Raw genomic sequence first — 55868 nt, 5'->3', positions numbered from 1 at the left:
AGCACGATGGCCGAACCACCGGACACGGCCGCCGAGGAGACCGCGATGAGCAGGAGGATGCCGATCATCCCGAGCACGCCGACGGTGATCGGGGCGGTGCCACCGGCGATGGCGATGAGGATGAACAGGGACGTCATCGTCCCGATCATGAAGATTTCCGAGTGCGCGAAGTTGATCAGCCGCAGGACGCCGTAGACCATCGTGTAGCCCAGGGCGATGAGGGCGTAGATGGAGCCGGCTACCAGGCCGCCGATGGTGCTGCCCAGAAACTGGCTCTGCAGATCTTGGAACATGACGTAGTTGCCTTACCTGACGGGGCGAGGATGGTCGCCACATTGGCGGGGAGCGGGGGTGCTGTGTCCGAGCACAGCACCCCCGCTCCCGTTAGGTGTTTCTACCGCTCCGTCAGCCGGCGATCTTGGCTTCGGTCGAAGCGCCGAGGTTCTTGATGACCCCGGCGACGACCTGGTAGACGTAGATCGCGTTGGTCTGCGGCTCGCCGTTGTCCTTGAACTTGATCTGCTTCGACGCGCCCTTGAAGTCCTCGGTCTTGAGGAAGTCGTTGATCTTCTCGCCCGTGGTGTTGCCCGCCTTGACCGCGTTGATGATGGCGGTCGCGGCGTCGTAGCCCTCGGTCGCGTAGATCGCCGGGGCGACGTTGAACTTCGCCTTGTACTTCGTGGCGAACTCGTTGGTGGCACCCGCGTCCGGGATGTTGCACGGGCAGCCGACGACGGCGCCTTCGGCGGCCGCGGCACCCGCACCCGAGACCAGCTGCGGGTCGAGCGAACCGTCACCGGTGGCGAAGGTGGCCTTCACGCCGCCGTCACGGAGCTGCTTGAGCAGACGGCCGGCCTGGGCGTAGTAACCGCCGTAGGTGATGACGTCCGGGTTGGCCGCCTTGACCTTCTGCACGGTCGACGAGTAGTCCGACGCGTCCTTGGCGAACTTGTCGCGCTCGGTCGTGATGCCCTTGTCCTTGAAGGTCTTCTCGAACGCGTCGGCCAGGCCGACGCTGTACTCCTGGTCGTCCGAGAGGACGTAGGCGTTCTTCGGCGACTTCGCCGTGATGAGGAAGTTCGCGATACCGGGGCCCTGGTCGTTGTCGTTCGCGACGACGCGGTGCCAGTACTTCCAGCCGTTCCCGGCCAGGCCCGGGTTGGTCGCCGACGGCGACACGCTCGGGATCTTGCCCTGCTCCAGGACACCGCCGACGGCCTTCGACTCACCCGAGAAGGCCGGGCCGATCAGCGCGGTGATCTTGTCCGTGCCGATCGCGGTCTGCACCAGCGAGGTGGCCTGTTCCGGCTTGCCCTGGCTGTCGTAGTTCTTGAGCTCGAGCTTCACGCTCGGGTTCGTGGCGTTGTACTCGTCGATCGCGAGCTTCGCGCCGTTGTTGGGCGGGATCACGATCCCGGAGTTCTCACCGGTCAGGTCGCCCATGAACCCGATCTTCAGCGTGCTGCTGTCACCGCTGCCCGACGAGCTGCTGCCGCCGGCACAGCCCGCCAGCGCAAGCGACGTCGCCGCCGCGAGGGCGAGGACCCGTCCAAAACGCACTCCTGACACCGACTACCTCCCATGACCAACCAGCCGCCGGTAGGCGTTGCCCCCGACACAGGGGCTAGGTTAGGGCAGGAAGATATCCCTCTCGCCCGTCATGTGCACAGGCGGCCTCACTACTCTGTGTCCACATCGTGACGATCGCAACCGACACGAATTGCACGAAAAGGCGAACGACGTTTCGTTACAGTCCGCCGCTGGTCACGCAGCGATGCTAAGTATCGGCGCTCGTTTGGCGAATGGGTGACAGCTGTGTTTCCGCGGTATGTCATGGCCCATTTCGGCGCGCGGTGCGTGGCCGGTTTCCGGGCGATCCGCTGTTCACCCTGGCGGGGGCTCCGCGGGGCGGGCACCGCCGTAGGGATGCACCTTACGTCCGGTTCGGGCGGCCGAACGGACCACCCCCCGCTCACCGGGACACGAGGTCTGCCCGAACGGCCGCCTCCCCGGGCACCGCTGTCACAACCACCGGTTGTCGTGGGCGCCGGAACGGCTGTTGGACCCGTCCCGCTCCCCGGCGGTTGGCTGGAGGCAACCGAGAGACAGGGAGAAGCGGGATGCGGATCGCCGAGCAGGAAACCGTCGAAGGGGTCGCGGCCGGGGTGCCGTTCGTGGCACTGCCGCCAGCGGACCGGGAGGCCCCGGCCGCGCTGGTGGCGGGCTGGCACCTGATGGAGGTGCCCGCGAGCGAGCAGGCCTTCGCCGAAGCGGTGCCGATGACCGGCCTGCAGGCCTGGCGGGTCTACCTCGGCCTGCCGCTGACCGGGGCCAGGCTGCCCGGCGGCGGCCCGGCGGAGCTGTTCCGGCGGGCGAGCGAGGACGCGGTGCTCAACGTCTTCGAGCCGGTGACCGAGCAGGCGGCGGCGGAGTTCCCCGCGGCGCTGGCGGAGCTGCGGAGCCGGCTCCCGGGCGCGGACGGCCCGCTCGGCGTCTTCGGGGGCTCGGCGGGCTCGCTGGTCGCGCTGGAGGTGCTCGCCCGTGGGCAGGTCGCGGTCGAGGCCGCCGCGGTGGTCAGTCCCGTCGCCCGGCTGGCGCCGGTGATCGGCCGCAACGAGCGGCTCTTCGACGTCACGTACCCGTGGAGTCCGCGTTCCCGGGCCGTCGCCGACCGCTACGACTTCGTGCGCCGGGCCGGGGAGCTGAGCGCGCCGCTGCTGATCGTGGCGGGCGAAGCCGACGACGCCGCCGTCCGCGAGCCGGCCCGGGCGCTGCGCGAGAAGCTGGGGACCGAGCTGGTGACGGTCGGCGGGATGGCGCACGAGTTCGCGCCGGGGACGCCGGAAGCGGCCCGCGTCGACGCGGCGTTCAGCGAGTGGTTCGCGCGGCGGTTGCGAGCGTGAGGTCGTCGTCCGGCAGCCAGGCGTGCTCCGGGTCGTAGGCGCACCAGTCCTCTTCGCGGCTGGTGCGCCCGGCCAGCGCCAGGAGCCGCCGCAGTGCCGGGTGCGTCTTCCCGCGCCGCCAGACCAGCGACCACGGGAACAGCGGGGACGGCTCGAACGGCAGCACCTTCAGGTCGAGGTCGGGCGCGAGCTCCATGTCGGCCCCGGCGAGGGTGACGCGCCGCTTGCCGTAGCGCGTCTGCTCGAGCGTGTGCCGCAGGTCGTAGCTGACGCCGGAGTCGTCGATCGGCACGGCGAACCGGTCGCACATCGCGCGCAGGTAGGACAGCCATTCGGCGGCCCCGCCGGACCCCGGCAGCCAGATCCCCTCGGCGCGCAGCTCGTCGAACCGGAGCACGTCCTGCTGGGCCAGGGGGTGCTCCGGGGCGAGCAGCGCGACCAGGGGTTCGAGCCGGATCGGGCGGTGCTCCAGCTCGTCGGGCAGCGGCCCGCCGAAGCCGGTGACGCGGCCGATGGCGGCGTCGAGCCGGCCGGTCAGCAGCGGCTCGACGGCGTTGGCGAACCCGGCGCCGGCGACCCGGTCGATCCGCAGCGCCGGCTCCCGCTCGGCGAGCCGGCGCAGCAGGAACATGGGGGACAACCGGAAGTCGACGACGTCGAGGCGCAGCGGCCGGTCCTCCGCGCCCATGGCGGCCACCGCCGCGTCGGCCACCCGGACCAGCTCACGCGCGTGCGGGAGGAAGCGCTCGCCGTCGGCGGTGAGCTCGACCGAACGGTTGGTGCGCAGGAACAACGGTGTGGCGAGGGTGTCCTCGAGCTTCCGGATCCGCTTCGACAACGCCTGCTGGGTGAGGAACAGCGCCTGGGCCGCGCGCCCGAAGTGCCGCTGCTCGGCGGTCATGACGAACGCCCGCACCTGGGCGAGGTCGAGGTCCACGGCTCAGGCGCCCGGCGGGCGGTCCCGGACGACGCAGGTGAGCCGGGCGGTGCAGGTGCGCCGGCCTTCGTCGTCGGTCAGCACGATCTCCGCGGTGATGGTGCCGCGGCCGACGTGCAGCGGCGTCGCGACGCCGGTGACGGTGCCCGCGCGGACGGCCCGGTGGTGCGTGCAGGACAGCTCCAGCCCCATCGCCGCGCGGTCCGGGCCCGCGTTCAGCGCGGCGACCGTCGAGCCCAGCGCTTCGGCGAGCACGGCGTTCGCGCCGCCGTGCAGCAGGCCGTACGGCTGGAGGTTGCCCTCGACCGGGATCGTGCCGACCACGCGTTCGGCGGTCGCTTCCAGCAGCTTCATGCCGACCTTGTCGTTCAGCTGCTGGTCCGCCGCGGCCGGGTCGATGCCCGACAGCCGGTCCACGTCGATGGGGGCGGCACTTTCGGTCACGCAAAGCTCCTGTTCCTATGCGACACGTAAGAGTGTCGGACCCTCAGCCTAGACTCGGCTCCGTGAGCCCGAGTGAGAAGACGACCGTTGCCAACGCCACAGGAACGACCACTGTCGCCGAGCGGCCGAAGCTGCTGCTGATCGACGGCCATTCGATGGCCTACCGCGCCTTTTTCGCGCTGCCCGCGGAGAACTTCAAGACCAAGACCGGGCAGGTCACGAACGCGGTCTTCGGGTTCACCTCGATGCTCATCAACCTCCTGCGCGACGAGACGCCGACCCACCTCGCGGTGGCGTTCGACCTCTCGCGCAAGACCTTCCGCTCGGAGACGTTCGCCGAGTACAAGGCGAACCGCAGCGCGACGCCGGACGAGTTCCGCGGCCAGGTCGACCTGGTCCGCGAGGTGCTCGACGTGCTCGGCATCCCGTCGCTGACGAAGGAGAACTTCGAGGCCGACGACATCATCGCCACGCTCACGACACAGGCGACGGCCGAAGACTTCGAGGTCCTCATCTGTACCGGCGACCGCGACGCGCTGCAGCTGGTCACCGACCAGGTCACCGTGCTGTACCCGAAGCGCGGCGTCTCGGAGATGACCCGGTTCACGCCGGACGCCGTCGAAGAGAAGTACGGGCTCACCCCGCGGCAGTACCCGGACTTCGCCGCGCTGCGCGGCGACCCCTCGGACAACCTGCCGAACATCCCCGGCGTCGGCGAGAAGACCGCGGCCAAGTGGATCAAGCAGTTCGGCTCGCTCGACGACCTGATCGACCGGGTGGACGAAGTAAAAGGCAAAGCCGGGGAGGCCCTCCGGGCGCACCTCAGCTCGGTCCAGCTGAACCGGCAGCTCACCGAGCTGGTCCGCGACGTCGAGCTGGAGATCGGCCCGTCGGGGCTGGAGCTGCGCCCGTGGGACCGCGAGGCGGTGCACGCGCTGTTCGACGAGCTGGAGTTCCGCGTCCTGCGCGACAGGCTGTTCGCGACGCTGCAGAGCGCCGAGCCGGAGGCCGACGAAGGCTTCGAGGTCTCGGGTGACGCGCTGGCCCCCGGCGCGCTGCCGGCGTGGCTCGCGGCGCACGCGGGCGAGGGCGAGCCGGTGGCGCTGGCCTTCCGCACCGTGGGTGCGTCGGTCCGGTCCGACCTGCGCGCGGTCGCCTTCGCGTCGGCCGACGGCGAAGGCGCGTACGTCGACGTGACGGCGATGGACCAGGCCGACGACGCCGCGCTCGCCGCGTGGCTCGCCGACCCGAAGATCCGCAAGACCGGTCACGACCTCAAGGTCCCGCTGCACGCGATCCGCTCCCGCGGCTGGGTGCTGGCCGGGCTGGCCATGGACACCGCGCTGGCCGCGTACCTCGTGCGGCCCGGGCAGCGCACGTTCGAGCTCGACGACCTCGCGCTGCGGTACCTGCACCGCGAGCTGCGCTCGGAGACCGACGGCGGCGACGGCCAGCTGTCCCTGCTCGACGGCGGCGCGGAAGGCCTGGAGCAGAAGGAGATCCAGGAGGAGCTGGTCAAGGCCCGCGCGATCTTCGAGCTGGCCGGCGCGCTCGACAAGGAGCTCGAGCAGATCGGCGGCGCGCGGCTGCTCGCCGAACTGGAGCTGCCCCTGCTGGAGGTCATCACCGAGCTGGAGATCGCCGGGGTCGCCGTCGACCTGGAGCAGCTGACCACGCTCGAGGCGCACTACCTCTCGCGCGTCACGCAGGCGGCGGACGAGGCGTACGCGGTGATCGGCAAGCAGATCAACCTCGGCTCGCCGAAGCAGCTGCAGGTCGTGCTGTTCGACGAGCTGGGCATGCCGAAGACCAAGCGCACCAAGACCGGCTACACGACCGACGCCGAGGCGCTGCAGGGCCTGTTCGAGAAGACCGAGCACCCGTTCCTGCAGCACATGCTGGAGCACCGGGACGCGACGAAGCTGCGCACGACCGTCGAGGGCCTGATCAAGTCCGTCGCCGACGACGGGCGCATCCACACGACGCTGCTGCAGACCATCGCGGCCACCGGGCGGCTGTCCTCGACCGAGCCGAACCTGCAGAACATCCCGGTCCGCACCGAGGAAGGCCGCCGCATCCGCGACGCGTTCGTGGTCGGCGAGGGCTTCACCGAGCTGATGACCGCGGACTACAGCCAGATCGAGATGCGGATCATGGCGCACCTCTCGAAGGACGAGGGCCTCATCGAGGCGTTCAACTCCGGGGAGGACCTGCACACGTTCGTCGCGTCGCGGGCGTTCTCGATGCCGCCGGAGGAGATCACTCCGGAGCTGCGCTACCGCGTCAAGGCGATGTCGTACGGCCTCGCGTACGGGCTGTCGGCGTACGGGCTCTCGCAGCAGCTGCGGATCTCGACCGACGACGCGAAGTCCCAGATGGAGGCGTACTTCGACCGCTTCGGCGGGGTGCGCGACTACCTCCACTCGGTCGTCGGCGTCGCGGCGAAGAACGGGTACACCGAGACGGTCTTCGGCCGCCGCCGCTACCTGCCGGACCTCAACAGCGACAACCGCCAGCGCCGCGAGATGGCCGAGCGGATGGCGCTGAACGCCCCGATCCAGGGCAGCGCGGCCGACATCATCAAGGTCGCGATGCTCAACGTCCACAGCTCGCTGGTCGAGGCGAAGCTGAAGAGCCGGATCCTGCTGCAGGTGCACGACGAACTGGTGCTCGAGGTCGCCGAAGGCGAGCGCGAGAAGCTGGAGACGCTCGTGCGCCACGGCATGGGGTCGGCCTATGAGCTGGCGGTGCCCCTGGAGGTCTCGGTCGGCTACGGCCGGTCCTGGAACGAAGCCGCGCACTGAGGGTTCACTCTGCGTCGCGATCCGGATCACCGGGTCGTGGCGCGGGTGTACTCGGGCGGACGTCGTGGGGTGCCGCTCATCGGGACCACGCTGTCGTCCATGGCCAGTGACTTCCAGCGACGCAAGATCTCCGGCGTGTTCGGCGCGATGGACGCCGACGACGACGGCTACCTCACCGAGTCCGACTTCCGGGCGCTCACGGCGAGGTGGCTCGACCTCCGCGGTACCGACACCGGCACGCCCGAGGGGGAGAAGCTCGCGGCGATCATGATGGGCTGGTGGGCGACGCTGCGCGACGCGTCCGACCGCGACCGTGACGGCAAGGTCACCCTCGACGAGGTCCTCGGCGTCGTCGACGAGCTGCCGAAGATGCCGGGCGCCGTCACGGGAACCGCCGACGCGATGTTCGAAGCCGTCGACGAAAACGGGGACGGCGCCATCTCCGCCGCCGAGTACCGGCGCCTGATCGAGGCGTGGAACGGTGTCGACACGCCGACGGACGAAGTCTTCGCCCACCTCGACCTCGACGGTGACGGCCGGCTGTCCCGCGAGGAGTTCACCGGGCACTGGTTCGAGTTCTGGGCGGGTGACGACCCGGCGGCCCCGGGCAGCTGGGTGTTCGGCCGCGTCTGACTTCCCGCGCGCGGCGGTGCAGTGTTCGGTGATCTTTCGGGCAGACCGCCGGACGGCACCACGGTCCCGCTGAGCGGTCTCCGAACGGGTCGAGACACGCACTCGGGTACGAAAACCCTTGGCATTGCGACGAATGGCAGCATCCGTTCGGGTGAGCCATTACCGCTGGGTAGGGAGGTCGGCGCCCGAGCCGCGGCGATCACGGCGTAGGGTCCGCCGAATGGGGTTCGAGCGTGAGCGACGACGCTGGCGGGTCCGGCTGCACGACGAACTCGGCCGGGTGTGCGGTGCGGGCACGGTGCTCGACGAGTACCACGTTCTCACGAGCGCGCACGTCGTCGAGACCGCCGGAGGGCCACGCTCCGCGCTGAGCGTCGACTTCGTCGGCCTGGCCGAGGCGATGCCCGGCACGGCCACCGTCGTCGAAGGCTGCTGGGTGCCCTCCGACGGGGGCGGCCGCGGCGACCTCGCCGTGCTGCGGCTCGAACGTCCCGAATCCCGCGTCTTCCGCGCGCCCCTGCACCGCATGCCGCTCGGCGAACACCAGCTCGTGCGCGCCTTCGGCTTCCCGCCGGGTTCGGTCGGCCGCTGGACCCACGCCCGGCTCGGCGGCCCCGAGCAGCCCGGCAGCGCCGGCGGCGAGTGGATCCGCCTGTTCCGCACCGCCGAAGCCGAACCGCTCGGCCCCGGCTTCGGGGGTACGGCGGTGCTCGACGAGGCGACCGGCCACCTCGTCGGCGTGGTCGTCGGCAAGGACACCGGCACCTGGATGATCCCGGTCGAGACGATGCTCGGGCACCTGCCGCAGCTGAGCATCTGGACCTCGGGCAGCCCGGCCGTCGACGCCAGCTTTTCGCGGCCCGTCGGCGAAGCGGTCGACGTCTCCTTCGTGCAGAGCGTCGCCGACTGGTTCGCCAAGGCCGAGCCCGGCACCGTCTGGGTCGTCGACACCGGCGAGGCCGGCTCGCCGGTGGCCGCGGCGCTGCGGTTCGGGATCGTCCTCGCCGACCGCGAACGCTCCCTGGGTGTGCCCGGCCTGCCGCCCGCGCTCGGCGAGATGCCGCCGGCGGGGAGCGTCGACCTCGCTGTCGACGCCACCGGCCGCACGGCCGACGCCATCCGCCACCGCATCGAAGACCGGCTCACCACCGGGGTCGCGGGGCGCACGCTCGTCGTCGACGCGATCGACGACTCCGCCGAACCCGACCGGCTCGTCGGCGAGGTGCTGGCTCCGCTCGCCGGCCGCGCGGCCGAGCTCGGCATCCGCCTGCTGCTCGGGTTCCGGGAGGAGTCTTCGCCCGGGGTCGCGGCGGTGCGGGCGAGCACCCTCGGCGCCCGCCCGGCGCCCGAGGACCTCGCGGGCCGCCTCGACGTGCTGACCCAGTCCGTCGAGGAGCTCGCCGAGATCGAGGCGTACCAGCTGCGCGTCGCGACCCGGTTCACCGGCGTCGCGATGCTGCCGGCCCGCGCCCAGCGGTTGCGCGGCGCGCTGAAGCAGCTGCGCTCGGCCGAGGTCGACGGCGACGCGGCGTGGGTCGAGAAGCACATTGGCGGCCACGAGCACGCGGTCGCCCCGGCGGTCGAGGACGGCCGCCGCCAGCGCGCGGTGCTCGACGGCCTGGTCGCCCGCCGCGAGGAACTGCGGGCGCGCTTGACGGCCGACAACGAGCTGGCGCGCGAGCAAGGCTTGGCGGGCGACCCGGAGCTGGAGCAGGCGTACGTCCCGGCGAAGAGGCTGCTGATCGACGGCCCCTGCGAGCTGACGGCGGCGGCCACGGCGGTCGACACGTACGCGGCCGCGGTCCGCGCCCGCATCGAAGACCGCGCCTGAACCCGACGTCTTGAATGACTCATTCAGGACCTCCGAAGACCTGAATGAGTCATTCAAGACACCGTGGAACCGGAACTGTCGGTGTCAGCCGGTAGCGTGGAAAACGGGGGCGCCCCCGCGGGCCGCGAGTGCACCGTGGCGCCCCGCTACCGGCGGCCGAGCCCCCGGATCAGCACCATCACCGCTTCCCGCACCTCGGCCCGCGTCCGCTGCGGTCCGAACACCTGCCAGTCCAGCGCCACCACCAGCATCGTGCCGAACAGGCCGGCCGCCGCCGTCGGGATCTGGACCCCCTCCGGCAGCCGGCCGGCGTCGTCCAAGCGGGACAACTGCTGCTTCACGATGGAGATGATCTCCTCGCGCAGCAACGAAAGCGTGCCGTGCCACTGGCCCGGTGTCCGCCACAGCTCGCTCACCAGGATCTGCGAAAACCCCGGATAGCTCGCGATGAACTCCAGCGTCGTGTCGACCTGCGCCTCGATCACTTCGAGGGGGTCCGCGTCGGTCACGGCGGCGCGCAGCCGGCCGGCCAGCGTGTCCACCCCGTACCGCAGGAGCCCGTCGACCAGGCCGTCCTTCGAGCCGAAGTTGTAGTAGACCGTGCCCTTCGCGACGCCGGCTTCGGCCGCGATGTCGTCGACCGTCAGCCCGACCAGGCCCCGGCTCTTCGAGAGCCGCAGGGTGGCCTCGAAGAGCTTCTGCTTCGTCCCGCCGCTCACAGGCTCAGCTCGGGCTTGAGTGCCGACACCGTCCAAACGCGACGTTTGCGCGCGGCCAGCGTGGACACCAGGATCCCGCCTGCCAGGTAGGCCAGCAGCACGCCGATGTCTCCCAGGATCTGCACGGTGGCGCCACTGTAGAACAGGTGGCGGAAGCCGTCGATCGCGTACCCCATCGGCAGCACCACGTGCAGCGGGTACAGCGCGTCCGGGATGGTCTGCCACGGGAACGTCCCGCCCGCGCTGACCAGTTGCAGCACCAGCAGCACCAGCCCGAGGAACTTCCCGACCGCGCCGAAGAACGCGTTGAGCGCGTGCACCACCGAAGTGAACGTCAGCGACACGAGCACGGCGAACCCGATCGCCCCCAGCGGGTGCGCGATGTGGATGCCGACCAGCCACGTCACCGCGCCGAACAGCACGATCACCTGCGCCATGCCGAGCAGCGCCGAGGACAGCCAGCCGCCGACCGCGACCCGGAACGGCGCCGCGCCCGCGGTCAGCGCCCGCGTCGAGAGCGGCCGCAGGATCAGGAACAGCACGAACGCGCCGATCCAGGTGGCCAGCGAGATGAAGAACGGCGCGAGACCGGCGCCGTACGTCCCCGCCGACGCCTCGCCGTTGGCGTTCACCGCCACCGGGTCGGCGATGGTGTTGGCCGTGGCCGAGCGGGTCGGGTCGTTCGGGTTCGGGATCTCCTTGAGCCCGGCCGAAAGCCCGTCACGCAGCTTCACCGCGCCGTCCGCCAGCTGGTTCGTGCCGGTGACGGCGGTCTTCTCGCCGTCGTTGAGCTGGGACGCGCCGTCCTTCAGCTGGTTCGCGCCGTCGGACGCCTGCGCGATGCCGCTCGTCAGCTGCGGCGACGCGGCGGCGAGCTTGGCCGCGCCGTCGGAGACCTGCCGGGCGCCGTCGGCCAGCTTCGCGAGGTCGCCGTTGGCCTGCTGGATCGTGGTGTTGGCCTGGTCGACAGGGGCGCGGAGCTGGTCCGCGCGCGCGACGATCGCCGTGATCTGGTCCTCCGGCACCCCGGCGTTGCGGAGATCGGTCTGCAGCTGGGTGCGGTAGGAGTCGAGCTTGCCCTGGATGCCGGACGACGCCGTCGCCGCGAGTGACGCCGCGTCGGCGACCTTCTGGTCCCCGGCCGCCACCTGTGAAGCGCCGTCGGCCAGCGTCTGCGTCTGCGACGGCAGTTCCGCGGTGCTGCTCTTGAGCGTGCCCAGGCCGGTCGCCAGCGTCGACGAGCCGTCCGCGAGCTTGGCGGCGCCGTCGGCCAGCTGCTGCTGCCCGGACTTCAGCTGGGTGGCGCCGTCCGCGAGCTGGGACGCGCCGGTGGAGGCCTCCTGGATCTTGGCGTAGATCGTCGAGAACCCGACCAGGAACCGGTCCGCGGCCTCGCTGCCGACCTTCTCCGCGATCGTCTTGCGCACCTGCTCGGCCACCTGCTTGGCGATGGTGCCGGACAGGTAGTTGTTGGCGTCGTTGGTGGTCAGCGTGATCGTCGCCTGCTGCGGCTGGAAGGTGCCGACTCCCAGCAGGGCGGCGGAGAACCCGCTGGGGATGCCGATCGCGAAGGAGTACCTGTCGTCGCGGACGCCGTCGCGGGCCTCCTGCTCGGACACCTCGTGCCACTGGAAGGTGCCGGACTTGACCAGCTCGTCGGTCACCTCGCGGCCGACGTTGCGCTGCTGACCCCCGGAGTCCTTCGAGCCGGTGTCGCTGGTGAAGACGGCGGCGGGCAGCTTGTCGAGCCTGCCGTACGGGTCGTAGTTCGCGTAGAGGTAGAAGGACGCGTAGAGCAGCGGCACCAGCACGAGCGCGACCAGCGCGAGCTTCGGCATCGTGCCGGTGGACAGCCGCCGCAGTTCGTTGCGGGCGATCCGGAAGGCGTTCATTCGGAAACTCCGTCAGTGCTCTCGGGGAGCTCTTCGGTGGGGGCGGGTTCGGGGGAGTGGTGCTGCGGCTCGGGCTGCTCGGCCGCGCCGAGGAGCGCGGGCGTGAAGGGCAGCGCGGACAGCGGCGTCGTCGCGGCCAGTACCACGACGGCCAGGCCGCGCTCGGCCTGCTCGCGCGCCAGCCCGGCCCAGCTGCCGACGTCGCTGGTGTGCCGGTCGGGGGTATCGAGGACGAGCAGCCGCACGCCCTCGCGCTCGGCGGCCAGCTCCGTCAGCAGCCGCGTGCGCAGGGCCGGGGCGAGGTTCTCGAACCGCGTGCCCGCGAACGGCGCGGCGTCGTGCCCGGCGAGCCAGCGGGCGACGTCCTCCTTGCCCGCGGGGCGATGGGCGAGCGCGAGCTCCTCGCCGACGACCACACGCAGGGGCAGGGCCTCGTCGGGCTCGCTGACGCCGGGGGCGTCGACGATCGCGACGAGCTCGGGCAGCCCGGCGTCGGTTCCTTCGGCGTGCACCGTGCCGGTGGTCGGCTTCAGCCGGCCGGCCAGCGCCAGGCCGAACGCGGTGACGCCGACGCCGGGTTCGCCGTGCACGATCGCCAGGTCGCCCTCGCCGACGGTCAGCGAGGTGGGCGGTAACAAGGTGCCGTGGTGTCCTTCGAGGGACACCCGATCGGCTCGGACCTGCACGGTTACTCCAGCGTCGGGAACTTTTTGAACTGACCGGTCAGTGCAAAAGCTAGTCCTCGCGGAGGGGCGCGGCAAGATCACCGGACGCACGTCACACCCGTGGGTGACGCGCCGACTTTCGCATCCCGGGAGCCGCGGCGCCGCCCGGTGGACCCGAACGGGGGAGACGTCCCGCTCAGCGGAGCGCGGCCGCCGGGCGGATCTCCCAGCTGGTCCACAGTGGACGGTAGCCCTGCCGGTGCCAGAACACCGAGGCCAGCGGGTTGGTCGGGTTGTAGTAGAGGTAGGTGCGGGTGGCGCCGCCGCGGTGCAGCTCCCGGTGCACGTGGGCCATCAGCGCCCGGCCGAAGCCGCCGCCGCGCTCGCCAGGCGCCGTCACCACGTTGTTCACGTACCCCCAGCGTCCCGGCGGCAGCAGTTCGGCCGCCGCGCTCCCCGGCGTCGCGTCGAGCCACGCGCAGTGCGCGAGGGCGCGGGCCTCGCCGTCTTCCTCGGCCAGCCACACCGCCGGTTCGTCCTCGGCCAGCGCGTCCCGCAGCGCGGGGGCGAGCAGCTCGGCCGTGTTCTCCCGGCGGGCCGCGGCCACGAGGCCGGTGTAGTCGAACGTCGCGGTGGCCAGCTCCAGCGCCGCGGCGAAGTCGGCGGGCCCGGCGCGGCGGACGGCGACGGCCGGGTCCGGCTCGGCCGGGGGAGCCGTGCGCACGCCGACCGCGGAGAGCGGGACGAGACCGTGGTCGAGGAAGGCGCGGATCGCCTCGGCGTCCCGGCTGGGCCAGAGGACGACGCACGACGAGTCGTCGCCGATCTCCTCCGCCTCCAGCGTGCCCTTGAGTGCGCGAAGCAGGAGATCCACGCCCTCGGTGCCGGTGGCGCCGAAGTAGGGAAAGAGCTGCCAGACGTCGGCGGCGGCCCACAGCCTCGTGACGTCGCCGGGCGCCGCGCGGTGCCGCTGCAGCACGCCGGCGACCCGGGTGCCGTCCGCGGTCGCGGCGTCCAGCCGCCGTCCCTCGGCCGGGGGCGCGGCGGGCGGCAGCAGCGCGTCGACCGCCGCGAAGCGCGCGCGGTGGGCGGCGAGCAGCGGCTCGGCGATGTCCATCGGATCCCCCTGGTGGTGCGTCGGTCAGGACCAGGCGGGGCGCCGGATCCACATCGTCCACAGTGGACGATAACCCTGCCGGTGCCAGAACACCGGCGAGAGCGGGTTCGCCGGGTGGTAGAAGAGGAACGTACCGCGCACCTCCTGCCGGAGCAGCTCGCGATGGGCCACCGCCATCAGCGCGCGGCCCACGCCGCCGCCCCGCGCGCCGGGCGCGACCGACAGCGTGTCGACGTACCCCCAGCGGCCCGGCCGCAGCCGGCCGTGGATGCCGTCGCCCGGCGCGGGCGAGGCCACCGCGCACGCGGCCAGGCCCACCGGGACGCCGTCGTCCTCGGCGAGCCAGACCCGGCCGCTGAAGCGCAGCGCGCGGACGACCTCCGCGCGCAGGAGCTTCCGCGCGCCGGGGCGCGGCACCGCCGTGCCGACCAGCGACGTGTACCGCCATTCCGCCACGCGCAGGTCGGTGAGGGCCTCGACGTCGCCCTCGCCGGCGAGGCGGACGGTCACCCGCGACGGCCCCTCGCCGGTGGGCGGCTCGGGCGGCCGCACCGCCAGGCACGTCATCGGCGCGAAGCCGTGGGCCAGCAGGACCGCCGACGCCTCGGCGTCGCGGCTCGGCCAGGCCAGCGAGCAGCCCGAGTCCGGATCGGGCCGCGTCCCGCGCATCCGCTCGCGCCAGGCCCCCAGCAGCGCGGTCAGGCCCGCGGCGCCGCTGTCGCCCGGCACCGCGGTCAGGTCCCAGATCTCCAGCGGGCCCCACAGCGCGGGCCACGCACCCGGCGCGTGCACGACGTGCGTCAGCAGGCCACCCGCCCGCCGCCCGCCGGTGGCCACCACCAGCGGCTCGCTCGCCGACGGCGGGGCGGCGATCGGCGGCAGCAGCGGGTCGAGCGCGGCGAACCGGGCGTTCTGCTCCTTTTCCAGGGGGTTCACGAGCGGCGCGTGCGGAAGATCGCCGTGCCCGGGAAGAGCCGGCCCCGCAGCGGGCTCCACTGGCCCCAGACCCGCGTGTGCCCCTCCGGCCACTCGGGCTCGACCAGGTCGGTGAGGGTGAACCCGGCCGCGGCCAGCGCGCGCACGTAGTCGCCGAGGGTGTGGTGGTACTCGACGTAGGTCGCGGTGCCCTCGTCGTCGACCTCCACGTACGGCGTGCGGTCGAAGTACGGCTGGGTGACGGTGAGGCCCTGCGGGCCGGGGTCGTCCGGGAAGATCCACCGCATCGGGTGGGTCACCGAGAACACCCACGGCGCGCCCGGCCGCAGCACCCGGTGCACCTCGGCGAAGACAGCGTCCACCGAGGCCACGAACGGGATCGCGCCGAAGGCCGAGCAGGCCGCGTCGAAGCTCCCCGACGCGAGCGGCAGGTACTCGGCGTTCGCCTGCACCAGCGGGACGGCGGCGCCGGTGCGCTCGTTGCCTTCGCGGGCGTGGCGCAGCATGCCGGCGGACAGGTCGGTCGCCACGGCGCGGGCACCGTGGGCCGCCAGCCAGCGCGAGCACGCGGCCTGCCCGCAGCCGATCTCCAGCACGCGCTTGCCGCGGACGTCGCCGAGCAGCCGCGCGTCCGCCTCCCGCACGCCTTCCGGGCACCAGACGAAGTCGGCGTCGCCGAGGAACCCGCCGTGTTCGGCCTGGTAGTCGTCGGCGTCGGCGTCCCACCACGCGAGGTTCGCGGCGGCGGCTTCGGGGCCCCCGACCTCGCGATAGGCGACGGCCGCGGTGCCCAGCCGGTGCTCGGCCGCGTCGTGGCGCCCCGGCGCGGGCGGCTCCTCCGGTGGCATGATGGTGGTCTCCGGTCCCTGCGTCCTGGTGCCTGCGGTTTGCTTCCGCGAGGACCTTAGCGATCGAGGGGGACCCTGATTGTGCCGCCTAGCGGCCGCCGCGTAGGATAAGTGTTAGCGCAGTGGGTTCGCGCTGCCTTCCGCTCAGCTTCTGGTCGGGCTCGGGGTCGCGCACCGTTATGCGGGTCATGCCGCGGTCGTTCACTGGTGGACGTTTGCTCGCAGGGTCGTCGCATGCACCTGTACACCCATTGCGCCGACAACTGCCAACCCTCGATCCCATCCACCGGAGCAACCCGCCTAATGACCATCGACACCGCCACCGCCCCGACCGCCCCGAACGCGGCCCCGCAGGTCGCCATCAACGACATCGGGTCGGAGGAAGATTTCCTCGCGGCTATCGACAAGACGATCAAGTACTTCAACGATGGTGACATCGTCGAAGGCACCATCGTCAAGGTCGACCGCGACGAGGTCCTGCTCGACATCGGCTACAAGACCGAGGGCGTCATCCCCTCGCGTGAGCTGTCCATCAAGCACGATGTCGACCCGGCTGAGGTTGTCACCGTCGGCGATGAGGTCGAAGCCCTCGTTCTCCAGAAGGAGGACAAGGAAGGCCGTCTGATCCTGTCCAAGAAGCGCGCGCAGTACGAGCGCGCCTGGGGCACGATCGAGGAGCTCAAGGAGAAGGACGAGCCCGTCAAGGGCACCGTCATCGAGGTCGTCAAGGGCGGCCTCATCCTGGACATCGGCCTGCGCGGCTTCCTCCCCGCGTCGCTGGTCGAGATGCGCCGCGTCCGCGACCTGCAGCCGTACGTCGGCCGCGAGCTCGAGGCGAAGATCATCGAGCTGGACAAGAACCGCAACAACGTGGTCCTGTCCCGCCGCGCTTACCTCGAGCAGACCCAGTCCGAGGTGCGCAGCGAGTTCCTCAACGCGCTCGCCAAGGGCCAGGTCCGCAAGGGCGTCGTGTCGTCCATCGTCAACTTCGGTGCCTTCGTGGACCTGGGTGGCGTCGACGGCCTGGTGCACGTTTCCGAGCTGTCCTGGAAGCACATCGACCACCCGTCCGAGGTCGTCGAGGTCGGCCAGGAGGTCACGGTCGAGGTTCTGGACGTCGACATGGACCGCGAGCGCGTCTCGCTGTCGCTGAAGGCGACCCAGGAAGACCCGTGGCGTCAGTTCGCCCGCACCCACGCGATCGGCCAGATCGTGCCGGGCAAGGTCACCAAGCTGGTTCCGTTCGGTGCGTTCGTGCGCGTCGAAGAGGGCATCGAGGGTCTGGTCCACATCTCGGAGCTGGCCGAGCGCCACGTCGAGATCCCGGAGCAGGTCGTCCAGGTCAACGGCGACGTCATGGTCAAGGTCATCGACATCGACCTCGAGCGCCGTCGCATCTCGCTGTCGCTGAAGCAGGCGAACGAGGGTGTCACGCCGGACACCGAGTTCGACCCGGCCCAGTACGGCATGGCCGCCGAGTACGACACCGAGGGGAACTACATCTACCCCGAGGGCTTCGACCCGGACACCCAGGAGTGGCAGGACGGCTTCGACAAGCAGCGTGAGGAGTGGGAGCGCCAGTACGCCGAGGCGCACACTCGTTACGAGGCCCACATGAAGCAGGTCGTGAAGGCCGTCGAGGCCGACGCGGAAGCCGCGGCGGACGCGGCGACCGGCATCGAGAGTGGCGCGGAAAGCTACACCTCGGGTTCGGCCCCGGCCGACACGAAGAGCAGCGGCGGCACCCTCGCCTCCGACGAGCAGCTCGCGGCTCTCCGCGAGAAGCTCTCCGGCGGTGCGTGAGCACTAGCGCTCTGAGCTGACAGCGAACCCCCGGTCCCGAGTGGACCGGGGGTTCGCTGCGTTCCCGGCCCGAGTCCGGTTCGACTGGGCTTCGCGGGCGCCGGCCCGAGCGACCCGATGCCGCATCGGGTGCGTGGCCAAGCGGCCGAACTTCCAGCCGCCTCAGCGGTTGCGCAGGTCCAAGCCGGTCATCATCGCGGTGACTCCCCGGCGGTACATCCGCTCGTTCGCCTCCTCGGTCGGCGGGATGAACCAGTCCGGCAGCGGTGTCCGCGAAGCCAGCATCAGCTCCGCCCCGACCAGGCCGTGCATCGCCGTCCACAGCTGGTACGCCGCCTCGCGGGCGTCCGCTTCCGGTGGGCACACCCGCTGGACCCGGGCGATGAACAGGGCGAACGTCGTCCGCACGACCGCCGACCGCAGCGCCGGGTCGGGGTCGAACCGCGGTACCGGGCGCTCGAACATCAGCGCGTAGCGGACCGGGCTCTCCCGGGCGAACAGCCGGTACTCGAGCGCCAGGTGCAGCAGGTCCGCGACCCCGTCCGGGCCCGACGGCGGCAGCCCCTCCAGCAGCTCCCGCAGCGAGTCGAACGTGCGCTCGTACAGCGCGTCGAGCAGGCCCGCGCGGCCGCCGAAGCGGGCGTACACCGAGATCGTCGACGCGCCGGCCGCCTCGGCCACGCCGCGCACCGTCAGTCCCGTGACGCCGCGGTCGAACAGCACCGCCAGCGCCGCGTCCAGGAAGCGCTCGCGGTTGCCCTGCTCGGCGGGGCGCATCGACAGGTGCCTGGTGGCCACGGCGCACCCCCTTCGCGCACAACGACGTCCGGGTGACCCACCCGCAGCAGAAGATACGATATCCGGAGCGTCTTGGGAATGCGCCCGATGTCCGGATGTGCGGGATTCCCGTCCGCTGGACGCATGTCCGAGCATCGCGCGGGCGGGCATCGTCGGCGTCATGAGCATCGAAATCCCCGATTCCGCACTCGCCCGCGAAGCCGCCGAGTACGTCCGCGACACCGCGGGCCCGCTCCTGTACGACCACTCCGCCCGCGTCTACCTGTTCGGCGCGCTCCAGGGCCGGCGCCGCGGCCTCGGCTTCGACGCCGAGCTGCTCTACGTCGCGGCGCTGTTCCACGACCTCGGGCTCGTCGCCGGCCACCGCACCGACCGCCGCTTCGAGCTCGACGGCGCGGACGAGGCCCGACGCTTCCTGCTCGGCCACGGCGTCGACGCCGAGCGCGCCCGGGTCGCCTGGACGGCTATCGCGCTGCACACCACTCCGGGCATCCCCGAGCACATGGAACCCGAGGTCGCGCTGGTGACGGCCGGTGTCGAGTACGACGTCCTCGGCATCGGTTACCACGACCTCCCCGCCGAGGAACGGGCCGCGATCGTGGCGGCGCACCCGCGCCCGGACTTCAAGCGGCGCATCCTCGCGGCCTTCACCGACGGCCTCCGTGACCGGCCCGACACGGCCTTCGGGAACGTCAAAGCCGATGTCCTGGCCCGGTTCGTGCCAGGCTTCGGGCGCACGGACTTCGTCACCACGATCTTGAACTCACCCTGGGAGGACTGACCCGGATGCAGCACCCCGAGCCCGGCACGGTCGTCGTCACCGCGAGCGGCGACGGCACCTACACGCAGCAGGTCACGACGGCGACCCACGAGCTGCTCGTCGACGAACCGGCCGAGGTCGGGGGCGCCGACGCCGGCCCGAACCCGTACGAGCTGCTGCTCGCGTCGCTCGGTTCGTGCACGGCGATCACGCTGCGGATGTACGCGAACCGCAAGGGCATCCCGCTGACCCGGGCGACGATCCGGCTCCGCCACGACCGCATCCACGCGGAGGACTGCGCCAAGTGCGAGACCGAGCGCGGAATGCTGAGCCGGATCACACGCGAGATCGAGCTGGAGGGCGACCTGGACGACGATCAGCGCGCGAAGCTCATGCTGATCGCCGACAAGTGCCCGGTGCACCGGACGCTGTCCTCGGAGATCGCGATCGAGACGCGCGAGATCGGCCGCTGAGGGAAGGTATCTGCCGGGCGGCGCGGGTTGGCTCGACCGGAACTCGCCGGCTGGGCCTTTGCGAGACCGGCCGCCGGGTGACGCGACCTTGGCTCGGCCAAGGAACAGCCGGCTCGGCCTCGCCGGGCCGTCAGGCGGCCTGGGCGGTCACCGCTCGTGGCCGCACCGTCGCCGTGCCCACCGCCGGGACCCAAATGCGTTCGAGGGCCGCCGCGCGGGCCTTGCGGCGGAGTCCGGCGAAGCTGTGCCTGGCCGGGATCAGCAGGGTGCTGAGCCACGTCCGGCGGTAGTCCCCCAGCGCGTGGGCCACGGTGCGGTGGACCATGCAGTGCACCAGCCCCGGCGTGCCGAGCCGGTGCCTCCCGGCGTGCTTGCTGTCCGCCATCGTTCCTCCGTGTGGGCGACCCTGTCGCGCGCACGGTACGCAGCCGGGCCGGTGAAGGTGAGCAAGCAACACGGCGTGTCCGGATATCGGTTGAGTCACGCGTCACTATCGCCTTGCGGGTCACCCGTTCGTATGCACTCACTACGCCGTCACGCGGGCGGGGTCGTGACCTGGCCCTTCGGGCACGTCATGGGGAACGGGATCCACGCGCTCTTCATCGCGTACAGCGTGCCGGACGGCTGGACCTGGATCCGGTAGACCCCGGACAGGCAGCGAGCGGCCGGCTCGGCCTGCCTCGCCAGCACCACGTGGGGTGCCCCGACAGCGAGCCCGCCCAGCCCCAGTAACACGACCGCCGCCCTGCTGATCTTCGCCATGCTCATGGTCCCTCCCTTGACCAGGCGGGCCGGTGACCCGCTGCCCGTCGTATCGGAAAACGATTACCTGAGTTACGGGCCAGTCGACCGTGTCACACGAATGGGCGCACCACCCGGCCGTCCGCCCGGCCTGACTAGGGTGATCGGCATGTTGCGCGTGGGGCTGACAGGTGGAATCGGGGCCGGCAAGTCGACCGTGGCGAACCGCCTCGCGGAGCACGGTGCCGTCCTGATCGACTCCGACCGGATCGCCCGCGAGGTGGTCGAACCCGGGACCGAGGGGCTCGCCCGGCTCGTCGAGGAGTTCGGCGAGGAGATCCTGGCCGCCGACGGATCGCTCGACCGGCCCGCGCTCGCCGCGAAGGCGTTCGCCGACGACGAGTCGCGGCGCCGGCTGAACGCGATCGTGCACCCGCTGGTCGGTGCCCGCACCGGGGAGCTGATGGCCGCCGCCGCGCCGGACGCCGTCGTCGTCCACGATATCCCGCTGCTGGTCGAAGGCGGCCTCGCGACCGCGTATCACCTGGTCGTGGTCGTCGACGCGCCGGTCGAGGTGCGGGTCCGGCGGCTGGTGACGGCGCGGGGCATGGCCGAGGACGACGCGCGGGCCCGGATCCGGGCGCAGGCGAGCGACGAGCAGCGTCGCGCCGTCGCCGACGCACTCCTGGACAACGGCGGTGCCGAAGACGCGGTGCTCGCCGACGTCGACGCGCTGTGGGCCGACCGGCTCGTGCCGTTCGAGGCGAACGTCCGGCTGCGCCGGCCGCGGCCGCCGGTGTCCCCGAAGATCGCCGAGTACGACCTCACCTGGCCGGCGCAGGCCGAGCGGGTGCTCGCCCGGGTCCGCGCCGCGGCCGGAGAGCTCGCCCGCCGCGCCGACCACATCGGCTCCACCGCCGTTCCCGGCCTGCCCGCCAAGGACGTCCTCGACTTCCAGCTCACGGTGGCCACCTTGGCCGACGCGGACACGCTCAAGGAGCTGCTGTCCGACGCCGGGTTCCCGCGCCTGGAGGGTGACTGGGTCGACGACGCCGTGGACGGCACCGGGACGTGGCCCAAGCGCCTGCACGTCGGCGGCGACCCCAAGCGCCCGGTGAACCTGCACGTCCGGTCCGTCGAGACGCCCGCGTGGCGGCTCGCGCTGCTGTTCCGCGACTACCTGCGCGCGAACCCGGACGAGCGGGACGACTACCGCGACGTCAAGCTGCGGCTGGCCGGCGAGCACGCCGAGGACGGCAACGTCGCGGCCTACGCCGACGAAAAGCAGGAGTTCGTCAACGGTGTGTTCGCCCGCGCGGAGAAGTGGGCCGCGACCACCGGCTGGACGCTCTAGGAGCCCAGCAGCCCGCGTTCGAACGCGACCGCGACGGCCGCCGCGCGGTCCTTCACGCCGAGCTTCGCGTAGACGTGGATCAGGTGCGTCTTGACCGTCGCTTCGCTGATGAAGAGCTTCTTCGCGGCTTCCTTGTTCGTCGAGCCGCGGGCGACCAGGGTGAGCACCTCGAGCTCGCGCTGGGACAGCGTTTCCCGCACCGGCTCGCGCATCCGGCCCATCAGCCGGCTGGCGACCGCGGGGGAGAGCACGGCCTCGCCGCGGGCGGCGGCCTCGACGGCGCGGAAGAGGTCCTCGCGCGGGGCATCCTTGAGCAGGTAGCCCGTCGCGCCGGCCTCGATGGCGGGCAGGACGTCGGAGTCGGTGTCGTAGGTCGTGAGCACCAGGACCCGCGCCGGGTTGCCCAGCCGGGCCAGCTCGGTGATCGCCGCGACGCCGTCGGTGCCCGGCATCCGCAGGTCCATCAGCACGACGTCGGGGCGCAGCCGCTCGGCCATGGCGACGGCCTCGGCACCGTTCGCCGCCTCGCCGACGACCTCGAAGCCGCGGCCGGTGAACATGCCGCGCAGCCCGTCGCGGACGATCGGGTGGTCGTCGGCGATGAGCACGGTGATCGTCATGGTGAGGCCTCCGGCGCGGACGGGACGGCGGGCAGGACGGCCGAGATCGCGGTGCCGCCGCCGGGTTCGGACTCGACGTGGAGCGTACCGGCGAGCCGCTCGACGCGCCGCCGCATGCCGGGCAGCCCGAAGCCGGGCCCGGGCCCGGGGGTGAACCCGGCGCCGTCGTCGCGGACGTCCAGGGTCACTTCGTCGTCCATGTAGGACAGCGTGAGGCCGACCCGGCCCGCCGCGGCATGCTTGTCCACATTGGACAAAGCTTCCTGGGTGACCCGCAGGATGGTCGACTCGATCTCGGGGTGCAGCGGCCGCGGGTCGCCGGTGGCGGTGAACGCGGCGGGCACGCCGGTCCGCCCGCTCCACCGCGTCGCGACGCCGGCGAGCGCGTCGGGCAGGGCCGCGGTGTCCAGGGGTTCGGGGTGCAGCGCGCGCACCGAACGCCGGGCGGCGACGAGGTTCTCCCGCGCCAGCGCGGCCGCGGAGTCCAGGTGCCGCTGCCGTTCCGCGGGCTCGTCCTCGGCCAGCGCGGCGGCTTCGAGCTGGGTGATGATGCCGGTGAAGCCCTGGGCCAGGGTGTCGTGGATCTCCTGGGCCAGCCGCTGCCGCTCGTCGAGGATCCCGGCTTCGCGAGCCTGGCTGAGCAGTTGCCGTTGCAGGCCTTCGTTTTCCGCGTGGGCCGCGGCGAGGTCGTCGAGCATGCGCCGGCGTTCGTCGTTCTGCCGGGCGACGGCCGCCGACAGCAGTCCGCCGCCCCCGATCGCCGTGGTCTGCACGATGATGATCGTGATCCAGATCCCCGGTCTCGCCTGCAACGCGTGGACCGGCCCGCCGTTGCCGAGGGTGTTGATCAGCAGCGAGGTCACCGCGAGCGCGACGAAGGCGAGCCACGTCGGCCGCAGCCGCATCGCGGAGAAGAACGCGAAGATCATGAAGATCACGAACGTGACGTCCCGGGATTCGAGGACGCTGCCCAACCCGATGACGCCGGCGAAGCTCAGCAGGGCGAACGCGGGGTGCTCTCGCACCCGCGGGACCGGGAGGGTGATCGTGGTGAGCAGCCAGAGCGCGGTCGCGGCGACCAGCGCGCCGGTGAGCACCCACCAGCTGCCGTCGTGCCCGCCGAAGGCGAGGGTGATCAGGGTCGCGGTGGCGAGCAACCCACCGCCCAGGTACCGCTCGACCCGGTTCAGCAGGGGCTGCCAGCCGGTGGCGGCCTTCGCCGACTCCAGCGGCCACATCGGGCGGTTCCAGCCGACCCGGAAGCTCACGCTCTCATGTCCTTCACCCGAGGCCAGATCGCCGCCCAGTCCGCGGTCCGGCCGGTGAGCTGCCAGACCGGCATGTGCTCGCTCGCGTTCGCGACGCCCAGGCGGTTCCCGACCTGCCCAGCGATGTGCGCGGACGCGAAGTACTTCGCGAGCTTCGACGGGTCGTAGCCGACGAAGAGCACCGTGTCGGCGTCGTCGGCAGGCCGGCCGAAGTACCAGAAGCCGCGGCTCGGGCTGTGGGCCTCGGGCAGGCCGTGCTCGGGCCCGTACCGGTCGAGCGCACCGGCCTGCCAGTAGCCGCCGGTGACGACGGCCGTGCCCGGCGGCGCGGTCCGGTACAGCGCCGCGACGTCGCCGGCGAGGTCCGGCCAGCCGATCTCTTCGGCCGCGTAGGCGGGCCGGGGCGCGCCCTGGTGGTCGGCCAGCCAATGCGCCGGCCAGAGCGGCAGCGTGAACGGCAGGCTGAACAAGGCCGACAGCACGAACACCGGCCAGGTCGGCACCCACCGCCACCACCGCGCGGGCTCGCGCCCCTCCAGGTGGACGGCGGACGCGGCCCACAGCACGCCGAACATCCCGGCGGCGTAGTAGTAGCGCCCGTTGGCGATCAGGAACACCGCGACGACACCCAGCGCCGTCCAGCCCAGGAACCGGTATGGCCGCAGTTGTTTGCTCCCGAGCAGCACGGCCACGCCGTAGAGGACGCCGAGTGCGCCGATCACCCAGCCGGCGCCGGCCAGCAGGTTCGGGACGAAGCTCTCGCGGCCGCCTGCCGCGTCGACTTCGGCGCCGACCGCGTCGCCCATGCCGAGCTGCGGCCAGCCGTTCGCGCGCTGCCACAGCAAAGTGGGGACCAGTGAGACGGCGGCGATCAGCGCGCCCAGCCAGAGCTTCGGGCGGCGCAGCAACTCCCGCGGCCCGAACACGAGCACCGCGAGCCCGGCCACCACCCAGAACGCGCCGATGAGCAGCTTGTCGTTGAGCGCTACGGCCGTCACCACGCCGAGCCACACCAGGAGCGAGTCGGTCCGGGTGCGGACCCAGCGGACCAGCAGCCACAGCACGAGCGTCCAGAGCAGCGGGTCGATCGTCGACGTCGCGAGGTAGTGGCCGCTGCCGACGAACTGCCCGCAGATCGCGTACGCCGCCGCGGCGCGTGCCTGCGCCTTGCGCCGTCCGCCCAGTTCCCGGGCGATCAGCGCGGTGACGACCACCCCGGCGGCGGTGGCGGCGATCGCCGGCAGCCGGAAGACGACCAGCGAGCCGGGCGCGAGGGTGTCCATCGCCCAGGCCAGGAACGGCACGAGCGGCGGCTGGTCGGCGTAGCCCCACGCCAGGTGCTTCCCGGCGGCGAGGAAGTACAGCTCGTCACCGAAGTAGCCGTAGCGGCCGGCGGTGAGCAGCAGCGCGGTGGCCGTGCCCAGCGCGAGCAGCACGACCGGCAGCCGGGCGAAGGGGGCGAGCTCGGCTTTCACCTGGCCGGGGGCCGTGGCTACGGCGTCCATCGTGCTCCTTGTCCTGGGTCGGCGCCGGTCCTTCCCGCACCCTACGGGGGGCCACCCGACGCCACCTTGCGGATGGTGACGCCGGGCACGTGCCTCACGTGTGGGTGTTCACCAGCTTCGGCCACAGCGCCGCCCACGGCTCGGCCCGGCCGGTCGCCAGCCACAGCGGCACACCGTCGAAGTAGCTCGGCTTCGCGGCACCGGTGTCCACGGTGCCGATCGGCCTTATGTCGGCGAAGTGCCCGAGCAGCGGCCGGGGGTTCGCGCCGACGAACAGCACGTCCGTCGTGCCCTCGGACGGCACGACGAGTGTCGCGTAGCCCCGGTTCCCGCTGGCCGGCTCGGGCAGGCCGGGATCACGGCCGAAGCGGTCGAGCGCACTGGCTTCCCAGTACGTCTCGGTCACCACCGCCGTGTGGTCCCGGCCGGGCAGCCGGGCGAACGCGTCGGCGACCGAGCGGGCGGCTTCCGGCCAGCCGATTTCGGCGAAGGCGAACACCGGCGACGGCAGCGACGGGTGTTCGGTCAGCCACGCCCGCGGCCAGATCGGCAGCGCGACGGGCAGCACCAGCACCACCGCGAGCACGTAGCCGGGCCAGGTCGCGATCCACCGCCACCAGCGCGCCGGCTCCCGGCGTTCGAGCGCGACCGCGGCCACCGCCCAGCAGAGCGGGTACATCCCGGCGACGTAGTAGAACCGGCCGTTCACGGCCAGGAACACGACAGTCAGCGCCAGCGTCGTCCAGCCGAGGAAGCGCAGCTCACGGCTGCGCAGCGTCCGCCAGAGGCCGTAAGCCAGCAGGACCGCACCCACCGGGAGCCCGGCGGTGAGCAGGGCCGTCGGCAGGAACGTCAGCCGGCCGCCCCAGGTCCCGCTGACCTCCTGCGAGATCGCCGCGCCCATGCCCAGCTGTGGCCAGCCGTGCGTGGCCTGCCAGATCAGCGTCGGTACCAGTGCCACCACGGCGATCGCGGCGCCGAGCCACAACGCGGGCCGGCGCAGCAGTTCGCGGGGACCGCAGACGAGGAGCGCGACCCCGGCGGCGAGCCAGAACCCGCCGATGAGGAACTTGGCGTAGAGCGCGACCGCCGTCACGACGCCGGCCCAGGCGAGCAGGCCGTCGGCGCGGGTGCGCAGCCACCGGACGAGCAGCCACAGCAGCAGTGTCCACAGGAACGGGTCCACTGTGGACGTCGCGAGGTAGTGCCCGCCCGCCAGGAAGTTCGTCGAGACGGCGAAAGTCGCGGCGGCCAGCGTCTGCGCCTTGGCACCGCCGCCGAGCTCCCGCGCGATCAGCGCGGTGAGCACGACGCCGCCGAGCATCGCCAGCATCGCGGGGATCCGCAGGACGAACGGCGACGGCCCGATCTCGTCCATGATCCTGGCCAGCAAGGGAAGCAGCGGCGGCTGGTCGACATATCCCCACGCCAGGTGCCGTCCGGCGGCCAGGAAGTAGAGCTCGTCGCCGAAGTAGCCGTACCGGTTCGCCGTCAGCAGCAACGGGATCGCCATCAGCGTCGCGACGATCGCCACCCCGGCGACGGCGACCGGCGCGACCGGCCGGACCCGGGCCGGCGCGGGTGCGGTCGTCACTCCCATCGGAACACCCGCACCGCGATCGTGGTGCAGACGACGGCGAAGGCCACCATCGCGCCGAGCTGCAGCAGTTCCGGGGCGTCGCCGGCCCAGGTGGCACGCAGCGCGTTGAGCGTCGCCCCGAGCGGCAGGACGTCGGCGACGTGCTGCAGGAAGACCGGCAGCTGCTCCTTCGGCACCCAGACCCCGCCGAGCGCCAGCATCGGGAAGAACAGGGCACTGCCGATGCCGCTGGCCGCGCGACCGGTCGGCGCCAGGGCCGCCACCAGGAGGCCGACCGAGAACAGTGCCAGCGCGCCGAGGACGATCGAGAGCAGGAAGCCACCCGGGTTGCCCGGGAGCGGGATGCCGAGCACGAGCCCGCCGACGCCCACGATGAGCAGGACCACGACGACGGCCGCGGCCAGGTTCACCAGCAGCTGCGCGGTGAGCAGCCGGCTCGGCGGCACCGGACTCGCGGAAAGCCGTTTCAGCAGGCCCTTTTCGCGGTAGGTGGCCATCGCGTTCGGGAACAGCGTCAGTGCCAGCATGGCCAGCAGGATCGTGACGGCCATCGGCGCGATCACGGTGGCCAGGGCGCTGTGGCCGCCGTACTTCGGGTCCGGCTGGTTCGCGCCGGGCATGAGCCCGAACACCAGCAGCAGCGCGAGCGGGATGCCGACGACGACGGCCGGGGCGCCCGGGTCGCGCAGGAACACCTTGGCCTCGGCGGTGGTCAGCTTGGTCAGGACGGACATGGTTCCCCCTTCACTCCGGCCGGTGGCCGGTGAGCGCGACGAAGGCGTCGTCGAGGCCGGCCTGCTCGACGCGCAGGTCTCCGGCGATCACGTCGAGCCGCGCGAGCAGCGACGTCACCGCGTGCAGCACGTTCCCGCCGCCGCTGACCACGAGACGGTCGCCGTGCCGCTCGGCCTTCCGGACCTCTTGCAGCGCCTCGAAGACGCCGGGGTCGAGCGGGGCCGACGGCCGGAACCGCACGACCTGCTCGTCGGACACCCGCGCGACCAGCCCGGCCGGTGAGTCGATCGCGACGACGCGGCCGGCGTCGATCACCGCGATCCGGTCGCAGAGGCGTTCGGCTTCGGCCATGAAGTGCGTGACCAGCAGGATCGTCACGCCCTGGGCGCGCACGGCCTCGATCAGGTCCCAGGTGTCGCGGCGGGCCTGCGGGTCGAGGCGGGTGGTCAGCTCGTCGAGCACCGCCAGCTCCGGGCTCCCGACCAGCGCGAGCGCGATCGACAGCCGCTGCTGCTGGCCGCCGGAGAGCTTCTTGTACGCGGTGTCGCGGTGCTCGGCCAGTCCGAGCGTCGCGAGCAACTGCTCCGGATCGGCGGGAGTTCGGTAGAAGGCGGCGTAGAGGTCGATCAGCTCGCCGACCCGCAGCTTGTCCTGCAGCCGGCCCTCCTGGAGCTGGACGCCGACCCGCTGGCGCAGCTCGGCCCGGTCCCGGCGCGGGTCGAGGCCCAGCACCTCGAGCCGGCCGCCGTCGGGCGTCCGCAGGCCCTCCAGGCACTCGACGGTGGTGGTCTTGCCCGCGCCGTTCGGGCCGAGGATCCCGAAGATCTCGCCGCGCTCGACGGTGAAGGACACGTCGTCGACCGCGACCTTGTCCCCGTACCGCTTGTGGAGGTGCTCGACCTCGATGACCGGCATGGCGCCGTCCCCCTTCTCGATTCGCTTCCGCTGGATCGAGAGTCCCGCGCGGGCCAGGGTCGGCGCGTCATCAGAACGGTCCGCGCCGCATCCCCCGTTCGGAGGATGCGGCGGCGCTCAGGGGTGCCGGCGCCAGGTCAGCGCGATGTCCTTCGTGGAGAGCCAGGCGGCGAGGTCGTAGCCCTGGGCGGCCAGCCCTTCCACCGCGGCGTAGGTGGTCTCGAGCGCGAACTGCGCATCTTCCGCGCTGACGAGACCGGCGGCGTGGGCTTCGAGGAGCTCGTCGGTGTCGATCACCCGCAGCGACAGCTTGTCTTTGAGCACCAGGTCGACGTAGAGGTCGGTGGCGACCCAGCGCGGGCCGTCGCGGCGGACGCGGACGACGTCGAGGTAGAAGTCCTGGTCGCGTTCGTGGCCGGGGGAGAACCAGAAGTCGGTGAACCGCAGGCCGAGCCCGGGCACCAGCCACGACTCGAGGTAGTGGAACTGGGCGCGGCCGGGGGTGGGGCGCGCGAGGTACAGGCCGAACGGCTCTTCGCGGTATTCCTCGACCTCCCGGCGGATGCCCTTCGGGTCGATGTTCGCGCGCTCGGCGGGGTCGAAGATCTCGACCTTCGGCGGGTGCAGATCAGCCATGCGGTCATCCTGCCGGGCAGGTCACGAATCGCGTACGCGCGACGCGCGCGCCACACGTTCGGGCTAAAGTGCGCCGACGATCAGGGGGAGCCGAGGGGACTGGGGATGTTCGGGATCATCAGGCCGTGCCGGCACCGGCTGTCCGAAAGCCTGCACGCGGACTGGCTCGCGCACCTGTGCGGGCTGTGTCTCACGCTGCGCGACGAGCACGGTCAGCTGGCCCGCGTCGTCACCAACTACGACGGGCTGATCATTTCCGCGCTGGTCGAGGCGCAGACGCCCCGCGCCGACCAGCGCCGGGACGCCGGGCCGTGCCCCTTGCGGGGGATGCGGGCGGCGTCGGTGGCGCGCGGCGAAGGTGCCCAGCTCGCCGCGGCGGTGTCGCTGGTGCTGGCGGCGGCGAAGGTGGACGACCACGTCGAGGACCGCGACGGCGCGTTCGGCCGGCGTCCGGTGGCGATGGCCGCGCGGCGGGTCGCGGCCCGGTGGGCTTCGCAGGGCAGCAGCACCGGCGGCCGGGTCGGGTTCGACACGTCGGTGCTGGTGGAGGCGGTCTCCCGGCAGGGTTCGCTGGAGCATTCTGTGCGGCTCGGTGACTCGGCTCTCCTCGCGACCGAGCCTGCGGAGCTGGCCACGTCCGCGGCTTTCGCGCGGACGGCGGAGCTGGCCGGGCGGCCCGGCAACGTGGCCCCGCTGGCGGAGGCGGGCCGGCTGTTCGGGCGGGTGGCGCACCTGCTGGACGCGGTCGAGGACCACGCGGCGGATGAGGTCGCGGGTGCTTGGAACCCGTTGCGGGCAACCGGAACTTCCCTGGACGAGGCACGGCGGCTGTGCGACGACGCGGTGCTCGGGGTCGAACTGGCGTTGCGGGAAGCCGAGTTCGCGCGGCCGGGGCTGGTGCACGCGCTGCTGGTCCACGAGCTCCGCCAAGCGGTACGGCGTGCTTTCGGCCACGGCTCGGCACATGTCCACGGCCCGGCCGGCGCCGGTTCGGCGGCCGGGAGCGGCTCGGGCTTGGCTCCCGGTGGTGGTTGGGCGGCCGGTGGCCCGGACTTCCTGCACGGCCCGGCATCCGGTGGCGGTTCGGCGGCCGACGGCGGCTCGGGCTTCGGGGCCGGCTCGGCGTTCGCAACCGGCGAACAGGGGCCGGGTGGCCTCGCCGGGCAGCAGCCGCCGCCCGGGTGGATCGGGCGCGGGCCCACGCCGCCGCAGCATCCGCAGCAGCCGCCGCCGGGCTGGATCGGCCGGGGACCGGCTCCTCAGCAGTACCCGCACCAGCCCCCGGGCACTCCGGGAGCCGGTGGGCCGCAAGGCTTTCCGCCGCCGGGGCCGGTTCCGCCGCCGGGTGCGCCCGGCGGCCGGGGTCCGGGCGGACCCGGCGGGCCAGGCGGCCCGGGAGGCCCGGGAGGCCCTGGTGGCCCAGGCGGTCCCGGTGGCCCGGGAGGCCCTGGTGGGCCCGGCGGACCTGGAGGCCCGGGCGGACCAAGCGATTCCGGCGGACCCGAGCCGCTCAACGGCAAGGGTGGCGGCCTCTGGTACCCGAAGTTCGCCGTCCCGCCGAAGAAGCGCAACTTCTTCCTCGGCTGCGCACTCACTCCCTACATGTGCTGCACCTGTCAGTTCTGCTGCCGCGATCCCTATCCTGGGCCGTGGAGCGGGAAACCGCACACGACCGGGGGCTGCGACGGCGGTTGCGACTGCGGCGGCTGTGACTGCGACGGTGGCTGCTGCGACTGCTGTTCCTGCTGTGACTGCAGTTGCTGAAGGGGACCACGATGACGATGGACGACCTGCACGACCGGGGCCGCGAGACTTTCGCCGAGCTGGTCGAGGACGGCGCGAAGCGGCTCGACGCGTTGTTCGCCACCGTCCCCGCACTGGGTGAGCTGGCGGTCGGTACCGTCTACGGCCACCTGCACGACCGCCCGGCCCTCGACCCCCGGACGCGGGAAGCAGCCACCCTGGCGGCGATCGTCGCGGCGGGGATGGTCGGGCCGCCGCTGAGCGTCCACCTCCGCACCGGCCTCGCCTCGGGACTCTCGCCCGCCGAGGTCTGCGAAGTCGTCGTCCAGACTGCGGCGTTCGCCGGGTTCCCGCGCGCGGTTTCGGCCGCCGACCAGCTGAACCGCCTCTTCGAAGGCCACGGCCTCCCGATCCCGCCGCCGCCGTCGCCGCGCGAGGTCGTGCTGGCGTACCTGGCCGCTCCCGAGGCCGGGGTCGCCGAGGTGCTCGGGGAGTTCCCGCGCACCGAGGTCCAGGCGACCGGACCCGACCGGGTGCTGGTCTCGTGCTTCGGGGACGAGCCCGTGCCCGGCGCCGTCCTGCACTGCGGCGTGACCGGCGGCGAAGTCACCTCCGTCACGGTGTTCCGGCCCCGCTGACCAGGCCCGACGGAAATTGTCGGTGGGTCGGCTTACTCTGGTCGACGTGGCTTTCGCAACCGAACACCCCGTGCTCGCCCAGTCCGACTTCCGCCCGGTCTCGGAGATCCCCCGGACCGGCGGCCGCTTCGAGGTGGTCAGCGACTACCAGCCCGCCGGTGACCAGCCGGCGGCCATCGACGACCTCGAACGCCGGGTCAGGGCGGGCGAGAAGGACGTCGTGCTGCTGGGCGCCACCGGCACCGGCAAGTCGGCGACGACGGCGTGGCTGATCGAGCGCGTCCAGCGGCCGACGCTGGTGATGGCGCCGAACAAGACCCTGGCCGCGCAGCTGGCGAACGAGCTGCGCGAGCTCTTCCCGCACAACGCGGTCGAATACTTCGTCAGCTACTACGACTACTACCAGCCCGAGGCGTACATCGCGCAGACGGACACGTACATCGAGAAGGACTCGTCGATCAACGACGACGTCGAGCGGCTGCGGCACTCGGCGACGATGAACCTGCTGTCGCGGCGGGACGTCATCGTGGTCGCCTCCGTCTCCTGCATCTACGGCCTGGGCACCCCGCAGTCCTACCTCGACCGGTCGTCGATGCTGAAGGTCGGCATGCAGCTCGACCGGGACGTCTTCCTGCGGGCGCTGGTGGACGTGCAGTACACGCGCAACGACATCGCGTTCGCGCGCGGCACGTTCCGGGCGCGCGGGGACACGGTCGAGATCATCCCGGCGTACGAGGAGCTGGCGATCCGCGTCGAGTTCTTCGGCGAAGAGGTCGAGAAGCTGTACTACCTGCACCCGCTGACCGGGGACATCGTCCGGGAGGTCGACGAGGTCCGGATCTTCCCGGCGACGCACTACGTCGCGGGCCCGGAGCGGATGGAAAAGGCGATCCAGGGCATCGAGAAGGAGCTCGAAGACCGGCTGGCCGAGCTGGAGAAGTCGGGCAAGCTGCTGGAGGCGCAGCGGCTGCGGATGCGCACGGCCTACGACATCGAGATGATGCGGCAGGTCGGGTTCTGCTCCGGCATCGAGAACTACTCGCGCCACATCGACGGCCGCGGGGCGGGCACCGCGCCGGCGACGCTGATCGACTACTTCCCGGACGACTTCCTGCTGGTGATCGACGAGTCGCACCAGACGGTCCCGCAGATCGGCGGCATGTACGAGGGTGACATGTCCCGCAAGCGCAACCTGGTGGAGTACGGCTTCCGGCTGCCGAGCGCGGTCGACAACCGGCCGCTGACCTGGGAGGAGTTCTCCGACCGGATCGGGCAGACGGTGTACCTGTCGGCGACGCCGGGGCCGTACGAGATGGGCCAGGCGGGCGGCGAGTTCGTCGAGCAGGTCATCCGGCCGACCGGCCTGGTCGACCCGAAGGTGGTCGTGAAGCCGACCGAGGGCCAGATCGACGACCTGGTGCACGAGATCCGCGAGCGCGCCGACAAGGACGAGCGCGTCCTGGTCACCACGCTGACGAAGAAGATGTCCGAGGACCTGACGGACTACCTGCTGGAGCTGGGCATCCGGGTGCGGTACCTGCACTCGGAGGTCGACACGCTGCGCCGGGTGGAGCTGCTGCGGCAGCTGCGGGCGGGCGACTTCGACGTGCTGGTCGGCATCAACCTGCTGCGCGAGGGTCTCGACCTGCCGGAGGTGTCGCTGGTGGCGATCCTCGACGCGGACAAGGAGGGCTTCCTCCGGAGCGGGACGTCCCTGATCCAGACGATCGGCCGTGCGGCGCGAAACGTCTCGGGCGAGGTCCACATGTACGCGGACAAGATCACCGACTCGATGCGGCACGCGATCGAGGAGACGGACCGCCGTCGCGAGAAGCAGGTCGCCTACAACGTGGAGCGAGGCGTCGACCCGCAGCCGCTGCGGAAGAAGATCGCGGACATCCTCGACCGGGTCTACAGCGAGGCGGAGGACACGGAGCAGGTCTCGGTGGGCGGCTCAGGCCGCAACTCCTCCCGCGGCAAGAAGCCGGAGCAGGGCGACCGGGTGCGCAGCTCGGGGATGCTGGTGGACAAGGACGTGTCGGCGATGCCGCGCGCCCAGCTGGCGGACCTGATCCAGCAGATGACGGACCAGATGATGCAGGCAGCGCGCGACCTGCAGTTCGAGCTGGCCGCCCGCCTGCGCGACGAGATCCAGGACCTGAAGAAGGAGCTGCGCGGAATGGACGCGGCCGGCATCAAGTAGCGGCCCGGCCGAGGGGGGAGGAATGGAATTATTACACCATCGCCAGTACCATTACACCATGGCGATGAATATCAAGGACCCGGAGACCGAGCGGCTGGCCGCCGAGGTCGCCGAGTTGACGGGCGACACCAAGACCGGTGCCGTCCGGGAGGCACTGCGTTTGCGGCGTGACCAACTCCGTAAGCAGGAAAACGCCGAAGAGCGGCTGAAGCGGATGCGACGGGTTTTGGAGGAGGAGATCTGGCCCTTGATCCCGCCCGAGGAGCTGGGGAAGCCGATCCCCAAGGACGAATGGGAAGAGATCCTCGGCTTCGGGCCGGAGGGCGTGTGATCATCGACAGCTCGGCGATCGTCGCGATTCTTCGCCGCGAACCGGACCACGAGCTACTGGAGGAACGCCTCGCCGAAGCGAGTGACGCCAAGATCGGAGCGCCGACCCTGGTCGAGGTCGGCATCGTCCTGACCACGAGACTGGGCGGACGGGGCCGGCTCGTACTGGCGAGGTTCTTGCAGGACAACCACATCGCCGCCGTGCCGTTCACCGAGCAGCACGCGGAGGTCGCCATCGACGCGTTCGGCCAATACGGGAAAGGGCATCATCCGGCAAAGCTCAACATGGGGGACTGCTACACCTACGCCACGGCCAAGATAGCCAGGGAACCGTTGCTCTGCATCGGTAATGACTTCCCGCAGACGGACCTCGAACTCGTCAAGCTCGAGTCGTGAACGTCGAAGCCGTCGTCGCGTACTGCCTCGGCAAGGCCGGGGCCGAGGAGACCTACCCCTTCGGCGACCACGTGCTCGTCGCGAAGGTCGGCGGCAAGGGGTTCGCCTTCATCGGGCAGGACGAGCCCGGCAGTGTCGCCGTCAAATGCGGGGCCACCAAAGAAGAAGCCGCCGAAATCCGGGGACGGTACCCGGACTCCGTCACCGTCATGGACTACCTCGGCCGCTACGGCTGGAACCGCGTCGAACTCGGCGCCGCTGTCCCCGACGCGGAACTCGAAGAGCTCATCGACGCCTCCTACGACGACGTCGTCCGAAGGCTGCCGAAGGCGAAGCGTCCCTAGCCCGGCGCCGGTGCCTCCGAGTCCGGCTGCAGCATGCCGAAGATGTTGCCTTCGGTGTCCTTGACGTACGCCAGCCACCCGACGCCTGGCACCGGATTCTTCGGCAGCGCCAGCGATCCGCCCGCCTCGTTCACCGCGTCGAGCGCGTGGTCGAGGTCGGTGACGGCGATCGTGTTCACGAAACCGTGCACCGGCGCCGAGTCCTCGGGGGCCGGGCCGACGCGGGGGACCAGCCCGCCGTCGATGCCGTTGCCTTCGCCGGTCGTGATCACCCAGTACGGGATGTCGCCCCAGCGTTCGAACTTCCAGCCGAACACCGCCGTGTAGAAAGCCACCGCGCGTTCGGGGTCGCCCGCGTGGATCTCGAAGTGGACGGGACGAGGCATGCCGCCTCCTCAGGCCGGGCCGTCAAGGTGCCGTGAGACTACGCCCGGCCTGAGGAAAGTCACAGCGGTGGCCGCGCCGCCAGGGTGAGGTCGGCGTCGAAGTCCGGGAACCCGGCCGGCGCGCTGCGAGCGGTCAGAGATGACGCGGCAGGCAACCCCGCCCAGCGCCGGACCGTCGCCGTCGCCGCGGCGGCGTCGGCCGCGGGCAACTGCGCGATCTTCGACCCGTGGTTGCCGCCCGGCACGTAGTAGCGGTACGAGTCGCGGCTGCCGAAGCCCAGCTCGAACGGCTCGGCGCCCCACGGGTCGTTCGAGCCGTACACGAACAGCAGCCGGGTGCCGTGGGACTTCACCCAGAAGTCGATGTCCGGCATCGCCGGGTAGTCGAACCGCGGGATCTTGACCGACGCGGGCACGAACGTCTTCGGCTGGTCGGCGCCCGGGTAGCGGAGCAGGTCACGCAGGTAACCGTCGTACGCCTCGGGCGAGCCCAGCTGCGCGGCCGCCTGGTAGTAGTACGGGATGAACGGCTCGAGGTCCTGGTCGGAGTAGGTGTTGAGGCTTTCCACCTTTTCGTACCAGGCGTAGACGTCGGCCGCGGGCGCTCCCGCCGCGGGCACCGTCGCGCAGTCCGCCTGCTTCTGGTACTGCCAGAAGGCGAAGTACGAGTCGATCACCGAGATCTCGAGGGACTTGTCGGCCGAGCCGACGATCGAGAACGTCAGCCCGCGTTTCGCCGCGTCCGCCGCCGCGATCACACCCAGCTCGGCACGCCGCTTCAGCGCGTCACGCTGGATCGCCTTCAGCGCGTCCCGGCAGCCCGGGTCGTTGCCGACGCGGGAGAGGAACCGGTTGTAGACGTCGACGGGGTCGATGACGTCGTTGGGTGCGACGTAGGGGATCGTCGCGTCGACGTCGCCGGGGAAGAAGCGCCGGAAGTACGTCGCGGTCATGCCGCCCTTGCTGCCGCCGGTGGCCAGCCACTTGCCCGGGTAGATCGCCTTGAACGCCTGCACCGCGCGGTGCTCGTCCGCGGCGGCCTGCCAGATCGTCAGCTGCTTCGCCCAGTTCTCCGGCTGGGGCCGCGACGGCGTGAAGTAGCGGTACTCCATCGACAGCTGGTTGCCGTCGACGATCTGCGTCGGCTCCGACCGGTTCGGCGCGGTGCTGACGTTGTAGCCGCTGGTGAAGGCGACCGTCGGCGCGGCGAAGTCGCGGTGCAGCAGGGTGAACCGCTGCTGGAAGGTGCCCGCGCCGGGGTGGCGGTGGTCGGCGGGCTGGGTGAAGGTCAGCTCGAAGAACCGGAACCCGGCCGGCGCCGGGTCCTCCTTGACGACCGTGAGCCCGGGGATGCGCGCCAGCGCGGTCGTGATGTCGGGCGCCGCGCTCGCGGCGGGCGCCAGGCCCACCACCATCAGCACGGCCGCCACAGCGGTGAACAGTCTGCGCATGGACGCACCCTCCCCGGCTTCGGATCCCACCGTGGGACCCTCACAGAACCGGCCGCGGTCGGCAATCGGCTGTCCGGGCGCAGAATCGGTCAGGTTCCGACTTTCGGCGGGTGGCGCGCGCGTCCTCCGCCGTGCGCGACCGCGGGCATCGTGCGAGTTGTCCGGGTGATCAGCGCCACGTTACGGTCCGAACCCGTAGGCACCGGTATCGAGCGAGGGGTCCGCCATGAAGGTTTCCGACTGTCCTACGACGCAGGTCGAAGTCCGCATCGCCGCGGGGCCGGCCGAGGTCTGGTCCTGGTTGCTGGACATCGACCTGCCGGCCCGGTTCTCCACCGAGTTCCAGGGCGGCGGCTGGGTCGACGGCGTCGAGCCCGGCCTGGGCGCGCGGTTCCGCGGCCGCAACTCCCACCCGGTCGCCGGGGAGTGGGAGACGGTCTCGACCGTGACCGGCTACGAGCCCGGGCGGCTGTTCGCGTGGGCCGTGATGGACGTGACGAACCCGGCCGCGTCGTGGCGCTTCGAGCTCGTCCCCGACGGCGACGGCACGATCCTGCGCCAGTGGGCCCAGATCGGCCCCGGCCCGTCCAACCTGACGACGATCATCGGCTCGATGCCCGAGCACGAGGAGGAGATCGTCGCGATGCGGCTGGGCGAGCTGCAGGGCAACATGCAGAAGACGGTCGACGGCATCAAGGCCCTCGCCGAGAGCGGCGTCCACGCCGCCTAGCGAAGCACCTTGTCCACATAGGACTTGACGGCGGCGAGCGCCGCGGGTGACCGCCACAGCCGCTCGACCTCGGGGTCGTCGCTGTGGCGGTACTCGGCGATCCGCTCGTGGAAGGGCTGGCGGATCTGGGCCTTGGTGTGCGCGAACGCCTCGGCGGGCAGTTCGCCGAGCCGGGCCGCGACGGCCAGCGCCCGCTCGAGCACGTCGTCCGCCAGCTCGTCGACCAGCCCGCGCGCCAGGGCGTCCTGGCCGCCGTGAACCTCGCCCGAATAGGTGAGCCCGGGCAGCGGCGCCGTGCCGTAGGCGCAGCGCAGGATCTCCAGCGCGGACAGCGGGAACGGCACCCCGACCAGCAGCTCGGTCACGCCGATGCCACCGGACCCGAGCACGCGGTGATCGCACGCGGCGGCGAGCACGGCACCCCCGGCGATGGCGGGCCCGTTCAGCGCGGCGACCACCGGACGCGGGAAGCCGAACACGGCCAGCAGCGCGTCCGACAGCAGCGGCAGGAACTCGGACACGTACGCCGCGCCGCCGTCGTGGACCCGCTTGAGGTCGACGCCCGCGGAGAAGATGCGCCCGGTGCCGGTGAGCACCAGGGCGCGGGCTTGCGAAGCCTCTTCCAACCGGAGCACCAGCTCGCGGCAGGAGTCGCTGTCGAGGGTGTTGGCCTTGCCGTGATCGATCCGCAGCACGGCGACGTCGTGGTGGCTGTCCAGGGTGATCGGCACGGCCAGACCGTACCCGAGAAGCTCAGGTCCGGCCGCTCAACCGGACGACGCCGAAGTGCTCGCGCCGCACCAGCTCGGTGACCTCGTCGAGGGTCGGCAGCCGGCCGGCCGGGAACTTCAGGCCGATCTGCCGCGCCGCCGCGCGCGGCCCCAGTTCGGTGATCCGGTCCAGGTAGAGCCGCACGACGGCGGACTCGTCGTCGAGGAGGACACCTCGCATCGGCGTGGTCCGCCCGGCGAACGTCACGTCGGCGTCCGCGCCGCCGGTGAAGTTCAGCCGCCAGCCGGCGGGCGTGAGCACGTACAGCCCGCCGGCGTCGCGGTGCGCGGTCACCGGGATCCGGTAGCGCCGTCCGGACCGGCGGCCGGTGAAGGCGAGCAGCATGAACTCGCGGACCCCGCGCCCGAGCGGGCTCGGCAGCAGCGCGCGAAGCACCATGTTGAACGCCTTCACCAGCGGTGCCGGTGGGTGATGCCCTTCGACTGCCATGTCAGCTCGTGATGTCCTTGCGGGCGAACCGCCGTCCCGCGTACAGGAAGAACACCGTCCCGTAGAGCACCGCCGACAGCATTCCGCTCGCCAGGTTCGTCCAGTCGACGTCCGTCGAGATCAGGTCCATCCACGAGAACGCGTAGTGCGTCGGCAGGTAGTTGCGCAGGCCCTCCAGCGCCGTGATCTGGTCGAGGATCTGCGATAGGATCGCCACCAGCACCGCGCCGCCGACCGCGCCGAGCGGGGCGTCCGTCGACACGCTCAGGGCCAGCGCCAGCCCGGCCACCCAGGCCAGCTGCAGGATGATGTACACAGTGGACAGTGCGATGGCCAGCAGGCTGTCGCCGAAGGACACCGCGTCGCCCGTGGGGCTGATCGCGTCGCCCGCGCCGTACCAGAGCACCCCGACGCCGAGGGACACCAGCGGCAGCAGCACCAGCGCCGCCGCCGACAGCAACCCCGACACGATCGCCTTCTGGCGCAGCACCCGCTGCCGCGGCACCGGGATCGCCAGCAGGTACTTCAGGCTCGACCACGACGCCTCGCTCGCGATCGTGTCGCCGAAGAACAGCGCGACGATCATCGGCAGCAGGAACGTCCCCGACACGAACAGCGCCAGCACGACGAAGTTCGGCGCGGACGCCGTGGCCAGGTCGACGAACCCGCCGCTGCGCCGGTTCGGGTTCGACTGCCCGGCCTCGAACGCGATCACCAGGATGAACGGCAGGAGGGCGACGAACCCGAGCAGGAACTGCGTGCGCCGCCGCTTGAGCTGGCGGCGCAGCTCGACGCCGAGCCGCAGCGTCCGCCGCGCGGAGTACCCCGCGACGGCGCCGTCCGGCCCGACCTCGGCGTGCTCGTGGGACGCGACGTCGCTCAGCTCGTCCAGCGCGTGCGGGTCGGTGTGCACACCTGAATCACTCACGACTCTTCTCCGACCAGTTGCAGGAACGCGTCTTCCAGGCGGCGCCTCGGCCCGGCCTGCTCCACCGCGACACCGGCGCGGACCAGCGCCGCCACGGCTTCGGCGCGCGGCAGCCCGTCGAGATCGGCGTGCACCAGATCGCCGTCCACGTCGACCGCGGTGACTCCACCGACCGCCTTCAGCGCCGCCGCGGCCGCAGCCGGGTCGTCGACCCGGAACGTCGCTTCGCCGCCGGCCGCGGCCAGCTCGCCGACCTCGCCCGACGCGACCAGCGCGCCGCGGTGCATGACCACGACGTGCGTGCAGGTCTGCTCGACCTCGGCCAGCAGGTGGCTGGAGACCACCACGGTGCGCCCGGTCGCGGCGTAGCGCTGCAGCACCTCGCGCATCTGGTGGATCTGGGGCGGGTCGAGCCCGTTGGTCGGCTCGTCGAGCACCATGAGCTCCGGCAGGCCGAGCATCGCCTGCGCGATCGCCAGCCGCTGCCGCATGCCCTGGCTGTAGGTCCGCACGCGGCGGTCGACCGCCGAGCCGAGCCCGGCGATCTCCAGCGCCTCGCCGAAGTGCGCCTTGTCCGCCGGCCGTCCGGTGGCCGCCCAGTACAGCTCGAGGTTCGACCGGCCGGACAGGTGCGGCAGGAACCCGGACCCTTCGACGAAGGAGCCGATGCGCGAGAGCACCGGCGCGCCGCCGGTGATCTTGTGCCCGAAGACCCGGATTTGGCCCTTCGTCGGCGTGATCAGGCCCATCAGCATCCGCAGCGTGGTCGTCTTGCCCGCGCCGTTCGGCCCGAGCAGGCCGAGCACCTGGCCCGGCTCGACGCGGAAGGACAGGTCGTTCACCGCGACGAACCCGCCCGGGTACTCCTTGCGCAGCCCCTCGATGACCAGCGGCGTCGTCGCCAGTTCCGGATCGATGTCGGTGGCCCGGCGGCGGCGCAGCACCGCGAAGAGCACCACGGCCAAGGCGATCGCCAGCGTCACGCCGATGCCGACGAGCTGCCCGACCGGGGCCGGCGAGCCGACGGACGTCCCGGCGACGACCGGCACGGCCAAAGCGGTGCCACCGGCCAGCGCGACCCGGAACACCGCGGGCGCGGCCGGGGTCGCGAACGCCTGGTCGGTCGTGCCGACGACCAGGCGCAGCGAGTGCCCGCCCTCGATCGGCCGCACGATGCCGGGCAGCGTCACGGTGACGTCGACCGGCGTGCCGTCGGCGGGCAGCCCGCTCACCCGGAACGGCGCGATCGCGTTCGCCGGCAGCACCCGCGAGCCGTCCTGGCCGACGTCGTAGAGCTTCGCGAACAGCACCGCGTCCGGCTGCGGGTGCGCGGGGTCCGCGGCGACCTGCAGCCGCACGGTCGAGGAGCCGCTGACGACGATCTGCCCGTCCACCGGCGCGGTCGTGAACTGCGCGGCCTGGCCCGGCGGGTCGTTGCTGAACAACGCGCCCAGCCGGGACGTGCTGCTCGCGACGCCGTTGAGGCCGGGGATCCCGCTCACCGCCGAGGGGTTCGCCCCGGCCGGGCGCACGATCGCCTGCGCGGGACCGCTCATCGCCAGCAGCCGCCGCTCGGTGGCCGGGCCGGTCAGGCCGGGGTAGGTGGCCGCGTTGACCGTGCGCACCGACGGCGTTCCGTTGGCGCGCAACGTGCCCTGGACGTCGTAGCTGAACCCGGTGCCCGGGTCGCCGCCGTCGACGGCCGTCCAGAGGAAGTCGGCGATCTTCCCGCGCAGCTGCGGTCCGGGCTTGCCGCCGTCGTGGCCGCCGGTGTACCAGATCGTGCGCACCTTGCCGCCCGCCGCGGTGATCTGGCGCGCGGTGGCGTCGGACTGGTCGAGGCCGAACAGGGTGTCGCTCTCGCCCTGGACCAGCAGGGTCGGGACGGAGATCTTGCTCGTCACCGAGACGGGGGAGACGCGGTGCAGCAGGTCGACGCTCGCCTGGCTCGCCTGCCCGGTGGTGCCGAGTTCGGTGTAGGCGCGGCAGACGGCGGCGGTGAACCGGCCGCACGGGTCGGCGGGCGCGCTCTGGCGACCCCCGCCCGCTCCCGGGGGCACGGCGGGGACGGCCGCCGCGGCGGCTCCGGCGGCGCCGGTGGACCCGGCGTCCGTCTGCTGTCCCGCTTCCGGTGCCTCGGCCGACGGCGAGCCGCTGGAAGCGGCGCCGGAGCCGGCCGAGAAGAAGATGCCGGCCCAGCTCTTCTTGAACACGCCGTCGGTCGCGAAGGCGCCGGCGGCCGGGGTGCCCGAGGCCTGCAGGCCGGGCGTGGCCGTGTTCGGGACCAGGCCCTGCGCGAGGTCGTTGTAGGTGATCACCGGGGCGATCGCGTCGACGCGCTTGTCCGTGCCGGCCAGCAGCAGCGAGAGCGCGCCGCCGTAGGAGGCACCGGTGACCGCGATCTTCGGGTCGCCGCCGGCGTCGGTGGTCACCTGGTGCTGCGCGACGAGCCGGTCGATCAGGCGGCTCGCGTCGGCGACCTCGCCGTCCGGGTCGTTGAGCCCGATCTTGCCGGTGCTCTTGCCGAACCCGCGCGCGGACCACGTCATGACGACGAAGCCCTTCCGCGCGAGTTCGCGCGCGTCGTCGGCGACGCTGTTCTTGTCCCCGCCGAACCCGTGCGCGAGCAGCACCGCGGGTGCGGGCACGGTGGCGGGCAGGTAGGTGGTCGTGTCGATCTTGACCTGCTCCGCCGAGCCGGGCGCGGCGGGCATGTCGATCAGCGCGTCCTGCGTGGGCACCGTCGCGGGCGCGGCGGGGCGCGTGATCCAGAAGACCGCGCCGGCGGCCAGGACCACGACGACGGCGGCGAGCGCGGTGAGGCGGGCTCCGCGGGTGCGCGGGAGCGGGAGTCGGGGCACGAGGTGACCGTATGTGAAGTTTCCTGAGAGTGCCCTCACCGGCTCACATCGATCACACGCCCGAGACCGCCTGGTGGACCGAGGTGACCGAAATTACAGGACCAACCTGGTGACGTGCGCGATTCCGGCTGGCGCTCGGCCGGGGAGAACCGGCAAACTGGACGCGCTGTGAGGGGAGTATTCCTTCGCGGCGGTGTCGTCAGCACGGTGGCCTTGCGCCCCCGGCACCGTCGGCCGGTGTTTTCACCGGCGGAAGAGACCTCCGGTTAGTTGCTCATGCGCACTATCCGGAGGTTTCGGTTTCATGACTGTCCCCCTGTGGCTGTGGATCGCCACGATCGGTGGCCTGCTCGCGCTCATCGCGCTGGACCTGGTCATCGTCGATCGCAAGCCGCACGAAGTGACCACGGGGGAAGCCGCTCGCTGGGTGATCTTCTACGTCTCCTGCGCGGTCCTCTTCGGTGCGGGCGTGTGGCTCTTCGCCGGGCACGAACCGGGCGTCGAGTTCTTCACCGGGTACATCACCGAGTACTCGCTGAGCGTCGACAACCTGTTCATCTTCATGATCATCATGGCGTCGTTCAAGGTGCCCGCCATCCACCAGCACCGCGTGCTGCTGGTCGGCATCCTGCTCGCGCTGGCCTTCCGCAGCGTCTTCATCGCCATCGGTGCCGCGCTGATCGCGCAGTTCGTCTGGGTGTTCTTCCTCTTCGGCGCGATCCTCGTCTGGACCGCGGTCAGCATGCTGCGCGGCAAGGGCGAGGACGAGGAGTACCACGAGAACGCCGTCACCCGGCAGGTCCGCAAGTTCGCCCCGGTGACCGACGACTACCACGGCCACCACTACACGGTGAAGCTGAACGGCAAGCGGATGATCACGCCGATGCTGCTGGTGATCGTGGCCATCGGGTCGGCGGACCTGCTCTTCGCGGTCGACTCGATCCCGGCGATCTTCGGCATCACCCAGGAGGCGTTCCTCGTCTTCACGGCCAACGCGTTCGCGCTGATGGGCCTGCGGCAGCTGTACTTCCTGCTCGGCGGCCTGGTGACGAAGCTGGTCTACCTGACCTACGGCCTCGCGGTGATCCTCGCCTTCATCGGCGCGAAACTGTTCCTGCACGCCCTGCACGAGTACCACGTCGTGCCGGATTGGCTGGACATCAACAACTGGGTCTCCCTCGGGGTCATCATCGTCGTGCTCACCGTGACCACGGTGGCGAGCCTGGCGAAGGCCCGGCGCGACGAGCGCAAGCAGGTCGCCGCGTAAGTCCCGACGAAGGTCGTTCGCAGCGCTAAGGATTTCGGGTACGGTCGAGAGCGTGCGTCCTGCCGACATCGAAGCCCTCGCCGTTCCCGGCCGTCCCGCGCTGCGCGGGAACCTGCTGCTCACCGCGCTGAAGAAGCCCGACCTGAAGACGAACGCCGCGCACAGCTCGCTGCGGCGCGTCTCGCTCGACGGCGGCGAGTCCGCGTGGACGCACGGTCCGCGCGACTCGGCGCCGTCGATCTCCCCGGACGGGCGCTGGGTGGCGTTCCTCCGCGCCGGGGAGGGCAAGGCGGCCGACGGCAGCCCGCAGCTGCACGTCATGCCGGCCGACGGTGGTGACGCGCGCCGGCTGACGTCGCTGCACCTCGGGGCCGGCGAGCCGGTGTGGGCGCCGGACTCGCGGCGGATCGCCTTCACCGCGCGCGTGCCCGAAGCCGGCCGGTACGGCACGGCGGACGCCGACGACGAGACGCCGGAGCCGGCCGCCGAGGCCCCGCGCCGGATCACGCGCATGGACTACCGGATCGACGACGTCGGGTTTCTGCGCGACCGCATGCAGCGGCTGTTCGTCGTCGACGCCCTGGCGGAAGAACTGTCGGACCCCGAACCGCTGACCGGGGACGGGTACGACGTCACCGGCCCGGTGTGGACGCCGGACGGCACCCGCGTCGTCTTCACCGCGCCGCCGGAGTGGGGTGCCGCCGAGAGCGACTTCCGCGACATCTGCGCGATCTCCGCCGAGGGCGGCGAGCCCGAGCTCGTCGTGCGGGGCGAAGGGTTCTCGGAGCGTCCGGTGTTCGCCGCCGACGGCACATTGTTCTACTTCGGACAGTCCTTCGCGGAACACCACGAAGCCGCGATGACGGGTCTCTACACGGCGACACCGGAGTTCGGCGCCGGTCCCGCGAAGGCGCGCCGGCTCACCGACATCGAAACCGTGGACTGCGAGGCCTCGGCGGGCCCGCCGGCGCCGCGCGAGGGCGACGTGCTCGTGGCCGTCCGCAACCGCGGCGCGGTCGAGCTGCGCGCGGTGGCCGTCGACGCCGCGGACGCCCCGCTGGCCGACCTGCCGGTGGTCTACGCGGACCGGACCGCGCTGCGGTCGTTCACGCTGGACGGCCGGGTGCTGGCGGCGGTGATCGCCACGCCGGACACCGCGGGCGAGGTCGTCCTGCTCGCCGACGGCGGCGTGCGGGAGCTGACGGACTACTCGAAGCCGTTGCGCGCCAAGGGCATCCGGCCGGTGATCGAGCTGGAGACCACGGCGCCGGACGGCTACCCGGTGCACGGCTGGCTGGTGCTGCCCGAGGGCGACGGCCCGCACCCGGTGCTGCGCGTGGTGCACGGCGGCCCGTTCACCCAGCAGGACTGGGCGGTGTTCGACGAGGCGCAGGTGTACGCGGCCGCGGGCTACGCGGTGGTGCTCGGCAACCCGCGCGGGTCGGCGGGCTACGGGCAGACCCACGGCCACGCGATCACGCACGGCTTCGGCACGGTCGACGTCGACGACGTCCTGGCGCTGCTGGACAAGGCCCTCGAGCGGCCGGACCTGGACGCCTCCCGCGTCGGCATCATGGGTGGTTCGTACGGCGGGTTCATGACGAGCTGGCTGGCGGCCCACCACGGCGAACGCTTCAAGGCGGCGTGGAGCGAGCGCGCGGTCAACGCGTGGGACTCGATGGTCGGCAGCTCCGACATCGGCTACACGTTCGTCGACGCGTACATCGGCGCGTCGCCGGAGGTGCAGCGCGAGCGTTCGCCGCTTTCGTACGCGGCGCAGATCAAGATCCCGTTCGCGGTGGTCCATTCGGAGCAGGACTGGCGGTGCCCGCTGGAGCAGGCGCAGCGGATGTTCGTGGCCCTGCGGCGCGCGGGCGCTCCCGCGGAGATGGTGCTGTTCCCGGGCGAGGGGCACGAGCTGTCCCGGTCCGGCCGGCCGCGCCACCGGGTGCAGCGCTTCGAAGCGATCCTCGAGTGGTGGGCTCGGCACCTCTAGGCCTCTTGCCTTGGCGGTCGCCGCCTGCGAATGTCCGTGGTCATGACGCTGCCCGAGGTGGACTTCGAGCTCGAGACCTGGCGGATGGTGCTGTTCCAGGCGGGTCCTCGCGCGGGCGAGATCCCGGAGGAGATGGCTCGCGAGCTGCGGGCCCGGCACCTGTCCGCGGCGCGTCAGCAGCAGGCAGCGGGGACGCTGCTGTTCGCGGGCGCGGTGCCGGAGCCGTCGTCTTCACTGCCGGTGACGGGGGTGGCGTTCTTCCGGACGTCGGAGGCGGAGACCCGGGCGATCCTGGACGCCGATCCGGCGGAGCAGGCCGGGTTGATCGCGACGGAGATCGTGGGGTTCGTCTGCCCGCGAGGCACGCTGGGCTGAGCCGGTCGCGGACCGCGGAGCTCGCGCGCTCGGTGGTTGCCTAGTTGAGGCGGTCCGGCTCGGTGCGGATCGGCGGAACGATGTCCAAGATCTGCCGGAGCGTGTCCATGTGCCGTTCGAGTTCGGGAGGGAATTCCGGCATGTACTCGCTGTAGATCTCCACGGCGGTCCCGTCCTCCGCGTAGAGGTCGGGGTGGGGGCCCGCGCTGTAGAACGTCATGCCGTCGTGGTGGTGCACCACTTCGACCTGCTTGTCCGGCGGGAACCGGACCTGCACGGCGGTACCCGGCAGCAGCGTGTACTGGTTGGCCCACGGCTCGAAGCAAAGCCAGAGCGACTGTTGTTCCGCGCGTACGACGAGGTTCATGGTCGCCAGGCTGCAACCTCCACCGCACTGGAGGTCAACAGCGTCTCGCTGCCGGACGCTCAGTTCAGCAGCGTGTAGTTCAGCTCTTCGCAGACCCGGCCCAGCGGGACGTCCAGGCCCGGGTGGTCCAGCGGCAGCAGCACGTCCGGCGCGATCGGCAGCGCCGCGCCCGCCGGCGGGTCCCACAGGCAGATCGCCGGGTCGCCGGAGTCCATCGAGGAGCGGTACCAGAGGCCGTCGAGGTCGCTGAACGCGCCGCGGATCGCGCGGGCCCACGCCTGCGTCAGCTTCTTCGGCCCGCTCGAGATCTCCTGCGACGCACCCACCCGCGTCGGCCACAGGCCGGTCAGGTCGAGCAGGCGCAGCGTGCGCGTCGGGCGGACGACGACCAGCCGGGGGCCGCGCGTGCGGCGGTCGACCGACGAACTCGTCTGGAAGACCTCGGCGACCGAGGTGCGGACCGTGAGGCCGAAGTAGAGGACCCCGTTCGCGGGGTCGGTGACCGGCGCGCCGCCGCGGCCGGGCGACTGCTGGTCGAACCGGCCGTGCGGGAGCGGGCCGGTGTAGCGGAACGAGTTCCACTGCTGGGGGTGGTTGCCGTGCGCGGTGAAGATCCGGACGAGCCTGGTCGCGGGCTGGACCGTCACCACGTCATCGGCGCGGTTCAGCTGCCGGACCAGGACGGATCGGGCGGGCGGCAGCGGGAGCCGGGCCATGGGTCGGGGGTGGTCCGTCCTTGTCGGTGATCTTGCTCGGGGGGCCCAGCCTAGAACGGCGAGCCGAGCATGGCGATGAGGCGGGCGACGTGGTCCGGGTCACCCCCGGAAAGCAGCCATTGGCGCGGGGTCGCGGGATGCTCGTTGATGACGAGGTCCGGCTGCGGAGTGCTCATGAACGCGGCGACGACGAGCGCGGGCTGGTCGTCGGGGAGGGCCTTGAGGACGACCTCGAGGCCGGGCAGCACGCCCGAGCCGGCGAACTGCCACGCGGGGAGCCGCCAGCCGCCGTCCTTCCAGCCGGTCAGCCTGCCTTCCTTGAGGCGGTGGCGGATCCGGCTGTCGTCGACGCCGAGGGCCTTCGCCGCTTCGTTGACGCTGAGCGCACCCTCGGCGAGGACGGCGTGAGCGGCCACGGTGCGGGCGCGGAAGTCCGGCTCGCCCTCTTTGCGGGGTGAGAGATCGAGGCCGACGTCGGTGAGCGCGGCGCGCTGGTCGGCGGAGAAGTAGTGCGAGGGATCCGGATTCGGTGGCGACAGTCTGCGCGCGGCGTCTTCGACGAGCGTGAGGAACTCGTTCGCGTCGACTTTCAGGCCCGCCTTGGCGAGGATGTTCTCCAGCGCTACAGACATGTGGCTCAGGTTAACCCGAAACAGCGCGCCTGTGCGGGTTCGTGCGGTTTCTTGCCCTGACTGTGGGTGAATTCACCAGAGATCGACACTTACCGCACATCACTCAACACGTTGAGTAAGCAACTTCCGGATAGTCTGCCCGGATCGGAGGACGTTGTCCAGGCTTGACAGTGCGCGGTCCTGGTCTTACGTTCCGTGTGAGTAAACGATTTCCGCTCCGTGCTCACAGGATCCGGCGGGTTGGCGCCGGCCATGGGGGACACAGGGGGTGGGGCGTGGGGGGGGGGGGGGGGGCGGCCCCGGCCCCCGTGCCACGTCTGTCCGCGGAGTCCACGAGTCGACCCTCCGGGTACGTGAGCCGACGTTCTGAGTACGCGAACCGCCTCTCCGGGACTCAGCGGCGGGAGCTTTTCCGCTCGATCAGCCGTGCCTCGAGCGTCGTGGTCGTCGCTTCGCGGCTGCTGTCGGTGATGCGGGCCAGCAGGAGCTGCGCCGCCACCCGGCCGACCTCGTACGCCGGCTGGGCGACCACCGTCAGCGGCGGCTCGATGAGCGTCGTCCACGGGGCGTCGTCGAAGGAAACTATGCCGACGTCGCGGCCCGAACGCAGCCCGCGCGACGACAGCGCCTCCAGTACGCCGATCGCCATCGTGCTGTTCGCGACCAGGAGCGCGTCCGGCGGGGACGGCTCGTCGAGCAGCTCCAGCGCCGCCAGCCGGGCGCCCTCGGCGCGGTACTCCGCCCGCCGGGACACGACGTTCGCTTCGCCGACGACATCGGTGTACCCGGCCAGGCGGTCGTCGGCGGTGCGGACGCCGGCGGGTCCGGTCAGGCACGCGACGCGGCGGTAACCGCCGGTCAGCAGGTGCCGCGTGGCTTCGGCGGCCGCGTGGCGCGTGTCGACCAGGACCTGGTCGCCCGCGTCGGCCGGCAGCGGCCGGTCCACCGCCACCAGCGGCGTGCCCTGGCGGCGCAGGCCCTCGACGTTCGTCGACCGCCCGGTCGGCGACAGGACCACGCCGGCGACCCGCTCCTGCAGCGCGACCTCGATGTAGCGGCGCTCCTTTTCCTCGTTCTCGTCGGAGTTGCAGAGCACGACGGAGTAGCCCGACCGCTGCGCGAGGTCCTCGACGCCGCGCGCGATGGCCGTGAAGAACGGGTTTTCGACGTCGGAGATGATCAGCGCGAGGACGGCGGTCTCCTGGCGGCGGAGGTTCCGCGCCAGCCCGTTCGGGTGATAACCGAGCTCGGCGGCGGCCTCCTGGACGCGCGCGGCGAGCATCGGGTCCACAGTGGACTTGCCGTTGAGCGCGCGCGACACGGTCGCCGTGGAGACGCCGGCCCTTGCCGCGACGTCGCTGATGGTGGCCACACGCCCTCCCTGATCACCGGTCGAAGGGAGGATAGCGCTCTTGGTAGTCGTTTACCGTCCGCTTACCTTCCGGGGTGCGGTCCACTTCCGGTTGCCCGCACGGGTTACGCCGAACGGAGCCGGTCACGCACCGCCTCGTCCACAGTGGAGGGTGTGCGGAAGTAGGCGCGCGGGGTCAGGCCGGTCAGGGCCCGGCAGTCCCGGCTGAGGTGAGCTTGGTCGGCGTACCCCGCGGCGGCGGCCAGCGCGGCCAGCCCGGGGACACGCGGAGCCAGCGCGACGGCGCGCTGGAAGCGGGTGACGCGGAGGTAGGTGGCCGGCCCGTACCCGACGGCTTGGACGAAGCGCCGCCGCAGCCGCCGCTCACTCACGGCGAAGGGGCCGGGGTCTTCGAGCCGAGCGGCCGCGACCTCCGGCGCGTTGTGGGGAGTGCCTGGCCGAGCAAGGAGTGCGGCGGCTTGCGCCGGACTCACGCCATCCCGTCCAGCCCCCGTCACCATCGCCGCCGCCTCCGCGACCCGCGCCGCCCCCGCGTCCAGCCTCGCGATCAACGCCGCCACCGCCTGATCCGCCGGCCCCACCTCCGGCAACCTCGACGCAACCGCTTGCGCCGGCGTCAGCTCGCCCGACAACAACCGCTCCGCCAGCACCTCCCCGGCATGCCCCCACACTTCATCCAACGACACCCGACGGTCGCGCAGCTCGTCCGCCGCCACTCCGAGCACCGCCGGTGCCCGGCCCGGGGTGAACCGCACTCCGCGCAGTTCGGCACCCGGCCGGGTCACCGATGACCACGCCGCCGTGTCCGGGCCCGCGATGAACACCCCGCCGTCGCCGACCACCAGGTCCAGGCAGCCGTCGGGGACGATCCGCTTCGGTCCCGCCGAAGCCGATCGCCACACGCAGCGCGCCACGCCCGCCAGCGGCGCGGGTGGTGCCGCCTCTTCGTACACACCCCAGATCATGCACCCGGGGTCCGACAAAAACCGCACTGCCGGCCGAGCACCCGTTTGGGTGAAAGTTGGACTTCTCGAGAAACCCCGCTAACGCGCAGTGAGGTCACGGCGAGATAGAGGTCGACGCACTCGACGGAAGTGCGCGCGACGAGAGAAGACCTCTCCATGGGTGTTCCCACCGCGACCAGGCCGGACCGTGACTGCGTGCGCCGGGCCAAGCCCGCCGGAAACGTCGTTGTCGTCCTGGTCGTGCTCGCCGCCGCCTTCGCGGTGACGTCGTCCATCGTGCCCCGGTCCTCGCGCGGGGCGGCCAAGGAAGAGCCGGTGGCCGCGCCGGTCGTCCCGGCCGCCGTCGCCACCGTGCGCCACTCCGTCGTCTACGAACTGCTCGGCGCGCACGGCGCCCAGGACGTCACGTTCGCCGCCGAGGGCTCGGCGCTGACCCAGCACGCCGAGGTCACGACGCCGTGGTCGGCCGGGTTCACCCGCGTCGGCCCGGCCGGCCGCAGCGAGTTCTACAGCATCGCTGCCCGCAACCCAGGGCCCGGCGAGTTGCGCTGCCGGATCGTCGTCGACGGGGTCGTCGTCGCCGAGAAGACCGTCGCCGAGCCGGGCCGCCAGTTCAGCTGCGCCGTCTGACGGCACCATGGGCGGCGTGAACGACGCCGCGATCACCTTCGGGCCCGCCCTCGTGGCGGTGCTCGTCCTGCTCGCCGTCGCCGCCACCGCGGTCGTCCAGGCCGGTGGCCTCGGCCGCGGACGCGACGTCCTGATCGCCGCCGTCCGGGCGGTCGCGCAACTGGCCCTCGTGTCGCTGGTGATCACCGCCGTCTTGCGCTCGGCGCCCCTCACCGGCCTGTTCGTCCTGCTGATGTTCGGCATCGCCGCGGTGACGTCGGCCCGGCGCGCCGGCCCCTGGACGAACCTGCCCTGGACCGCCAGCGCCATCGCCGCCGGCGTCGCCCCGGTCCTCGCCCTGATCCTCGGCGCCGGAGTCGTCCCCCTGAAACCCATCGCGGTCGTCCCGATCGCCGGCATCGTCATCGGCGGCGCGATGACCGCCACGTCGCAAGCCTCCCGCCGGGCCCTGGACGAGCTGAAAGCCCGCCACGGCGAGTACGAAGCCGCCCTCGCCCTGGGATTCCTGCCCCGCCCGGCCGCGCTCGAGATCTGCCGCCCGAGCGCCGGGCACGCACTCATCCCGGCCCTCGACCAGACCCGCACCGTCGGTCTGGTGACGCTCCCGGGCGCCTACGTCGGCGTCCTGCTCGGCGGCGCCGGCCCGATCCAAGCGGGCCTGACCCAAGTTCTCGTGCTGATCGGGCTGCTCGCCGCCGAAGCCGTCTCGATCCTGGTGACCGTGCAGTTCGTCGCGTCCGGGAAGCTCAGCCGAGCGGCGTAGCCAGGTGCCCGGTGTCGTTGAAGCGCCGGATGATCCAGTTGTCGCCGTGCAGCACCAGGTGCGAGATCGACCCGTTGTCCGCGCCGAGGAACGCGAACCGTTCGACCGAGCGGCTGGCCTGCGCGAACACCTCGCCGATCACGCCGCCGTGGGTGAACACGGCGACGCGCTGGTCCGGGTGCGCGGCGGCGATCCGCGTCAGCGCGCCGCGCAGCCGGGCACCGAACCGCTCATCGGACTCCGCGCCCGGGATGACGTCCCAGCGCTGCTCGGTCCACAGCCGCTCGACGATCGGGTGGCCTTCGGCCGTGTACTTCCGGAAGAGGCCGTTCTCCCAGTCGCCGAGGTGGATCTCGCGCAGGTCCGGCTCGACGACGGGCGTGATCCCGAGCTTCTCGGCCAGCGGAGCCGCGGTCTCCGCCGTGCGGCGCAGCGTCGTCACGTAGATCGCGTCGATTCGCTCGCCGGCCAGCCGGTCGCCGACGCGCCGGGCGTGGTCGCGGCCGTCGGGCGCGAGCTCCGGGTCGGCCTGGCCGTCGACCAGCGTGAAGGGGTTGTCGCCGCGAGCAGGCGCGGACTCACCGTGCCGGACCAGGAAGATCTCCGTCGAGCCCGGCGGCGGGCTGAACCGGTGCTGGCGGTACTCGATCTCCTGCTCAGGCGTGCTCATGGCCCCGACATTATCCGAGTTGCTTGTCCACGAAACACCACCGCCACGTCTCGCCCGGCTCGAAGCTGCGCATGACCGGATGGCGGGATTCGTGGAAGTGCAGCGTGGCGTGCCGGCGCGGCGAAGAGTCGCAGCAGGCGACGTTGCCGCACTTCAGGCACATCCGCAGGTGCACCCAGGTCGTGCCCTCTTCGAGGCAGGCCGCGCACGCGTCGGGTGAGCTGGGGTCGCGCTCGACCCACTCGTGGGCCAGGTGCTTGCACGAACCGGCCGTCGCGGCCGGGGTGCGCAGCTCGCGGCCTTCGACGTCGGGTTCCTCGTCGTCGCGGTCCAGCATGGACTCTTCGATGTCGAGCCGCTCCAGGACCTTCCGCAGGACGTCGTCGTCGGCACTGCCGGCGTCACGGGCCTTCAGGAACTGCTCGCGTTCCACCTCGAGGAGCTGGATCCGCAGGCGGCGGTAGGCGTCACTCGGCGTCTCGGCCAGGACGCTCTGCCTGCCGAGCTGCTCCCACGCGGAGTCGGAGCGGTTCTGCAGCCGGTCGCGGATGCGCTGGATGATCTCCGGCGGGTCGTCGGGCTGCCGGATCTCCTCGAGCTTGGCCAGCGCCGCGGTGGTCATGTCGTGCAGCACGGACGCCTCCTGCAGCGCGTCCTCCGCCGGGTCCGGCCGCGGCAGGCGCAGCCGCCGGATCAGCGGCGGCAGGGTCATGCCCTGCACGGCGAGCGTGCCGGCCACGACGACGAACGCGGCGAGCACCAGCACGGCCCGCTGCGGCGTGTCCGTGGGCAGCACGAAGGCCGCGGCGAGCGTGACGACCCCGCGCATGCCCGCCCAGGAGATCACCGCCGAGTAGCGCCACGGCCAGATCTTGGCCCTCGCCTTGGTCGGCAGCAGCCGCCGTTCCAGCCGTTTCACGGTGCCGATCCCGATCAGCCAGAGCATCCGCGTGAGGATCGTCGAGGCGAGCACCGCCACGCAGATCCAGGTCAGCATGCCCAGCGACAGCCCGGATTCGCCGACCTCGGACAGGATCCGCCGCAGCTGCAGCCCGATCAGCAGGAAGACCATGTTCTCCAGCAGGAACGCGATGGTCTGCCAGTTCAGCCTGCTGGCCAGCCGGGCCGAGCCGGACAGGATCTTCGGCGCCTTGTGCCCCAGGATGAGCCCGGCGACGACCACGGCGAGCACGCCGGAGCCGTGGATCGCCTCGGCCGGGATGTAGGCGATGAACGGCACCGCGAACGACAGCGCGGTGTCCAGCACCGGCTCGGTCATCCGCGCGCGGATGAACGCGGCCGCGAACCCGATGACCAGGCCGATCACGATCCCGCCGATGGCGGCGCGCAGGAAGTCGGCGCCGACCTGCCACAGGCTGACCGACCCGGCCAGCGCGGCGATGGCCGTGCGCAGGGCGACCAGCGCGGCCGCGTCGTTGAAGAGGCTCTCGCCCTCCAGTAGCCGGATCAGCTTGCGGGGCATGCCGACCCGGCGGGCGACGACGCTGGCCGCGACCGCGTCCGGCGGGGCCACGATCGCGCCGAGGGCGATCCCGCCGGCCAGCGGGAGGCCGGGGATCACCGCCCAGGCGACCAGCCCGACGCCGAAGGCGGTGAACACGACCAGCCCGACCGACATCAGCCCGATCGCCCCGCGGTTCTTCCGGAAGTCGACCAGCGACGTCTGGATGGCCGCCGAGTACAGCAGCGGCGGGAGCAGGCCGAGCAGCACGACCTCGGGGTCGAGGTGGTATTCGGGCACGCCGGGGACGTACGACGCGCCGACGCCGACCACGATCAGGCACAGCGGGGCGGACCAGTCCAGCCGCCGCGCCACCGCGCTGACGACGAGGACCGTCACGACCAGCGCCACTATCTCTGCCGCTATGTGCACCGGCTAATCATTACCCGTCCGCCGCGGCGGGTGTCACCTGGCCAGCTCGGGGAGCACTTCGGCGACCAGCTGGGTGTCCAGGTACTCGGTGATCTCGCGGATCCGGCCGTCCTCGACGCGGAAGACGAAGCAGTACTGGTTGTCGTAGCGCGGCCCGGCCTTGGTGGCGACGCTGCCCCGCGTCTCGACCACGACGACGTCGTCCTCGGCGACGAACCGGCTCGCCGTGCTGGTGTAGGTGCCGTCGAACTGCTCGCCGAGCGGCGCGAGCAGGTCACGGCGGACCGAGTCCTTGCCGCGGAAGCTGCCGGACCAGCTGTTGTGCCCGCCGACCGTCCAGACGACGTCGTCGGCCATGGCGGCGATCAGCGGCCGGATGTCGCCGGTCGCCCAGGCGTCGAAAGCGGTTCTCACGAGCTGTTTGTTCTCTGCTGCGGTCAAGATTCCCTCCCAGTGTGTGAGAGCCAGTCAACACGCTGGAGCGCACTCCAGGGCAAGTCCCGCGCCTAGGCTGGCAGCGTGACGACGGTGGAGATCGCGGCCGGCGCGCTGCGCGGGTCCGAACAGGACGGGGTCAGGACGTTCCTCGGTGTGCCTTACGCCGAGCCGCCGGTGGGGGAGCTGCGGTTCCGCGCGCCCCGGCCGGTGCCGCCGCGGTCGGGGGAGCGCGACGCGACGAAGTGGGCCGCGCGGGCGCCGCAGCCCGAGCTGACCGGGCGCGGCTTCACCGGCGACGAAGACTGCCTCTACCTGAACGTGTACGCCCCGGCGTCGCCCGGCACGTACCCCGTGCTCGTGTGGATCCACGGCGGAGGCGGCGTGATGGGCGCCCCGCACCAGTTCGACGGGTCCGCCTTCGCGCGGCGAGGCGTGGTCGTCGTGACCGTCGCCTACCGGCTCGGGGTGCTCGGCATGCTGCACCTGCCCGGGGTCGCGGACTCCAACCTGTCCCTGCGCGACCAGGTCGCGGCGCTGGCGTGGGTGCGCGACAACGTCGGAGCGTTCGGCGGTGACCCGGACCGCGCGACGCTCGCCGGGCAGTCCAACGGCGGCCGCACGGTCGGGACGCTGCTGGCCGTGCCCGCCACGCGGGGGCTCGTCCGGCAGGCGATCGTGCAGAGCGGCACCGGCGTCGGCTCGGTCGTGCACACCCCGGCCGAGGGCGCGGCGGTCGCTTCGGCGGTGCTGTCCGAACTGGACGTCTCGGCGGAGGACCTGGCCACGCTGCCCGTGAAGCGGATTCTCGAAGCGCAGCAACGGGTTTCGGCGGTGTCCGGGACCAAGGTGACCTACCGCGTGGTCGTCGGCGACGAGCTGCTTCCCCGGCGGCCGCTGGACGGCGTCCGCGACGTCCCGCTGCTCATCGGGACGACGGCCGACGAGGAAGACCTGTTCAGCTGGCTGCAGTCGGGCGGCGCGAAGCTCCTGGGCGTCGGCTCGACGATGCTGGACGACGCCGAGATCGAGAAGGCCGTCGCGGCCTACGCCGAGCTGCTCGACTGGCCTGCGGACCAGATTCGCAACCGCGCGCTGACCGCGGGGGACTGGTGGATCCCGGCGATCCGCTTCGCCGAGAAGCAGCCGGACGCCTGGATGTACCGGCTGGACTGGCGGATCGCGCCGCGCGGGCGTGGCCTCGGCGCGCCGCACGGGCTCGACCTGCCGTTGGTGTTCGACGACATCCGCAACAAGAACTGGCGGTTCCTGTTCGCCGGCCGGACGTTCCCGGCCGAGCGGATGCAGGCGATGGCGACGGAGATGTTCGACGCGTGGGTCCGGTTCATCGCGACCGGCGACCCGGGCTGGCCGCGCTACACGCAGGCCGACCGCGTCACCCGCCTCTTCGACGACGTCAGCACGACCGTCTCGGATCCGGACCGCGACCAGCGCCTCCTCTGGGACACCCTCTGAATGCCATGAGGGGCACCTTCATGGCTTTTAGAGGGCTCTTCGTATTGATGTGTGGGTGGTCATCGGCCTGGTAGTTCGGGTCGGTGGCCGCCCAGGGAGAGCATGGCCAGTGCCATGAGGGATTCGGGTGTGCGGAACCCGA

General features: G+C 71.8%; 55 protein-coding genes (1 of these 55 running past the window's edge). 21 read left to right on the top strand and 34 right to left on the bottom strand.

The window, feature by feature from the left end; genetic code table 11:
• Positions 1-293, bottom strand: the start of a protein-coding gene (locus QQ657_RS31530) for a branched-chain amino acid ABC transporter permease (RefSeq protein WP_284745912.1). The gene continues 679 nt to the left of window position 1, outside the view; only the first 293 of its 972 coding nucleotides appear in the window; the start codon lies at positions 291-293; its stop codon lies beyond the left edge, outside the window.
• A 112-nt stretch (positions 294-405) separates the two neighbouring features.
• Positions 406-1560, bottom strand: coding sequence for a branched-chain amino acid ABC transporter substrate-binding protein (locus QQ657_RS31525; RefSeq protein WP_284745911.1), 1155 nt, complete (start codon positions 1558-1560; stop codon positions 406-408).
• 560 nt (positions 1561-2120) lie between these two features.
• On the opposite strand from QQ657_RS31525, the gene QQ657_RS31520 reads away from it, so the two are divergent.
• Positions 2121-2903, top strand: coding sequence for an alpha/beta hydrolase family protein (locus QQ657_RS31520; RefSeq protein ID WP_284745910.1), 783 nt, complete (start codon positions 2121-2123; stop codon positions 2901-2903).
• On the opposite strand, the gene QQ657_RS31515 is transcribed toward QQ657_RS31520, so the two are convergent.
• Both QQ657_RS31515 and QQ657_RS31510 read right to left on the bottom strand, forming a co-directional pair.
• A complete protein-coding gene (locus QQ657_RS31515) occupies positions 2869-3840 on the bottom strand; it encodes a LysR family transcriptional regulator (protein ID WP_284745909.1) in 972 nt (323 codons plus the stop codon). The two genes, QQ657_RS31520 and QQ657_RS31515, sit on opposite strands and share 35 nt — an antisense overlap.
• 3 nt (positions 3841-3843) lie before the next feature.
• A complete protein-coding gene (locus QQ657_RS31510; protein ID WP_284745908.1) occupies positions 3844-4284 on the bottom strand; it encodes a PaaI family thioesterase in 441 nt (146 codons plus the stop codon).
• A 62-nt stretch (positions 4285-4346) separates the two neighbouring features.
• Between QQ657_RS31510 and polA the strand changes: the two genes are divergently transcribed.
• From polA to QQ657_RS31495, 3 genes are all read left to right on the top strand, one after another.
• A complete protein-coding gene (gene polA / locus QQ657_RS31505; RefSeq protein WP_284745907.1) occupies positions 4347-7088 on the top strand; it encodes a DNA polymerase I in 2742 nt (913 codons plus the stop codon).
• Between the two features lie 99 nt (positions 7089-7187).
• Positions 7188-7721, top strand: a complete 534-nt coding sequence (locus tag QQ657_RS31500) for an EF-hand domain-containing protein (protein ID WP_284745906.1) — start codon at positions 7188-7190, stop codon at positions 7719-7721.
• Between the two features lie 220 nt (positions 7722-7941).
• Positions 7942-9552, top strand: coding sequence for a S1 family peptidase (locus tag QQ657_RS31495; RefSeq protein WP_284745905.1), 1611 nt, complete (start codon positions 7942-7944; stop codon positions 9550-9552).
• 146 nt (positions 9553-9698) lie between these two features.
• On the opposite strand, the gene QQ657_RS31490 is transcribed toward QQ657_RS31495, so the two are convergent.
• The 6 genes from QQ657_RS31490 to QQ657_RS31465 form a co-directional block, all read right to left on the bottom strand.
• Positions 9699-10271 (bottom strand): TetR/AcrR family transcriptional regulator, encoded by a 573-nt coding sequence (locus QQ657_RS31490; RefSeq protein ID WP_284745904.1) that lies wholly within the window; start codon positions 10269-10271, stop codon positions 9699-9701.
• Complete coding sequence (locus QQ657_RS31485; protein WP_284745903.1) at positions 10268-12163, bottom strand: YhgE/Pip family protein; 1896 nt, start codon at positions 12161-12163, stop codon at positions 10268-10270. The genes QQ657_RS31490 and QQ657_RS31485 overlap by 4 nt, the downstream gene beginning before the upstream one ends.
• The gene (locus QQ657_RS31480; RefSeq protein WP_284745902.1) at positions 12160-12849 is read right to left on the bottom strand and encodes an ATP-binding cassette domain-containing protein; all 690 of its coding nucleotides are present in this window, start codon (positions 12847-12849) and stop codon (positions 12160-12162) included. Before QQ657_RS31480 ends, QQ657_RS31485 begins: the two co-directional genes overlap by 4 nt.
• 175 nt (positions 12850-13024) lie before the next feature.
• Positions 13025-13945 (bottom strand): GNAT family N-acetyltransferase, encoded by a 921-nt coding sequence (locus tag QQ657_RS31475; protein ID WP_284745901.1) that lies wholly within the window; start codon positions 13943-13945, stop codon positions 13025-13027.
• 24 nt (positions 13946-13969) lie between these two features.
• Positions 13970-14881, bottom strand: a complete 912-nt coding sequence (locus tag QQ657_RS31470) for a GNAT family N-acetyltransferase (protein ID WP_284745900.1) — start codon at positions 14879-14881, stop codon at positions 13970-13972.
• Entirely contained in the window at positions 14878-15729 is an 852-nt protein-coding gene (locus QQ657_RS31465) for a class I SAM-dependent methyltransferase (RefSeq protein WP_284745899.1), read from the bottom strand. Before QQ657_RS31465 ends, QQ657_RS31470 begins: the two co-directional genes overlap by 4 nt.
• Before the next feature lie 303 nt (positions 15730-16032).
• Between QQ657_RS31465 and rpsA the strand changes: the two genes are divergently transcribed.
• Positions 16033-17532: a 30S ribosomal protein S1 gene (rpsA, locus tag QQ657_RS31460; protein ID WP_284745898.1), complete on the top strand. Its 1500-nt coding sequence runs from the start codon at positions 16033-16035 to the stop codon at positions 17530-17532.
• A gap of 162 nt (positions 17533-17694) precedes the next feature.
• On the opposite strand, the gene QQ657_RS31455 is transcribed toward rpsA, so the two are convergent.
• Complete coding sequence (locus QQ657_RS31455) at positions 17695-18309, bottom strand: TetR/AcrR family transcriptional regulator (protein ID WP_284746015.1); 615 nt, start codon at positions 18307-18309, stop codon at positions 17695-17697.
• A gap of 181 nt (positions 18310-18490) precedes the next feature.
• Between QQ657_RS31455 and QQ657_RS31450 the strand changes: the two genes are divergently transcribed.
• Entirely contained in the window at positions 18491-19111 is a 621-nt protein-coding gene (locus QQ657_RS31450; RefSeq protein WP_284745897.1) for an HD domain-containing protein, read from the top strand.
• Between the two features lie 5 nt (positions 19112-19116).
• A complete protein-coding gene (locus QQ657_RS31445; protein ID WP_284745896.1) occupies positions 19117-19563 on the top strand; it encodes an OsmC family protein in 447 nt (148 codons plus the stop codon).
• A 130-nt stretch (positions 19564-19693) separates the two neighbouring features.
• On the opposite strand, the gene QQ657_RS31440 is transcribed toward QQ657_RS31445, so the two are convergent.
• Both QQ657_RS31440 and QQ657_RS31435 read right to left on the bottom strand, forming a co-directional pair.
• On the bottom strand, positions 19694-19948 hold the full coding sequence (locus QQ657_RS31440; RefSeq protein ID WP_284745895.1) for a hypothetical protein: 255 nt from the start codon (positions 19946-19948) through the stop codon (positions 19694-19696).
• 149 nt (positions 19949-20097) lie between these two features.
• The gene (locus tag QQ657_RS31435; protein WP_284745894.1) at positions 20098-20331 is read right to left on the bottom strand and encodes a hypothetical protein; all 234 of its coding nucleotides are present in this window, start codon (positions 20329-20331) and stop codon (positions 20098-20100) included.
• Positions 20332-20473: 142 nt separating this feature from the next.
• Between QQ657_RS31435 and coaE the strand changes: the two genes are divergently transcribed.
• Complete coding sequence (gene coaE / locus QQ657_RS31430) at positions 20474-21658, top strand: dephospho-CoA kinase (RefSeq protein WP_284745893.1); 1185 nt, start codon at positions 20474-20476, stop codon at positions 21656-21658.
• Here the strand turns inward: coaE and QQ657_RS31425 are convergent.
• The 7 genes from QQ657_RS31425 to QQ657_RS31395 form a co-directional block, all read right to left on the bottom strand.
• Positions 21655-22278: a response regulator gene (locus QQ657_RS31425; protein WP_284745892.1), complete on the bottom strand. Its 624-nt coding sequence runs from the start codon at positions 22276-22278 to the stop codon at positions 21655-21657. The two genes, coaE and QQ657_RS31425, sit on opposite strands and share 4 nt — an antisense overlap.
• On the bottom strand, positions 22275-23546 hold the full coding sequence (locus QQ657_RS31420; protein ID WP_284745891.1) for a sensor histidine kinase: 1272 nt from the start codon (positions 23544-23546) through the stop codon (positions 22275-22277). The genes QQ657_RS31425 and QQ657_RS31420 overlap by 4 nt, the downstream gene beginning before the upstream one ends.
• The gene (locus QQ657_RS31415) at positions 23543-25051 is read right to left on the bottom strand and encodes an ArnT family glycosyltransferase (protein ID WP_284745890.1); all 1509 of its coding nucleotides are present in this window, start codon (positions 25049-25051) and stop codon (positions 23543-23545) included. The genes QQ657_RS31420 and QQ657_RS31415 overlap by 4 nt, the downstream gene beginning before the upstream one ends.
• A gap of 94 nt (positions 25052-25145) precedes the next feature.
• Entirely contained in the window at positions 25146-26651 is a 1506-nt protein-coding gene (locus tag QQ657_RS31410; RefSeq protein WP_284745889.1) for a glycosyltransferase family 39 protein, read from the bottom strand.
• Positions 26642-27385, bottom strand: coding sequence for an ABC transporter permease (locus QQ657_RS31405; protein WP_284745888.1), 744 nt, complete (start codon positions 27383-27385; stop codon positions 26642-26644). Before QQ657_RS31405 ends, QQ657_RS31410 begins: the two co-directional genes overlap by 10 nt.
• A gap of 10 nt (positions 27386-27395) precedes the next feature.
• Positions 27396-28301: an ABC transporter ATP-binding protein gene (locus QQ657_RS31400; RefSeq protein ID WP_284745887.1), complete on the bottom strand. Its 906-nt coding sequence runs from the start codon at positions 28299-28301 to the stop codon at positions 27396-27398.
• Positions 28302-28418: 117 nt separating this feature from the next.
• Positions 28419-28937 (bottom strand): ribonuclease FAU-1 family protein, encoded by a 519-nt coding sequence (locus QQ657_RS31395; protein WP_284745886.1) that lies wholly within the window; start codon positions 28935-28937, stop codon positions 28419-28421.
• A 105-nt stretch (positions 28938-29042) separates the two neighbouring features.
• Between QQ657_RS31395 and QQ657_RS31390 the strand changes: the two genes are divergently transcribed.
• From QQ657_RS31390 to QQ657_RS31365, 6 genes are read left to right on the top strand one after another with little or no spacing between them, the layout of a single operon-like run.
• Entirely contained in the window at positions 29043-30701 is a 1659-nt protein-coding gene (locus QQ657_RS31390; RefSeq protein ID WP_284745885.1) for a DUF5685 family protein, read from the top strand.
• 11 nt (positions 30702-30712) lie between these two features.
• Positions 30713-31318: a carboxymuconolactone decarboxylase family protein gene (locus tag QQ657_RS31385; RefSeq protein WP_284745884.1), complete on the top strand. Its 606-nt coding sequence runs from the start codon at positions 30713-30715 to the stop codon at positions 31316-31318.
• Positions 31319-31364: 46 nt separating this feature from the next.
• On the top strand, positions 31365-33521 hold the full coding sequence (uvrB, locus tag QQ657_RS31380; protein ID WP_284745883.1) for an excinuclease ABC subunit UvrB: 2157 nt from the start codon (positions 31365-31367) through the stop codon (positions 33519-33521).
• A gap of 58 nt (positions 33522-33579) precedes the next feature.
• Positions 33580-33852: a type II toxin-antitoxin system VapB family antitoxin gene (locus QQ657_RS31375; protein WP_284745882.1), complete on the top strand. Its 273-nt coding sequence runs from the start codon at positions 33580-33582 to the stop codon at positions 33850-33852.
• Complete coding sequence (locus QQ657_RS31370) at positions 33849-34247, top strand: type II toxin-antitoxin system VapC family toxin (RefSeq protein WP_284745881.1); 399 nt, start codon at positions 33849-33851, stop codon at positions 34245-34247. The genes QQ657_RS31375 and QQ657_RS31370 overlap by 4 nt, the downstream gene beginning before the upstream one ends.
• Positions 34244-34591: an MmcQ/YjbR family DNA-binding protein gene (locus tag QQ657_RS31365; protein WP_284745880.1), complete on the top strand. Its 348-nt coding sequence runs from the start codon at positions 34244-34246 to the stop codon at positions 34589-34591. The genes QQ657_RS31370 and QQ657_RS31365 overlap by 4 nt, the downstream gene beginning before the upstream one ends.
• Here QQ657_RS31365 and QQ657_RS31360 read toward each other — a convergent pair.
• The gene (locus QQ657_RS31360) at positions 34588-34977 is read right to left on the bottom strand and encodes a VOC family protein (protein ID WP_284745879.1); all 390 of its coding nucleotides are present in this window, start codon (positions 34975-34977) and stop codon (positions 34588-34590) included. The two genes, QQ657_RS31365 and QQ657_RS31360, sit on opposite strands and share 4 nt — an antisense overlap.
• A gap of 59 nt (positions 34978-35036) precedes the next feature.
• On the bottom strand, positions 35037-36428 hold the full coding sequence (locus tag QQ657_RS31355; protein ID WP_284745878.1) for a S28 family serine protease: 1392 nt from the start codon (positions 36426-36428) through the stop codon (positions 35037-35039).
• A 226-nt stretch (positions 36429-36654) separates the two neighbouring features.
• Here QQ657_RS31355 and QQ657_RS31350 point away from each other — a divergent pair, with 226 nt between their 5' ends.
• Positions 36655-37158 (top strand): SRPBCC family protein, encoded by a 504-nt coding sequence (locus QQ657_RS31350; protein WP_284745877.1) that lies wholly within the window; start codon positions 36655-36657, stop codon positions 37156-37158.
• On the opposite strand, the gene QQ657_RS31345 is transcribed toward QQ657_RS31350, so the two are convergent.
• Genes QQ657_RS31345 through QQ657_RS31330 form a run of 4 tightly spaced genes read right to left on the bottom strand, consistent with a single transcriptional unit; the run spans position 37155 to position 42168 of the window.
• Positions 37155-37889 (bottom strand): enoyl-CoA hydratase/isomerase family protein, encoded by a 735-nt coding sequence (locus QQ657_RS31345; RefSeq protein ID WP_284745876.1) that lies wholly within the window; start codon positions 37887-37889, stop codon positions 37155-37157. The genes QQ657_RS31350 and QQ657_RS31345 overlap by 4 nt on opposite strands.
• Positions 37890-37911: 22 nt before the next feature.
• Complete coding sequence (locus tag QQ657_RS31340; RefSeq protein ID WP_284745875.1) at positions 37912-38379, bottom strand: PNPOx family protein; 468 nt, start codon at positions 38377-38379, stop codon at positions 37912-37914.
• A gap of 1 nt (position 38380) precedes the next feature.
• Positions 38381-39307 carry an ABC transporter permease gene (locus QQ657_RS31335; RefSeq protein ID WP_284745874.1) on the bottom strand — a complete coding sequence of 309 codons (927 nt, stop codon included), beginning with the start codon at positions 39305-39307 and terminating at the stop codon, positions 38381-38383.
• On the bottom strand, positions 39304-42168 hold the full coding sequence (locus QQ657_RS31330) for an alpha/beta fold hydrolase (RefSeq protein ID WP_284745873.1): 2865 nt from the start codon (positions 42166-42168) through the stop codon (positions 39304-39306). The genes QQ657_RS31335 and QQ657_RS31330 overlap by 4 nt, the downstream gene beginning before the upstream one ends.
• Positions 42169-42472: 304 nt before the next feature.
• Here QQ657_RS31330 and QQ657_RS31325 point away from each other — a divergent pair, with 304 nt between their 5' ends.
• Genes QQ657_RS31325 through QQ657_RS31315 form a run of 3 tightly spaced genes read left to right on the top strand, consistent with a single transcriptional unit; the run spans position 42473 to position 45806 of the window.
• Positions 42473-43435: a TerC family protein gene (locus tag QQ657_RS31325; RefSeq protein WP_284745872.1), complete on the top strand. Its 963-nt coding sequence runs from the start codon at positions 42473-42475 to the stop codon at positions 43433-43435.
• 52 nt (positions 43436-43487) lie between these two features.
• On the top strand, positions 43488-45431 hold the full coding sequence (locus QQ657_RS31320; RefSeq protein WP_284745871.1) for a S9 family peptidase: 1944 nt from the start codon (positions 43488-43490) through the stop codon (positions 45429-45431).
• A 42-nt stretch (positions 45432-45473) separates the two neighbouring features.
• A complete protein-coding gene (locus QQ657_RS31315; RefSeq protein WP_284745870.1) occupies positions 45474-45806 on the top strand; it encodes a YciI family protein in 333 nt (110 codons plus the stop codon).
• Positions 45807-45846: 40 nt separating this feature from the next.
• Here QQ657_RS31315 and QQ657_RS31310 read toward each other — a convergent pair whose 3' ends face one another.
• From QQ657_RS31310 to QQ657_RS31290, 5 genes are all read right to left on the bottom strand, one after another.
• Positions 45847-46173, bottom strand: a complete 327-nt coding sequence (locus tag QQ657_RS31310) for a hypothetical protein (RefSeq protein WP_284745869.1) — start codon at positions 46171-46173, stop codon at positions 45847-45849.
• A 59-nt stretch (positions 46174-46232) separates the two neighbouring features.
• The gene (locus tag QQ657_RS31305; protein ID WP_284745868.1) at positions 46233-46889 is read right to left on the bottom strand and encodes an RES family NAD+ phosphorylase; all 657 of its coding nucleotides are present in this window, start codon (positions 46887-46889) and stop codon (positions 46233-46235) included.
• 50 nt (positions 46890-46939) lie between these two features.
• Positions 46940-47521 (bottom strand): MerR family transcriptional regulator, encoded by a 582-nt coding sequence (locus QQ657_RS31300; RefSeq protein ID WP_284745867.1) that lies wholly within the window; start codon positions 47519-47521, stop codon positions 46940-46942.
• A 394-nt stretch (positions 47522-47915) separates the two neighbouring features.
• Positions 47916-48893 (bottom strand): LacI family DNA-binding transcriptional regulator, encoded by a 978-nt coding sequence (locus QQ657_RS31295; protein WP_284745866.1) that lies wholly within the window; start codon positions 48891-48893, stop codon positions 47916-47918.
• Positions 48894-48997: 104 nt separating this feature from the next.
• The gene (locus QQ657_RS31290) at positions 48998-49795 is read right to left on the bottom strand and encodes a helix-turn-helix domain-containing protein (protein WP_434056803.1); all 798 of its coding nucleotides are present in this window, start codon (positions 49793-49795) and stop codon (positions 48998-49000) included.
• Positions 49796-50014: 219 nt separating this feature from the next.
• Between QQ657_RS31290 and QQ657_RS31285 the strand changes: the two genes are divergently transcribed.
• Entirely contained in the window at positions 50015-50488 is a 474-nt protein-coding gene (locus QQ657_RS31285; protein WP_284745864.1) for an MmpS family transport accessory protein, read from the top strand.
• Between the two features lie 7 nt (positions 50489-50495).
• A complete protein-coding gene (locus tag QQ657_RS31280) occupies positions 50496-51251 on the top strand; it encodes an ABC transporter permease (protein WP_434056801.1) in 756 nt (251 codons plus the stop codon).
• Here QQ657_RS31280 and QQ657_RS31275 read toward each other — a convergent pair.
• The 3 genes from QQ657_RS31275 to QQ657_RS31265 are packed head-to-tail and all read right to left on the bottom strand — an operon-like array spanning position 51235 to position 54229.
• The gene (locus QQ657_RS31275; RefSeq protein WP_284745862.1) at positions 51235-51921 is read right to left on the bottom strand and encodes a histidine phosphatase family protein; all 687 of its coding nucleotides are present in this window, start codon (positions 51919-51921) and stop codon (positions 51235-51237) included. The genes QQ657_RS31280 and QQ657_RS31275 overlap by 17 nt on opposite strands.
• A gap of 10 nt (positions 51922-51931) precedes the next feature.
• Positions 51932-53815, bottom strand: coding sequence for a Na+/H+ antiporter (locus QQ657_RS31270; protein WP_284745861.1), 1884 nt, complete (start codon positions 53813-53815; stop codon positions 51932-51934).
• A 33-nt stretch (positions 53816-53848) separates the two neighbouring features.
• On the bottom strand, positions 53849-54229 hold the full coding sequence (locus QQ657_RS31265; protein WP_284745860.1) for a nuclear transport factor 2 family protein: 381 nt from the start codon (positions 54227-54229) through the stop codon (positions 53849-53851).
• A gap of 105 nt (positions 54230-54334) precedes the next feature.
• Here QQ657_RS31265 and QQ657_RS31260 point away from each other — a divergent pair, with 105 nt between their 5' ends.
• Positions 54335-55726, top strand: a complete 1392-nt coding sequence (locus QQ657_RS31260; RefSeq protein ID WP_284745859.1) for a carboxylesterase/lipase family protein — start codon at positions 54335-54337, stop codon at positions 55724-55726.
• Positions 55727-55868: the final 142 nt, after the last annotated feature.

It is taken from the genome of Amycolatopsis ponsaeliensis, assembly GCF_030182635.1.
In the GTDB taxonomy this organism is placed as follows: domain Bacteria; phylum Actinomycetota; class Actinomycetes; order Mycobacteriales; family Pseudonocardiaceae; genus Amycolatopsis; species Amycolatopsis ponsaeliensis.
This window is presented reverse-complemented; position numbering and strand designations above follow the sequence as displayed.

Excerpts from the sequence above, each read along its gene's own strand:
- QQ657_RS31520 (WP_284745910.1), top strand. The coding sequence starts at position 2,121 with ATGCGGATCGCCGAGCAGGAAACCGTCGAAGGGGTCGCGGCCGGGGTG.
- QQ657_RS31280 (WP_434056801.1), top strand. The coding sequence starts at position 50,496 with ATGGGCGGCGTGAACGACGCCGCGATCACCTTCGGGCCCGCCCTCGTG.
- QQ657_RS31340 (WP_284745875.1), bottom strand. The coding sequence starts at position 38,379 with ATGGCAGTCGAAGGGCATCACCCACCGGCACCGCTGGTGAAGGCGTTC.
- QQ657_RS31350 (WP_284745877.1), top strand. The coding sequence starts at position 36,655 with ATGAAGGTTTCCGACTGTCCTACGACGCAGGTCGAAGTCCGCATCGCC.
- QQ657_RS31475 (WP_284745901.1), bottom strand. The coding sequence starts at position 13,945 with ATGGACATCGCCGAGCCGCTGCTCGCCGCCCACCGCGCGCGCTTCGCG.
- QQ657_RS31300 (WP_284745867.1), bottom strand. The coding sequence starts at position 47,521 with ATGTCTGTAGCGCTGGAGAACATCCTCGCCAAGGCGGGCCTGAAAGTC.
- QQ657_RS31445 (WP_284745896.1), top strand. The coding sequence starts at position 19,117 with ATGCAGCACCCCGAGCCCGGCACGGTCGTCGTCACCGCGAGCGGCGAC.
- QQ657_RS31440 (WP_284745895.1), bottom strand. The coding sequence starts at position 19,948 with ATGGCGGACAGCAAGCACGCCGGGAGGCACCGGCTCGGCACGCCGGGG.
- QQ657_RS31285 (WP_284745864.1), top strand. The coding sequence starts at position 50,015 with ATGGGTGTTCCCACCGCGACCAGGCCGGACCGTGACTGCGTGCGCCGG.
- QQ657_RS31500 (WP_284745906.1), top strand. The coding sequence starts at position 7,188 with ATGGCCAGTGACTTCCAGCGACGCAAGATCTCCGGCGTGTTCGGCGCG.
- QQ657_RS31275 (WP_284745862.1), bottom strand. The coding sequence starts at position 51,921 with ATGAGCACGCCTGAGCAGGAGATCGAGTACCGCCAGCACCGGTTCAGC.
- QQ657_RS31435 (WP_284745894.1), bottom strand. The coding sequence starts at position 20,331 with ATGAGCATGGCGAAGATCAGCAGGGCGGCGGTCGTGTTACTGGGGCTG.
- QQ657_RS31400 (WP_284745887.1), bottom strand. The coding sequence starts at position 28,301 with ATGCCGGTCATCGAGGTCGAGCACCTCCACAAGCGGTACGGGGACAAG.
- QQ657_RS31315 (WP_284745870.1), top strand. The coding sequence starts at position 45,474 with ATGACGCTGCCCGAGGTGGACTTCGAGCTCGAGACCTGGCGGATGGTG.
- QQ657_RS31355 (WP_284745878.1), bottom strand. The coding sequence starts at position 36,428 with ATGCGCAGACTGTTCACCGCTGTGGCGGCCGTGCTGATGGTGGTGGGC.
- QQ657_RS31385 (WP_284745884.1), top strand. The coding sequence starts at position 30,713 with ATGACGATGGACGACCTGCACGACCGGGGCCGCGAGACTTTCGCCGAG.
- QQ657_RS31415 (WP_284745890.1), bottom strand. The coding sequence starts at position 25,051 with ATGGACGCCGTAGCCACGGCCCCCGGCCAGGTGAAAGCCGAGCTCGCC.
- QQ657_RS31465 (WP_284745899.1), bottom strand. The coding sequence starts at position 15,729 with ATGCCACCGGAGGAGCCGCCCGCGCCGGGGCGCCACGACGCGGCCGAG.
- QQ657_RS31410 (WP_284745889.1), bottom strand. The coding sequence starts at position 26,651 with ATGGGAGTGACGACCGCACCCGCGCCGGCCCGGGTCCGGCCGGTCGCG.
- QQ657_RS31450 (WP_284745897.1), top strand. The coding sequence starts at position 18,491 with ATGAGCATCGAAATCCCCGATTCCGCACTCGCCCGCGAAGCCGCCGAG.
- QQ657_RS31390 (WP_284745885.1), top strand. The coding sequence starts at position 29,043 with ATGTTCGGGATCATCAGGCCGTGCCGGCACCGGCTGTCCGAAAGCCTG.
- QQ657_RS31485 (WP_284745903.1), bottom strand. The coding sequence starts at position 12,163 with ATGAACGCCTTCCGGATCGCCCGCAACGAACTGCGGCGGCTGTCCACC.
- QQ657_RS31310 (WP_284745869.1), bottom strand. The coding sequence starts at position 46,173 with ATGAACCTCGTCGTACGCGCGGAACAACAGTCGCTCTGGCTTTGCTTC.
- QQ657_RS31360 (WP_284745879.1), bottom strand. The coding sequence starts at position 34,977 with ATGCCTCGTCCCGTCCACTTCGAGATCCACGCGGGCGACCCCGAACGC.
- rpsA (WP_284745898.1), top strand. The coding sequence starts at position 16,033 with ATGACCATCGACACCGCCACCGCCCCGACCGCCCCGAACGCGGCCCCG.
- QQ657_RS31325 (WP_284745872.1), top strand. The coding sequence starts at position 42,473 with ATGACTGTCCCCCTGTGGCTGTGGATCGCCACGATCGGTGGCCTGCTC.
- QQ657_RS31455 (WP_284746015.1), bottom strand. The coding sequence starts at position 18,309 with ATGCGCCCCGCCGAGCAGGGCAACCGCGAGCGCTTCCTGGACGCGGCG.
- QQ657_RS31405 (WP_284745888.1), bottom strand. The coding sequence starts at position 27,385 with ATGTCCGTCCTGACCAAGCTGACCACCGCCGAGGCCAAGGTGTTCCTG.
- QQ657_RS31495 (WP_284745905.1), top strand. The coding sequence starts at position 7,942 with ATGGGGTTCGAGCGTGAGCGACGACGCTGGCGGGTCCGGCTGCACGAC.
- coaE (WP_284745893.1), top strand. The coding sequence starts at position 20,474 with ATGTTGCGCGTGGGGCTGACAGGTGGAATCGGGGCCGGCAAGTCGACC.
- QQ657_RS31375 (WP_284745882.1), top strand. The coding sequence starts at position 33,580 with ATGGCGATGAATATCAAGGACCCGGAGACCGAGCGGCTGGCCGCCGAG.
- QQ657_RS31305 (WP_284745868.1), bottom strand. The coding sequence starts at position 46,889 with ATGGCCCGGCTCCCGCTGCCGCCCGCCCGATCCGTCCTGGTCCGGCAG.
- QQ657_RS31425 (WP_284745892.1), bottom strand. The coding sequence starts at position 22,278 with ATGACGATCACCGTGCTCATCGCCGACGACCACCCGATCGTCCGCGAC.
- QQ657_RS31395 (WP_284745886.1), bottom strand. The coding sequence starts at position 28,937 with ATGGCTGATCTGCACCCGCCGAAGGTCGAGATCTTCGACCCCGCCGAG.